55 protein-coding genes, 3 tRNA genes, 1 pseudogene and 1 riboswitch (2 of these 60 cut by a window edge) are annotated in these 56,915 nt (G+C 54.8%); of the genes and pseudogenes, 34 read left to right on the top strand and 25 right to left on the bottom strand.

Annotated features, from left to right (window positions below):
* The 3 genes in view from purQ to purC are tightly spaced (at most 37 nt apart) and all read right to left on the bottom strand, a layout consistent with a single transcriptional unit that may run on beyond the window.
* Positions 1-508: the 5' portion of a phosphoribosylformylglycinamidine synthase subunit PurQ gene (purQ, locus tag ABJL60_RS06795; protein WP_108828234.1), read on the bottom strand. The gene continues 161 nt to the left of window position 1, outside the view; 508 of the gene's 669 nt are visible here — the first part of the coding sequence; the start codon lies at positions 506-508; the stop codon falls past the left edge of the window.
* Positions 508-738 (bottom strand): phosphoribosylformylglycinamidine synthase subunit PurS, encoded by a 231-nt coding sequence (gene purS, locus ABJL60_RS06800; RefSeq protein WP_348285426.1) that lies wholly within the window; start codon positions 736-738, stop codon positions 508-510. Before purS ends, purQ begins: the two co-directional genes overlap by 1 nt.
* Positions 739-775: 37 nt before the next feature.
* Entirely contained in the window at positions 776-1,537 is a 762-nt protein-coding gene (gene purC, locus ABJL60_RS06805) for a phosphoribosylaminoimidazolesuccinocarboxamide synthase (RefSeq protein ID WP_348373637.1), read from the bottom strand.
* A gap of 141 nt (positions 1,538-1,678) precedes the next feature.
* On the opposite strand from purC, the gene ABJL60_RS06810 reads away from it, so the two are divergent.
* From ABJL60_RS06810 to bmt, 3 genes are all read left to right on the top strand, one after another.
* The gene (locus ABJL60_RS06810) at positions 1,679-1,984 is read left to right on the top strand and encodes a DUF1476 domain-containing protein (RefSeq protein WP_348373638.1); all 306 of its coding nucleotides are present in this window, start codon (positions 1,679-1,681) and stop codon (positions 1,982-1,984) included.
* A 169-nt stretch (positions 1,985-2,153) separates the two neighbouring features.
* The gene (locus ABJL60_RS06815; protein WP_348373639.1) at positions 2,154-4,079 is read left to right on the top strand and encodes a phosphatidylglycerol lysyltransferase domain-containing protein; all 1,926 of its coding nucleotides are present in this window, start codon (positions 2,154-2,156) and stop codon (positions 4,077-4,079) included.
* A 36-nt stretch (positions 4,080-4,115) separates the two neighbouring features.
* Positions 4,116-5,129 carry a betaine--homocysteine S-methyltransferase gene (gene bmt, locus ABJL60_RS06820; protein WP_348285422.1) on the top strand — a complete coding sequence of 338 codons (1,014 nt, stop codon included), beginning with the start codon at positions 4,116-4,118 and terminating at the stop codon, positions 5,127-5,129.
* Positions 5,130-5,139: 10 nt separating this feature from the next.
* Here the strand turns inward: bmt and ABJL60_RS06825 are convergent, their stop codons facing one another.
* A complete protein-coding gene (locus tag ABJL60_RS06825; RefSeq protein WP_348373640.1) occupies positions 5,140-6,201 on the bottom strand; it encodes a PA0069 family radical SAM protein in 1,062 nt (353 codons plus the stop codon).
* A gap of 293 nt (positions 6,202-6,494) precedes the next feature.
* Here ABJL60_RS06825 and ABJL60_RS06830 point away from each other — a divergent pair, with 293 nt between their 5' ends.
* A complete protein-coding gene (locus tag ABJL60_RS06830; RefSeq protein ID WP_108830091.1) occupies positions 6,495-7,193 on the top strand; it encodes a B12-binding domain-containing protein in 699 nt (232 codons plus the stop codon).
* A 72-nt stretch (positions 7,194-7,265) separates the two neighbouring features.
* A complete protein-coding gene (locus ABJL60_RS06835) occupies positions 7,266-7,898 on the top strand; it encodes a DUF1638 domain-containing protein (protein WP_348285420.1) in 633 nt (210 codons plus the stop codon).
* Between the two features lie 56 nt (positions 7,899-7,954).
* Here ABJL60_RS06835 and ABJL60_RS06840 read toward each other — a convergent pair whose 3' ends face one another.
* Positions 7,955-8,362 (bottom strand): SufE family protein, encoded by a 408-nt coding sequence (locus ABJL60_RS06840; protein ID WP_348285419.1) that lies wholly within the window; start codon positions 8,360-8,362, stop codon positions 7,955-7,957.
* 134 nt (positions 8,363-8,496) lie between these two features.
* Between ABJL60_RS06840 and ABJL60_RS06845 the strand changes: the two genes are divergently transcribed.
* Positions 8,497-9,021 carry a hypothetical protein gene (locus tag ABJL60_RS06845; RefSeq protein ID WP_108828225.1) on the top strand — a complete coding sequence of 175 codons (525 nt, stop codon included), beginning with the start codon at positions 8,497-8,499 and terminating at the stop codon, positions 9,019-9,021.
* A gap of 58 nt (positions 9,022-9,079) precedes the next feature.
* Here the strand turns inward: ABJL60_RS06845 and rnd are convergent, their stop codons facing one another.
* From rnd to purM, 3 genes are all read right to left on the bottom strand, one after another.
* A complete protein-coding gene (gene rnd / locus ABJL60_RS06850; protein WP_348373641.1) occupies positions 9,080-10,240 on the bottom strand; it encodes a ribonuclease D in 1,161 nt (386 codons plus the stop codon).
* A gap of 74 nt (positions 10,241-10,314) precedes the next feature.
* Positions 10,315-10,908, bottom strand: coding sequence for a phosphoribosylglycinamide formyltransferase (purN, locus tag ABJL60_RS06855; RefSeq protein WP_348373642.1), 594 nt, complete (start codon positions 10,906-10,908; stop codon positions 10,315-10,317).
* A complete protein-coding gene (gene purM / locus ABJL60_RS06860) occupies positions 10,905-11,951 on the bottom strand; it encodes a phosphoribosylformylglycinamidine cyclo-ligase (protein WP_348373643.1) in 1,047 nt (348 codons plus the stop codon). Before purM ends, purN begins: the two co-directional genes overlap by 4 nt.
* 275 nt (positions 11,952-12,226) lie before the next feature.
* Here purM and ABJL60_RS06865 point away from each other — a divergent pair, with 275 nt between their 5' ends.
* Together ABJL60_RS06865 and ABJL60_RS06870 are read left to right on the top strand one after the other, a co-directional pair.
* Positions 12,227-13,318, top strand: a complete 1,092-nt coding sequence (locus ABJL60_RS06865; RefSeq protein WP_348285415.1) for a porin — start codon at positions 12,227-12,229, stop codon at positions 13,316-13,318.
* A 73-nt stretch (positions 13,319-13,391) separates the two neighbouring features.
* Positions 13,392-13,468 (top strand) — tRNA-Ile (locus ABJL60_RS06870).
* 679 nt (positions 13,469-14,147) lie between these two features.
* Here the strand turns inward: ABJL60_RS06870 and ABJL60_RS06875 are convergent.
* Positions 14,148-15,818 carry a choline dehydrogenase gene (locus ABJL60_RS06875; RefSeq protein WP_348373644.1) on the bottom strand — a complete coding sequence of 557 codons (1,671 nt, stop codon included), beginning with the start codon at positions 15,816-15,818 and terminating at the stop codon, positions 14,148-14,150.
* A 149-nt stretch (positions 15,819-15,967) separates the two neighbouring features.
* Here ABJL60_RS06875 and ABJL60_RS06880 point away from each other — a divergent pair, with 149 nt between their 5' ends.
* Both ABJL60_RS06880 and ABJL60_RS06885 read left to right on the top strand, forming a co-directional pair.
* Positions 15,968-17,158, top strand: a complete 1,191-nt coding sequence (locus tag ABJL60_RS06880; RefSeq protein ID WP_348373645.1) for a mandelate racemase/muconate lactonizing enzyme family protein — start codon at positions 15,968-15,970, stop codon at positions 17,156-17,158.
* The gene (locus ABJL60_RS06885; protein WP_348373646.1) at positions 17,155-18,048 is read left to right on the top strand and encodes a DMT family transporter; all 894 of its coding nucleotides are present in this window, start codon (positions 17,155-17,157) and stop codon (positions 18,046-18,048) included. Before ABJL60_RS06880 ends, ABJL60_RS06885 begins: the two co-directional genes overlap by 4 nt.
* A gap of 15 nt (positions 18,049-18,063) precedes the next feature.
* Here the strand turns inward: ABJL60_RS06885 and betI are convergent, their stop codons facing one another.
* Complete coding sequence (gene betI, locus ABJL60_RS06890; protein WP_348285411.1) at positions 18,064-18,747, bottom strand: transcriptional regulator BetI; 684 nt, start codon at positions 18,745-18,747, stop codon at positions 18,064-18,066.
* Positions 18,748-18,922: 175 nt separating this feature from the next.
* Between betI and ABJL60_RS06895 the strand changes: the two genes are divergently transcribed.
* The 5 genes from ABJL60_RS06895 (at position 18,923) to ABJL60_RS06915 (ending at position 25,768) form a co-directional block, all read left to right on the top strand.
* Positions 18,923-19,873 (top strand): ABC transporter substrate-binding protein, encoded by a 951-nt coding sequence (locus tag ABJL60_RS06895; protein WP_348373647.1) that lies wholly within the window; start codon positions 18,923-18,925, stop codon positions 19,871-19,873.
* Positions 19,874-19,994: 121 nt separating this feature from the next.
* Positions 19,995-21,083 carry a betaine/proline/choline family ABC transporter ATP-binding protein gene (locus ABJL60_RS06900; protein WP_348285409.1) on the top strand — a complete coding sequence of 363 codons (1,089 nt, stop codon included), beginning with the start codon at positions 19,995-19,997 and terminating at the stop codon, positions 21,081-21,083.
* Positions 21,083-23,158: an ABC transporter permease subunit gene (locus ABJL60_RS06905; RefSeq protein WP_348373648.1), complete on the top strand. Its 2,076-nt coding sequence runs from the start codon at positions 21,083-21,085 to the stop codon at positions 23,156-23,158. Before ABJL60_RS06900 ends, ABJL60_RS06905 begins: the two co-directional genes overlap by 1 nt.
* Positions 23,158-24,324 carry an enolase C-terminal domain-like protein gene (locus ABJL60_RS06910; protein ID WP_348373649.1) on the top strand — a complete coding sequence of 389 codons (1,167 nt, stop codon included), beginning with the start codon at positions 23,158-23,160 and terminating at the stop codon, positions 24,322-24,324. The genes ABJL60_RS06905 and ABJL60_RS06910 overlap by 1 nt, the downstream gene beginning before the upstream one ends.
* Positions 24,325-24,340: 16 nt before the next feature.
* Positions 24,341-25,768 (top strand): aldehyde dehydrogenase family protein, encoded by a 1,428-nt coding sequence (locus tag ABJL60_RS06915; protein WP_348373650.1) that lies wholly within the window; start codon positions 24,341-24,343, stop codon positions 25,766-25,768.
* Positions 25,769-26,358: 590 nt separating this feature from the next.
* On the opposite strand, the gene ABJL60_RS06920 is transcribed toward ABJL60_RS06915, so the two are convergent.
* A complete protein-coding gene (locus ABJL60_RS06920) occupies positions 26,359-27,540 on the bottom strand; it encodes a peptidase S41 (protein ID WP_348373651.1) in 1,182 nt (393 codons plus the stop codon).
* Positions 27,541-27,666: 126 nt separating this feature from the next.
* Between ABJL60_RS06920 and ABJL60_RS06925 the strand changes: the two are divergent.
* Positions 27,667-27,786 (top strand): annotated as a pseudogene (locus tag ABJL60_RS06925) (integrase); the annotation flags it as partial.
* Here ABJL60_RS06925 and ABJL60_RS06930 read toward each other — a convergent pair.
* Both ABJL60_RS06930 and ABJL60_RS06935 read right to left on the bottom strand, forming a co-directional pair.
* A complete protein-coding gene (locus tag ABJL60_RS06930; protein ID WP_348376576.1) occupies positions 27,736-28,125 on the bottom strand; it encodes a helix-turn-helix domain-containing protein in 390 nt (129 codons plus the stop codon). The pseudogene ABJL60_RS06925 and the gene ABJL60_RS06930 sit on opposite strands and share 51 nt — an antisense overlap.
* A gap of 165 nt (positions 28,126-28,290) precedes the next feature.
* Complete coding sequence (locus ABJL60_RS06935; protein ID WP_348373653.1) at positions 28,291-29,100, bottom strand: hypothetical protein; 810 nt, start codon at positions 29,098-29,100, stop codon at positions 28,291-28,293.
* 321 nt (positions 29,101-29,421) lie between these two features.
* Positions 29,422-29,525: riboswitch (TPP riboswitch) on the top strand.
* Positions 29,526-29,582: 57 nt separating this feature from the next.
* Here ABJL60_RS06935 and thiD point away from each other — a divergent pair.
* From thiD to ABJL60_RS06990, 11 genes are read left to right on the top strand one after another with little or no spacing between them, the layout of a single operon-like run.
* Positions 29,583-30,362 (top strand): bifunctional hydroxymethylpyrimidine kinase/phosphomethylpyrimidine kinase, encoded by a 780-nt coding sequence (gene thiD, locus ABJL60_RS06940; protein ID WP_348373916.1) that lies wholly within the window; start codon positions 29,583-29,585, stop codon positions 30,360-30,362.
* Positions 30,359-31,339, top strand: coding sequence for an FAD-dependent oxidoreductase (locus tag ABJL60_RS06945; protein WP_348373654.1), 981 nt, complete (start codon positions 30,359-30,361; stop codon positions 31,337-31,339). The genes thiD and ABJL60_RS06945 overlap by 4 nt, the downstream gene beginning before the upstream one ends.
* Complete coding sequence (gene thiS / locus ABJL60_RS06950; protein ID WP_348373655.1) at positions 31,317-31,514, top strand: sulfur carrier protein ThiS; 198 nt, start codon at positions 31,317-31,319, stop codon at positions 31,512-31,514. The genes ABJL60_RS06945 and thiS overlap by 23 nt, the downstream gene beginning before the upstream one ends.
* 1 nt (position 31,515) lies before the next feature.
* Positions 31,516-32,286, top strand: a complete 771-nt coding sequence (locus ABJL60_RS06955; RefSeq protein ID WP_348373656.1) for a thiazole synthase — start codon at positions 31,516-31,518, stop codon at positions 32,284-32,286.
* The gene (locus ABJL60_RS06960; protein WP_348373657.1) at positions 32,283-32,879 is read left to right on the top strand and encodes a thiamine phosphate synthase; all 597 of its coding nucleotides are present in this window, start codon (positions 32,283-32,285) and stop codon (positions 32,877-32,879) included. Before ABJL60_RS06955 ends, ABJL60_RS06960 begins: the two co-directional genes overlap by 4 nt.
* Entirely contained in the window at positions 32,876-33,832 is a 957-nt protein-coding gene (locus ABJL60_RS06965) for a HesA/MoeB/ThiF family protein (RefSeq protein ID WP_348373658.1), read from the top strand. Before ABJL60_RS06960 ends, ABJL60_RS06965 begins: the two co-directional genes overlap by 4 nt.
* Before the next feature lie 10 nt (positions 33,833-33,842).
* Positions 33,843-34,778 carry an ABC transporter substrate-binding protein gene (locus ABJL60_RS06970; protein WP_348373659.1) on the top strand — a complete coding sequence of 312 codons (936 nt, stop codon included), beginning with the start codon at positions 33,843-33,845 and terminating at the stop codon, positions 34,776-34,778.
* A complete protein-coding gene (gene tenA / locus ABJL60_RS06975) occupies positions 34,775-35,443 on the top strand; it encodes a thiaminase II (protein WP_348373660.1) in 669 nt (222 codons plus the stop codon). Before ABJL60_RS06970 ends, tenA begins: the two co-directional genes overlap by 4 nt.
* Positions 35,440-36,153 (top strand): ABC transporter ATP-binding protein, encoded by a 714-nt coding sequence (locus ABJL60_RS06980; protein ID WP_348373661.1) that lies wholly within the window; start codon positions 35,440-35,442, stop codon positions 36,151-36,153. The genes tenA and ABJL60_RS06980 overlap by 4 nt, the downstream gene beginning before the upstream one ends.
* The gene (locus tag ABJL60_RS06985) at positions 36,150-36,803 is read left to right on the top strand and encodes a TenA family protein (protein WP_348373662.1); all 654 of its coding nucleotides are present in this window, start codon (positions 36,150-36,152) and stop codon (positions 36,801-36,803) included. Before ABJL60_RS06980 ends, ABJL60_RS06985 begins: the two co-directional genes overlap by 4 nt.
* Complete coding sequence (locus ABJL60_RS06990; protein WP_348318681.1) at positions 36,800-37,537, top strand: ABC transporter permease; 738 nt, start codon at positions 36,800-36,802, stop codon at positions 37,535-37,537. The genes ABJL60_RS06985 and ABJL60_RS06990 overlap by 4 nt, the downstream gene beginning before the upstream one ends.
* A gap of 58 nt (positions 37,538-37,595) precedes the next feature.
* Here ABJL60_RS06990 and ABJL60_RS06995 read toward each other — a convergent pair whose 3' ends face one another.
* From ABJL60_RS06995 to ABJL60_RS07010, 4 genes are read right to left on the bottom strand one after another with little or no spacing between them, the layout of a single operon-like run.
* Entirely contained in the window at positions 37,596-38,375 is a 780-nt protein-coding gene (locus ABJL60_RS06995; protein WP_348373663.1) for a heme ABC transporter ATP-binding protein, read from the bottom strand.
* Between the two features lies 1 nt (position 38,376).
* Positions 38,377-39,450, bottom strand: a complete 1,074-nt coding sequence (locus ABJL60_RS07000; protein WP_348373664.1) for an iron ABC transporter permease — start codon at positions 39,448-39,450, stop codon at positions 38,377-38,379.
* Positions 39,447-40,343, bottom strand: coding sequence for an ABC transporter substrate-binding protein (locus ABJL60_RS07005; RefSeq protein WP_348373665.1), 897 nt, complete (start codon positions 40,341-40,343; stop codon positions 39,447-39,449). Before ABJL60_RS07005 ends, ABJL60_RS07000 begins: the two co-directional genes overlap by 4 nt.
* The gene (locus ABJL60_RS07010; protein WP_348373666.1) at positions 40,340-41,395 is read right to left on the bottom strand and encodes a ChuX/HutX family heme-like substrate-binding protein; all 1,056 of its coding nucleotides are present in this window, start codon (positions 41,393-41,395) and stop codon (positions 40,340-40,342) included. Before ABJL60_RS07010 ends, ABJL60_RS07005 begins: the two co-directional genes overlap by 4 nt.
* 242 nt (positions 41,396-41,637) lie before the next feature.
* Here ABJL60_RS07010 and ABJL60_RS07015 point away from each other — a divergent pair, with 242 nt between their 5' ends.
* From ABJL60_RS07015 to ABJL60_RS07040, 6 genes are read left to right on the top strand one after another with little or no spacing between them, the layout of a single operon-like run.
* A complete protein-coding gene (locus tag ABJL60_RS07015; RefSeq protein WP_348373667.1) occupies positions 41,638-43,635 on the top strand; it encodes a TonB-dependent receptor in 1,998 nt (665 codons plus the stop codon).
* 26 nt (positions 43,636-43,661) lie between these two features.
* Positions 43,662-44,090, top strand: coding sequence for a hypothetical protein (locus ABJL60_RS07020; protein WP_348373668.1), 429 nt, complete (start codon positions 43,662-43,664; stop codon positions 44,088-44,090).
* Positions 44,091-44,093: 3 nt separating this feature from the next.
* The gene (locus ABJL60_RS07025) at positions 44,094-44,729 is read left to right on the top strand and encodes a MotA/TolQ/ExbB proton channel family protein (RefSeq protein WP_348373669.1); all 636 of its coding nucleotides are present in this window, start codon (positions 44,094-44,096) and stop codon (positions 44,727-44,729) included.
* Positions 44,719-45,105 carry a biopolymer transporter ExbD gene (locus ABJL60_RS07030; protein ID WP_348373670.1) on the top strand — a complete coding sequence of 129 codons (387 nt, stop codon included), beginning with the start codon at positions 44,719-44,721 and terminating at the stop codon, positions 45,103-45,105. The genes ABJL60_RS07025 and ABJL60_RS07030 overlap by 11 nt, the downstream gene beginning before the upstream one ends.
* Positions 45,102-45,485: a biopolymer transporter ExbD gene (locus ABJL60_RS07035; protein WP_348373671.1), complete on the top strand. Its 384-nt coding sequence runs from the start codon at positions 45,102-45,104 to the stop codon at positions 45,483-45,485. Before ABJL60_RS07030 ends, ABJL60_RS07035 begins: the two co-directional genes overlap by 4 nt.
* Positions 45,482-46,480, top strand: coding sequence for a TonB family protein (locus tag ABJL60_RS07040; RefSeq protein ID WP_348373672.1), 999 nt, complete (start codon positions 45,482-45,484; stop codon positions 46,478-46,480). Before ABJL60_RS07035 ends, ABJL60_RS07040 begins: the two co-directional genes overlap by 4 nt.
* A gap of 96 nt (positions 46,481-46,576) precedes the next feature.
* Here ABJL60_RS07040 and ABJL60_RS07045 read toward each other — a convergent pair.
* From ABJL60_RS07045 to lon, 5 genes are all read right to left on the bottom strand, one after another.
* Positions 46,577-46,652 (bottom strand) — tRNA-Val (locus ABJL60_RS07045).
* A 42-nt stretch (positions 46,653-46,694) separates the two neighbouring features.
* On the bottom strand, positions 46,695-47,267 hold the full coding sequence (locus ABJL60_RS07050; protein WP_348373673.1) for a histidine phosphatase family protein: 573 nt from the start codon (positions 47,265-47,267) through the stop codon (positions 46,695-46,697).
* Positions 47,268-47,289: 22 nt separating this feature from the next.
* A tRNA-Val gene (locus ABJL60_RS07055) sits at positions 47,290-47,364 on the bottom strand.
* An 88-nt stretch (positions 47,365-47,452) separates the two neighbouring features.
* Positions 47,453-47,923 carry an HU family DNA-binding protein gene (locus tag ABJL60_RS07060; protein WP_348373674.1) on the bottom strand — a complete coding sequence of 157 codons (471 nt, stop codon included), beginning with the start codon at positions 47,921-47,923 and terminating at the stop codon, positions 47,453-47,455.
* Positions 47,924-48,204: 281 nt separating this feature from the next.
* Complete coding sequence (gene lon, locus ABJL60_RS07065) at positions 48,205-50,616, bottom strand: endopeptidase La (protein WP_348373675.1); 2,412 nt, start codon at positions 50,614-50,616, stop codon at positions 48,205-48,207.
* Between the two features lie 542 nt (positions 50,617-51,158).
* Here lon and ABJL60_RS07070 point away from each other — a divergent pair.
* Complete coding sequence (locus ABJL60_RS07070; protein WP_348373676.1) at positions 51,159-53,375, top strand: glycosyltransferase family 2 protein; 2,217 nt, start codon at positions 51,159-51,161, stop codon at positions 53,373-53,375.
* 456 nt (positions 53,376-53,831) lie between these two features.
* On the opposite strand, the gene ABJL60_RS07075 is transcribed toward ABJL60_RS07070, so the two are convergent.
* The 3 genes from ABJL60_RS07075 to tgt form a co-directional block, all read right to left on the bottom strand.
* Positions 53,832-55,565, bottom strand: a complete 1,734-nt coding sequence (locus ABJL60_RS07075) for a Hint domain-containing protein (protein ID WP_348373677.1) — start codon at positions 55,563-55,565, stop codon at positions 53,832-53,834.
* Between the two features lie 365 nt (positions 55,566-55,930).
* The gene (locus ABJL60_RS07080; RefSeq protein ID WP_348373678.1) at positions 55,931-56,089 is read right to left on the bottom strand and encodes a hypothetical protein; all 159 of its coding nucleotides are present in this window, start codon (positions 56,087-56,089) and stop codon (positions 55,931-55,933) included.
* 15 nt (positions 56,090-56,104) lie between these two features.
* A protein-coding gene (gene tgt / locus ABJL60_RS07085; protein ID WP_348373679.1) for a tRNA guanosine(34) transglycosylase Tgt crosses the window boundary here: on the bottom strand, positions 56,105-56,915 show its 3' portion. The gene runs 329 nt beyond the window's last position; only the last 811 of its 1,140 coding nucleotides appear in the window; the start codon falls outside the window, past its right edge; its stop codon occupies positions 56,105-56,107.

A 56,915-nucleotide genomic window follows, 5' to 3' on the forward strand; every position in this document is an offset into this window, starting at 1 on the left:
TGTCGGTGTAGGTGAAGGCAATCCGGTCTTCGCCTTTCAACTGGGCAATCACGTCGTCCTCAGCAAAGTAGTTGCCATCGTGGTGCGCAATTGGAATGTCGATCACATCCCCAGCGTTGTACCCTTCGGTGTAGGCGCTTTGCGAAGTTTCTACTTTTAAACCAACAGTTTTGCAGATGTACTTCAACCCGGCATTGCGCAGCAAAGCCCCTGGTAGAATACCGGTTTCGGTCAAAACCTGAAAGCCGTTGCAGATACCCACGGCATAGCCACCCTTTTCGGTATGGCTGACAATTTCACGACAGATGGGCGAGTTCGCGGCAATCGCGCCACACCGTAGATAGTCGCCAAACGAAAAACCGCCCGGAACGCCGACAATATCGACGCCGTCAGGCAGTTTCGTGTCTTTGTGCCACACCATCGACACCTTGGCGCCTGCCGCCTCGAAGGCCACCGCCAAGTCGCGGTCGCAGTTCGATCCCGGAAAAACAACAACCGCTGCGTGCATCAGCCCATCTCCACGCTGTAGGATTCGATGACTGTGTTGGCCAACAGCTTTTCACACATGTCGTTGACCTGCGCTTCGGTGGCCCCGTCGGCCAGATCCAGTTCGATCACTTTACCCTGACGCACACCTTCAACGCCGTCAAACCCCATTGCGCCAAGTGCGTGGCGCACGGCCTCGCCTTGCGGGTCCAAAACACCGTTTTTCAGCATCACATGCACACGTGCTTTCATGTCAGTCGTCTCCGAATGGTCGTTGGTTAAGAGGGGATCAGTTGATCAAAGTAGGTTTTGTAATGGGCGTCGAGTTTTTGGGCATAACCCCCAAACGCGTCGCCACTTCTGTATAGGCATCAGCAAGATTGCCCAGATCGCGGCGGAAGACGTCTTTATCAAGCTTCTGGCCTGTTTCCATGTCCCACAACCGGCAACTGTCCGGGCTGATCTCATCTGCCACAATCAAGCGCTGGTAGTCGCCGTCATAGATGCGGCCGATCTCGATTTTGAAATCGATCAGCTTGATGCCGACACCGTACATGACGCCGGACAGGAAATCATTGACCCGCAATGCCAAAGACAAAATATCGTCCATGTCTTGCTGGCTTGCCCAACCAAAGGCCGCGATATGTTCCTCGGAAACCAGCGGATCGCCAAGACTGTCGTCTTTATAGCAATATTCAACAATAGGGCGCGGCAGTTGCGTGCCTTCTTCAAGCCCCAGACGCTTTGACATTGTGCCCGCTGCATAGTTGCGCACGATCACTTCCAAAGGCACGATTTCGCAAGATTTGCAAAGCTGCTCACGCATGTTCAGCCGTTTGATGAAATGCGTCGGCACCCCGATCTGGTTCAAACCGACCATGAAGTATTCACACAGGCGGTTGTTCAACACGCCTTTGCCTTCAATGACGTCCTTTTTCTGCGCGTTAAAGGCGGTGGCGTCATCTTTGAAATATTGCACGATCGTGCCGGCCTCTGGGCCTTCATAGATGATCTTTGCTTTGCCTTCGTAGATTTTGTTGCGCCGAGCCATGGGCGTCCTTTCAAAGGTTGGGCGGTGAGTCCCGCCATTCTGGCGTTCTCATACGCCAAGGGCGGGTTTGGGGCAAGCAACCCCCTTGCCGCAGCCCCTCAGCGTTACCATATTTTTAAGAACCGACCCAAGGAGAACCACATGAGCACCTTTGATGACCGTGAAAATGCCTTTGAAAACAAATACGCCCATGACGCCGAGATGCAATTTAAGGTCGAAGCCCGACGCAACAAACTTCTGGGCTTATGGGCTGCAGCCTTGATGGGAAAAGACGGCGACGACGCAGACGCCTACGCCAAAGAGGTGGTGAAAGCCGACTTTGAAGAAGCGGGCGACGAAGACGTCTTTCGCAAAGTGGCAGGCGATCTTGGGCACCGCGCATCTGAGGAAACGATCCGCGCCCAGATGACTGCACTGATGATCGAGGCAAAAGACCAATTGCTGTGATGCAAATCTGCTGTTTGGCCTGAATATTTGATTAAGTTAAATTGTTGCGAAAAACCCGAAGGTGTTCCCGCGCAAAACGGGTTTTCCCAAGTGGTTTTTGGGCAAAATTAAGGGGTTGGTGACGGGTGCCCCCTAGCTTGGAAAAGCCAAGCGAAGGGACCAAAGCCCCATGTCCATCATCAAACAGCGCGTCCTGCCAAAGACTATGCGGGCCGCGGTACCTTTGGCAGTTCTGCTGGGCTGCGGTTATTTGTTGTCGACCAAAATCACTTTAGACACAGTCATGGCGCTGCCCGCCCAATTGGCGCATATCACTTGGCAGGCATGGGTCGCATCGGTTGCTCTGACTGTGATCAGCCTGTGGGCCGTGGGGCGCTATGACGGTGTTGCGCATGCACATTTCAAAACACGCATCCCCAATCATCAAGCCCGTTGGACCGGATCCATGGCCATTGCCTTGGCCCAAACACTGGGGTTTGGGTTGTTCACAGGTGCAGTCGCGCGGTGGCGCATTCTAACAGACTTAAGCCTGCCCAAAGCGTTCCAAATATCCGCGTTTGTGTCGCTGTCTTTCGTGATCAGCTGGGTCGTGGTCACGGCTTTGGCTTGCATCGTTCTGAAGGGTCCGAATTGGGCCTTTTGGCCGTCGGTTGGCGTACTGTTGGCAGCCCCAGTTTTCGCGTGGCTTTTGTTCCGCTTTCCAGCATTCGACTTCAAACGACTGTCCCGCAGATTTGACGGGGTTCGGCTCCAGTTTCCGACACTTCGATCAGCGGGGGCTTTGCTGTTATGGGCAAAGATGGATACATTTGCTGCCGCCGCTGCTTTTTTTGTGCTTTTGCCAACTGACATTGCACCTGAAAGCGCCATTGGCTGGGCCGGTTTCATTCCAGTGTTTTTGTTGGCGCTTGGGGCGGCGTTGATTTCAAATACACCGGGCGGCGTTGGACCCTTTGAGCTTGCGTTGTTTACGATGCTGCCGCAGATTCCAGTCGATGCGTTACTGACCAGTATTGTGGCTTTTCGACTGGTCTACTACGCAGGTCCTGCCGCATGTGTTCTGCTGGCTTTGTTCATTCCGTTTGGCGCAAAACCCCGCCAAGTCCCCTACCCTATCCCCAATCTTTCAGACGCGCCAAATTCCGAACTTGGGATTATCAAGCAGAACGGTGGCTACATTCTGGCGGCCCCAAAAAGCGCAATTGCAGTTTGGCCTACGGGGCAAACACTTACAGCACTCTGCGATCCGATTGTTGGCGATGCGCAAACCGCCATAATTGCATTGACCGCAGAAGCCCAAACAACCGGACGCATGCCATTCATCTACAAAAGCAACAGCAAAACGGCATCGATCGCACGCGCCAGGGGGTGGGTTGTTATGCATATCTCTGATGATGCTTTATTAACGCCTGTCTTGTTCAATCTCGACACACCGGCACGACGCGGGTTACGGCGCAAACTTCGGGCTGCGAAGAAATCCGGTGTCATGATCCAGTCCGCAACAAATCCACCATGGACCCAGATGGCGTATGTCGATGCTGCGTGGCAGACCGCCCACGGGTCGGCACGCGGTGGGACTATGGGGCGCTTTTGTCCGGACTACCTTTCCGACCACTTTATTGCTTTGGCATTTTGCGATGACGATTTGGTCGCCTTTGCAACGTTTCAGCGCTGCAAGCACGAATGGTGTTTGGACGTGATGCGCCACACGGACCAAATGCCAGATGGTACCATGCACGCCCTTGTAACACATGCCGTGCAGGCCGCAGCCTCCGCACAGATCGCACGGGTCAGCCTTGCTGCGACACCCGCCTGCCCTGATCCGTCTCGTGCAATGTTTCGATGGGCGGCTAAAATCGCCGTGACCCGCGCGGGGGGACCAGGATTGCGCCAGTTTAAATCTGCCTTCGCACCAAGCTGGCAGCCCCGATACGCAGCAGCCCAAAACCAGCCCAGTTTGCTGCTTGGGTTGGCCGACATCGCACGCGAAGTACACCACCCCGCACAAATCGAACCTGTTTTCCCCGGGGCCCCAATACACAACTTTCATAATGTTGATGAAAATTATGAACTGGCCTCACAACACGCATCATGACAGCAGAAGCAGAACAAACGCGAGAATGGACTGCCAATGCCAAATATTTTCAACCAAATGCTTGCTGAAAAAGGTGTTTTGCTGGCGGATGGAGCCACGGGAACAAACTTGTTTGACATGGGTTTAATGTCTGGCGATGCACCGGAGCTTTGGAATACCGATGAACCTGCCAAAATCCATGCCCTTTACAAGGGGGCAGTAGATGCGGGCAGCGATGTATTTCTTACCAATTCTTTTGGGGCCAATGCGTCGCGCCTGAAACTGCACGGCGCAGAAAAACGTGCACATGAACTGAGCCGGGTCGCGGCGGAAATCGGGCGCGAAGTGGCAGATACATCGGGGCGTAAAGTCATCGTTGCCGGATCCGTCGGGCCAACCGGGGAAATCATGGCGCCAATCGGGGAACTGACCCACGCCTTGGCTGTCGAAATGTTTCACGAAACCGCAGACGGGCTGAAAGCCGGTGGCGCAGATCTGGCTTGGGTTGAAACCATATCGGCGCCAGAAGAATACCGTGCTGCGGCCGAAGGTTTTGCGCTGGCGGGCATCGACTGGTGTGGCACCATGAGTTTCGACACGGCCGGGCGCACCATGATGGGTATGACCAGCGCCGACATGGTGTCTATGGTGAATGAACTCACAAACGCGCCTTTGGGGTTTGGGGCCAATTGTGGAACCGGCGCCTCAGATTTGTTGCGTACAGCACTTGGCTTTAAAGCCGCTGGCGCTGTGTTGCCGGTTATCGCCAAAGGCAATGCCGGCATCCCCAAATATGTTGACGGGCATATTCACTACGATGGCACGCCTGCGTTGATGGCGGATTATGCCGTAATGGCGCGTGCATGCGGCGCAAGTGTCATTGGCGGATGCTGTGGCACAAAACCAGTACACCTTGCCGCTATGCGAGAGGCCCTGGACACGCGCGACATGAAAGAAGCCCCAACGTTGGATGAAATCGTCGCAAAACTGGGCGATTTTTCTTCTGCCTCAGATGGCACCGGCGACGACACGCCTGCGCCACGCCGCACACGCCGCCGTCGTTCAGCCTAAAACACGCGGTTTACAAGAAAGACATTTGCGCACCTGGTAGAACAGGTGCGCGAAACAGATCTGTGCGCAATGCAGCCCCTTCCGTCTGCAACCCCAACCGGCGCACTGCAATCGCAAAACGCTTGGCAACCATTTCGGCATACGGCCCCTCGCCGCGCATGCGCTTGCCCCATGCCGCATCATAAAGCGCCCCTCCGTGCATTTCGCGCAACCGCGCCAGAATACGCGACGCGCGGTCAGGGTAATGCGTCCCCAACCATTCCTGAAAAAGCTCTGACACTTCACGCGGCAAACGCAACATAATCCAAGACGCATGTGCAGCACCCGCGTCACGTCCCGCTTCCAAAATGGCTTCCAGATCGTGATCCGACAACGCAGGTATCATGGGCGAAGCCATGATGCGCACCGGAATGCCTGCATTCGCCAAGCGTTCGATTATCTGCAAGCGTCGTGCGGGGGATGGTGCGCGGGGTTCCATCAACCGTGACAGTTTCGGGTCCATCGTGGTGACCGAGATACCGACACGCACCAGATTACGCGTTGCCATATCCTTTAAGATGTCGATGTCGCGTTCAATCAAAGCCCCTTTTGTCACGATGGCAACCGGATGTTGGCAGGCTTGCAAAACCTGCAAAATGCGGCGGGTTATCCCATGGGTTTTCTCAAGCGCCTGATAGGGGTCAGTGTTGGTCCCCAAAGCCAGCGTCGCCACTTTGTAGGATTTGACCGCCAGTTCCCGTTCAAGAATTTGCGGGGCTTCTGGGCGTGCAATCAAACGGCTTTCAAAATCCAAACCGGGCGACAAGCCCAGATAGGCGTGACTTGGACGCGCAAAACAATAAACGCACCCGTGTTCACAGCCACGGTATGGGTTGATGGCGCGGTCAAACGGCAAATCCGGTGAACGGTTGTAACTTATGACGCTGCGGGGGCGTTCCAGCCTGACATGTGTACGCAACACAGAGGGTGCCTCACGGCCCCAGCCATCATCGATGCTGTCACGTTGCAAAGTTTCAAAGCGCCCTGCCCGATTGCTTTGCGCTGCACGGCCTCTTGCATCAAATTCAGTCATTCTTCACTTATAGAACGAATAATGAACATGAACAATATTGGACAATGAACCCTCAAGTTTCATTTGGGTTCATGATGCGACAAGGGTATGATTTTATTGCGACAAGTCACAAAGGGGGATTAGGGGAAATAGCATCCGGTTACACACATTCCCCGCATCACGTCAGAAAAATTCAATGTGACAAGTCGCCATTGAACCGGACGATGTCGTAATTCGAAAAGTGAACATGCGACATTGTGTCAAAACGGAAAAAAACCGGTGCACTGGGTCCGGCCTATACCAAAGGAAACAACATGTCAGACGAAGACGATATCATCCTGTCAGAACTGGACGACGAAGAACTGGTTCAACAGATGTTTGACGACCTTTATGACGGCCTCAAAGAAGAGATCGAAGAAGGTGTTAACATCTTGCTGGAACGCAAATGGGAACCTTACGACATCCTGACCAAAGCCCTTGTTGGCGGCATGACCATTGTGGGCGCCGACTTCCGTGATGGCATTTTGTTTGTGCCAGAAGTGTTGCTTGCAGCCAATGCGATGAAAGGCGGCATGTTTATCCTGAAACCACTTTTGGCGGAAACGGGCGCCCCCCGTGTGGGCAAAATGGTCATCGGCACTGTCAAAGGCGACATTCACGATATCGGCAAAAACCTTGTATCGATGATGATGGAAGGGGCCGGCTTCGAAGTTGTCGATCTTGGGATCAACAACCCTGTCGAAAACTATCTGACCGCGATCGAAGAAGAAGGCCCCGACATTCTTGGCATGTCGGCCCTTTTGACAACGACGATGCCCTACATGAAAGTTGTGATCGACACGATGATCGAACAAGGCATTCGCGACGACTATGTTGTTTTGGTCGGCGGCGCTCCTCTGAACGAAGAGTTTGGCAAAGCGATCGGCGCAGACGCCTATTGTCGTGACGCGGCTGTTGCTGTTGAAACGGCAAAAGACTTTATGTCACGCAAACACAATCAAATGTCTGCCTGAACAGGTCTAAAACGCAATAGAAACGCCTGTTCCGCCACACCGGAGCAGGCGTTTTACTTTTCAGGAGAGCGCATGCATATTGACGACAGCACATTGACCGAAAATGGTCTGACGGTCACAAAAGCCGGACGCATTTTGCTGATTGCTTGCGGGGCATTGGCGCGTGAAATTCTGGATTTGAAGGCCGTTAATGGCTGGGACCATATGGATCTGACGTGTTTGCCCGCCAAGTATCACCTTTATCCTGAAAAAATCACAGAACACGTGACAAAAGCCGTGGAAAAGCACCGCGACACCTATGCCCAAATTTTTGTTGTATATGCGGATTGTGGCACCGGCGGGCTGCTGAAATCCGCCTGTGATCAACTGGGCGTGGATATGGTCGCCGGTCCACATTGCTACAGTTTTTTTGAAGGGAATGACCGGTTTGCGCAACAAAGCGAGACCGAGATCACAACCTTCTACCTCACCGATTTCCTTGTACGTCAGTTCGATGCATTTGTGATCAAACCCATGGGGCTGGATCGTCATCCCGAACTGCGCGATATGTACTTCGGCAATTATGAAAAACTTGTGTATCAGGCGCAAACGGACGACGCGGCGCTGACGGAAAAGGCGAAAGACGCGGCCACACAACTGGGGCTGGCGTTTGAACGGCGCTTCACGGGCTACGGTGATCTGGCAACAACACTTGCCAAAATTTGATGCATCTTTTCGCCTGAAATATCCCGGGGGAGTCCGATAGGACGGGGGCTGGCCCCCTACCCCGCTTGGGCCACAGAACGCACACGTTCAATCATAGCACGCAACCCGTTAGAGCGTTGTGCGGACAAATGGTCGTTCAAGCCCAACCGTCCCATTTCAACGCGTGCATCCACGGCAAGAACGTCTTCCAAGGTCAGCCCGTTGTACAACCGACGTAAAACCGCAATCAGGCCGCGGACGATCATCGCGTCACTTTCCCCGTCAAAGTACATGCGGCCGCCATCAATGGTCGGATGCAACCAAACCTGCGATGCACAGCCATCAACCTTGGTGGCAGGGACCTTCAGCGCGTCATCCAAAGGGGGCATTTCCTTGCCCTGATCGATAACGTATCGATAGCGGTCTTCCCAATCCTCAAGGAATTCGAAATCCTCAACGATCTCTTCGAAACTTTCACTTGCCATGGCAGCCTCACAAACTGTTGTCGCTCACAGGTAGGCCGCAGCGCAACAAAGGTCCACACCCATTTGTCCAAAGGCTTTTCAAGGGCCACCCGATAGGCTACCAAAAGGAAAACAAACCAACAGGCTTTTTGCGCATGCGTATTGTCACTTCTGCTCTTTTGATTTCCCTGATGTCCGTCACGGCCTGTGGCGCGATCCGGGAAAGCCGTGTGAACCCATGGAATTGGGGCAACAGCACATCGGAACCTGTTGAACAAAAAGAGGCCAAAGTCGTGAATCCCCTGATCCCGCAAAAGGCCGGTTTGTTTTCAAACCTGCGCCGCCGAGATGCGGAATATCTGGGTGAACCGATTGATCAAGTCACCGGTTTGGTCATTGAGCGGGTTTCAGGCGGCGCTTTGATCCGCGCAACGGGCATAACAGCCACACAAGGCGCGTATCAAGTTCAGCTCACACCTGAAAACGAAGAAGAGGAAGCGGTGGACGGCGTTCTGACCTATCGTTTTGAAGCCCGTAGCCCCGAAACACCCACTGCCGTCGGAACCCAGCGCACGCGAACAGTCGTTGCGGCGCGGCAATTGTCCAACAAGCAACTCAGCGAAGTCCGCACAATCCGAGTGATAGCAGCACGCAACGTGCGCACAACACGCAGACGCTAAACGGCTAAAAACACACGATAAAATTCATTTTGACTAGAGTGACTGAGACGGGTGCGCCTTAGTCCAATTCTACAATTTTGACGTCATTGCCCACGGCTGCCAAGGCAATTTTGCCCTCGCACAGACGCAACGCATCATCACCGAACACCTCTGCCCGCCATCCGGACAAGGCCTGTACATCGCGTAAACCACCGGCCAAAGCGTCCAAATCAGAAGCCGGCGCAATCAATTTTGCCGCTACTCCGGCACTTTCGGTTTTTGCTTTCAACAACACACGCAGCAAATCGGCCAATGCCGGATTAACCTGCAATTTTTCGCGTGTCCGGTCCGGTTTAGGCATCTTGTCGGGTGCGCAATTCACACCCGTTTCGACCGCTGCCAAGATACCGTTTGCGATGTCACCTTTACGGGCCTCTCGCAACAACAGACGCGAACGCCCCAGATCTTCAGAATTCTTCGGTTTGTTGCTGGCCAATTCCACAAGCGCGTCATCTTTAAAGACACGGTTGCGTGGAATGTTACGAGATTGCGCGTAGCTTTCGCGGAACGCTGCAAGTTCGCGCACAATCGACAGGAACTTGGGCGAGCTGGTGCGGGTCTTCACGCGCTTCCATGCGTTTTCAGGCGCAATAATGTAAGTGTCAGGCGAGGTCAGAATACCCAACTCTTCTTGCACCCAACGGCTGCGCCCGGTTTCTTCCAGTTTGGCAGCCAGAAATTCATAGATCTGACGCAGATGCGTCACGTCGGCCAAAGCATAGGTTTTTTGCGCATCCGTCAAAGGTCTGCGTGACCAATCCGTAAAGCGCGATGTTTTGTCGACACCTTGACGCACTATTTTGCGCACCAGTGTCTCGTATCCGACTTGTTCGCCAAAACCACACACCATGGCCGCCACTTGCGTGTCGAACAAAGGTTCTGGAAACACGCCTGCTTCAACGAAGAAAATTTCCAGATCTTGACGGGCCGCGTGAAACACTTTGACCACGGAAGTGTCGCGAAACAGCTCATAGAGCGGTTCAAGCGACAGACCCTCAGACAATGGATCCAACAAAACGGCCTTGCTGTCATCCGTTCCGGGCATCGCCAGTTGCACCAGACACAGCTTGGAATAGTAGGTGCGCTCGCGCAGGAACTCCGTATCAACCGTAACATAAGGATGGGTCTGGGCCTCTTGGCAGAAGGCCGCCAAGTCTTCGGTCGTCGTCAAAGTCCGCATTGCGTATCAGTGTTCCTTTTTGGGGGGATGAGCCCGGTCGGCAATACGTACACCATTGGCACGTCCTTGACCAGTCAGCGCAGGCGCAACATGGTTTTGTTGCCACGAATAAATTGTGTCAAAACCGCAGGGTACAACCTGTGTTCCTGAACAAGGACCCGTGCGGCCAAATCGTCTGCGGTATCGCCAGCCAGAACCGGTACTTCGGCCTGCCCCAGCATCGGCCCATCATCCAGTAATGGCGTGACTTCGTGCACAGTGCATCCATGAACCGTGTCACCTGCATCCAGTGCCCGTTGGTGGGTGTGAAGACCTTTGTACTTGGGCAACAAAGACGGATGAATGTTCAGCATGCGCCCCTGCCATCCGCCCACAAACCTTTCCGTCAGAACGCGCATGAACCCGGCCAGACAAATCAGGTCCAATGTGTAGGGCGCCAATGCGGCAGACAGCGCGTCCTCGAACGCGGCCCGATCGCCTTTGAAAGGGCGATGATCCACAACGACCGTATCGATCCCCTGCCCTTTGGCCCAAGTGATGCCGCCTGCGTCCGCATTGTTGGACACCACAGCCGCCACATGGGCGACATCGTCATTGCGCATCGCCTCTACCAAGGCCCGCATATTAGACCCGCCACCCGAGACAAAAATGCCGATCCGTTTGCTCACAAAAGCGTGCCCGTGTAGCGCATGCCCGCGCCTTGCGTGACATGGCCGATGGCGTGAACGGTTTCGCCGTGTTCTTGCAACAAAGCCGTGATCGCGTCGGCCTGATCCGCTTTGACAACAGCAATCATACCAAGTCCTGCGTTGAACGTCTTGAGCAACTCAGCTTCTGCCATGCTGCCTTGTGTCGCCAGCCAGCGAAACACTGCTGGCAATTCCCATGCGTCCAAATCCACGTCCGCGCCCAATCCTTCGGGCAACACACGCGGCAGGTTTTCTGTCAAACCACCGCCCGTGATGTGGGCCAAGCCATTTACGCCGCCCGACTTCACGGCCGCAAGCACGGATTTCACATACAAACGCGTTGGCGTGAGCAAGACCTCGCCGAGCGATCCCGCATCCCAAGGGCATGCGGCGTCCCATGTCAGTCCACTGTGTTCTACCAAACGGCGCACCAATGAATACCCGTTGGAATGCACACCGTCCGACGCCAAACCTAACAACACATCTCCCGCGGCGATGTTTGATGGCAAGTCCTCGCCACGCTCCATCGCCCCCACGCTGAAGCCCGCCAAATCAAAATCACCCGCAGGGTACATGCCCGGCATTTCCGCTGTCTCACCACCGATCAGCGCACAGCCGGACAATTCGCACCCCAGTGCAATGCCTTCAACGATGCGCGCCGCCTGATCGACTTCCAGTTTTCCGGTTGCGAAATAATCTAGAAAAAACAATGGCTCTGCACCTTGGCAGACCAGATCGTTGACACACATCGCAACCAGATCAACACCAACGTGGTCAACATTCCCCGTATCAATCGCGATACGCAGCTTGGTGCCCACACCGTCTGTGGCTGCAACCAAGATCGGATCGGTGTAGCCCGCGCCCTTAAGATCAAACAAAGCCCCAAAGCCACCCAGACCGGACATCACACCGGGGCGCGCCGTCCGTTTGGCTGCCGGTTTGATACGGTCAACAAGCGCGTTGCCTGCATCAATATCAACACCCGCATCGGCATAGGTCACTGCGTTTTTTTGCTCTGTCATGGCTGGCCCCCAAGGCATCAGATACATTTAAACGCCTGTTACAAGAGGCGCAGCTTTTGCGCAATGCTAAGAGCATCCAGAGTTCAAGACCAACTGGTTCACAACTGCATCACGATTTCCACACGGCCACATCACAGCCCCACGCAAGAAGGTGCATCGCAGTGAGCACCTTGTGACGCCACATCCCCAACAAAGGCGCATAGCTTTGTAAACACGTTCCTAAAGTTCGATCCCAGACGAACAACGGGTGCGCCACACTTACAAAGGTCTCTGCAATGAAATCAACACTTTACACAACCGCAACCGCAGCCCTGCTGCTTGGAACTGCATCCAGCGCATGGGCCGAGGTCAAACCCATCAAAGTCACCAGCGATGACAGCGCATTTCGCCTGACCTTCTCCGGACAACTGAACCGCGGCATCCTTTTGACAGACGATGGCGAAGATACAGACGCGTTTTTCGTCGACAACGACAATTCATCCACGCGATTTCGTTTGAACGGTGAAGCCGATGTCGGGTCACTGACAGCCGGTTTTGTTGTCGAAATCCAAACGGAATCGAATTCTACAGCATCCGTGAACCAGAACATACAATCCGTCAGCTTGGAATTTGATCCCCGCAAACTGGAAATCTTTTTGGCAGGCAACTTCGGGACACTGTACCTCGGCCAAGGCCAAACCGCCTCTGATGGCACGTCGGAACAAGATTTATCTGGCACCACCGTCGTCGGCTATTCCGGTGTCGCGGATTTTGCAGGCGGGCTGTTGCTGCGTCAGGCTGATGGCACATTGACCGCAATCAACGTAGGTTCCGTGTTTGCAAACTTTGACGGCCAAAGCCGCCGCGACCGCGTACGTTATGACACGAACAAATTTGGCGGCTTCAGCCTATCGGCAGGTTTCAACGACAACGAAGGCGGCGACATCGCATTGCGGTACGCAGAGACTTTAGGGTCCGTGAAACTTGCGGCGGCCTTGGCCTATTCGCGCACCGACACGTTGAGCCGGGTCAACGGGTCAATCTCGGGGTTGCACGAACCTTCGGGTCTCAGCCTTACACTTGCCGCAGGGCGCGACGATCTGGATGCAGGCGGACGCGATCCGGAGTTCGGATATCTTAAGGTCGGCTACCAAACCGACAAGATTTCGAAATGGGGCAAGACCGCGTTTTCCGTCGACTATTACGATGGCTCCGACATCGCATCCCTGAACGATTCTTCCGAAAGCTACGGCCTGCAAGTTGTGCAGAACATCGAAAAAATCAACACAGAGCTATACGCCGGCTTCCGCACATACAGCTATGAAAACGGCGGCCCTGCCCTGAACGATCTTGATGCTGTGCTGGTGGGCGCACGGTTCAAGTTTTAAATCAAAAACAAGCGGGTGGCCCATCGCTTCCCGCTTGACGATTCCCGGCCCGCGATTTACCCAAAGCCATGGCGGGCCTGTAGCTCAATTGGTTAGAGCAGAGCGCTCATAACGCTTTGGTTGCGGGTTCAAGTCCTGCCGGGCCTACCAAACATCATTTATTATCCCTTTTTTATAGGGATTTAGATGAATTCTTGACGAACCTTTCAGGGTGGTTCGTCAAATTTTGTTCCGCTTTCGTGCCCGTAAGTCGCAAAAATGCTGAATCAGCCATGTCCCGCCGCCCGAATGTCTCATAGTACTTTTGAGCCATCGACGGCGTCACGTGACCACTGACCGCCATTATTTCGTGGGGCGTTCCACCTGCTTCCGCGATCCTACGGCAAATCGCTTTGCGTACCGCCAACGACGTTTCCCGTGTCGATCCTTGTAGCAGCTAGCGCCCAGGTATGACCTTGGCAGCGATGATCGAGAAGCCGACGGAAGAAAATCTTCGCATATTAACCGTTAATGTGGGGTGCAGCGACTGGCAAAGTTCCCAGACCAGCCGTTCACGGGGGCTGCGGTTGATGTCTCGAAAGAGCCCTCTTTGACCAATTCCGCGTAACGCACGAATGTCGGCTTAGCCGTTTCGTAAGGGCGTTAAATCTCTGTACCTAGGTCTTTCTATTATTATTGCCTTCATTTTTCGAACCACGCAAATCTGCACGAGACGCGCCTCTCATTTTTGGTGGGCTTCGTGGAAAATTCTATTACGAACATAGAAGGACAGATTGGCGATGTTAAACCAATCATCTGCCCATTCCTATTTTGCCCGGGCCGTACCGACTTAGCGTTGGGTCGTCTCGTAGTCAGTACTTTGCCACGTCTTTGCATCGATACGTGCCAATGGATCCCTACCCAGAATAGTGTCGCTGAGTTTTTCGGCCATCATGATCGTTGGCGCGTTTGTGTTGCCATTGGTCACAAAGGGCATGATCGACGCATCAACCACCCGCAACCCAGACAGCCCGTGGACTTGCCCAGTCGCATCGACGACGGCATGTTTGTCGTTCTTTGCCCCCATGCGTGCCGTGCAAGACAGGTGCCATTGGCTGGTCGTGTGAGTGTTCAATTTGGCATCCAGTTCTTCATCGGAATTGGCATCAGCGCCTGGGAAAATCTCATTGCCTTTGAGGCCATCAAAGGCGGGTTGTTCGACCAGTTCACGTACAAGCCGGATACCTTTTCGCAATAAGTCGCGATCGCGTTCGTCCTGTAGATAGTTCACGAAAATACGCGGCGGATCGGCAGGGTCGCTAGAGCGAAGTTCGATTTTCCCCCTGCTGTGCGCACGCATCAATCCGACATGGATTTGAAACGCATGTTCCTGCAAAGGTGCCCATGTTTCATCGTCGACAGCAATTGGTGAAATGCAGATTTGCAGGTCTGGATATTCCACGCCGGGTCCAGATCGAATGCAGGCCACTGAATCAAAGTGATTGGATCCGCAGATACCCTCACGGGTCAACATCCACTGAACTCCGGCGGCAAGTTTGGAGATGCTTTTCGTCTTGGGCCAAAGAGATACGGGTTGCAGGCATTTGAATTTCAGAACGAAATCGGGATGGTCATGGAGGTTCTGGCCAACGCCGGGCAGGTCTGCTTTGACGTCGATGCCCATAGATTGCAAATGATCGGCGGGGCCAATGCCGGACAGCATCAAAAGATGCGGCGACCCGACCGCGCCTGCGCTAAGGATCACCTCTTTTCGCGCTGATACGTCAACCATTTGGCCCTTGCCATTTTTATAGGTGACGCCGGTGGCGCGGCGACCTTCTAGGTTCAGCCGTTGGACCAGTGCTTTGGTCACAATGGTTAAATTTGAACGGTCGCGCACTGGATCAAGATATCCACGCGCTGCGCTCCAGCGCTCACCGTTATGGACGGTGCTGTCAAAAACCCCGAAACCTTCTTGGCCAAATCCACTAATGTCATCGGTGGTTTCATATCCGGCCTCTTCACCGGCCTTGATAAAGGCCAAGGACAATGGGTCTGTGGGATTGCCACGTTTCACATGCAATGGCCCGTCGCCGCCGCGAAAGTCGTCCGCGCCTCCGCTGTAGGTTTCCAAGTGTTTGAAGTATGGCAGGACATCCGCGTAGCCCCATCCCTCACAACCGGACTGCCGCCAACCTTCGTAATCCAATGCATTGCCACGGATAAACACCATGCCATTGATGGAAGAAGAACCACCGATTGTTCGGCCGCGATCGTGCTGAATTTGACGTCCATTCAATTCGGGCTCTGGTTCACCCTGAAAGGCCCAATTGTGTTTGGTGCTTGTGAGGTTCGACAGCACTGCGGCAGGAATTTTCAACGTAAGTGCGTTGTTTTCAGGACCAGCCTCGAGCAACAGAACCTGAATTTCGGGATCACTGCTTAGGCGGTTTGCCAGCACGCAACCGGCTGAGCCAGCGCCAACGATGATGTAGTCAAATTCCATAGGCGTGTTTTTCATGTTGTGCTCCTTGGCAGGTACGAAACCGGGAAGAGGAGGCATGCTCCAAATCAATATTCATACCAATGTATAGATAAATATAACATTAGACAAGAAACTTACCATTGGTTAGTATTTTAAAAAACGAACCCTTACAACTGAGATTTGATATGCCACACACCACGTTCAACATCGACCCAGATGCTCATCCAATCCAAGTAGCGCAGGTCGAGACGTGGATCACAGCCGTACCCACTGGCGCAGATGATTGGGATACGGCCAAGCCATTCCTCTTTGTTTGCCTGACAGATCAAAATGGCCAAAGCGGCTGGGGTGAAGCCTTTGTGCTTCCTTGTCGCGAAGCGGCCGTGGCCGAGATGATCCACGCGCTTGCGAACGAAATAACGAAGCAAGGGGGCACTACCCCCTGGAGCTTTCGCGCACTCGCAGCCAAGATCGCGGATAAGCATCGAGGAATGGATTATGCGGCTGCAACGAGTGCGCTGGAAATGGCGCTGTGGGATTTAACTGGCAAGCTGGCGAATGCCCCGCTTTATGCATTGCTTGGTGGTGAGAAAAATCGCGAAATTCCGATTTACGCCAACATCTGGAGTACGACCAGTGGCGACGCATTGACGCTAGGTGCGCGCGCCGTCGCGTTGGTGGAACAGGGTTATAGAGCGGTCAAGCTTCACCCGCTCAATCCCGTTCATGGGCTTAAAGTCGAGCAAGCGGCGGATTGTGTTTTTCATGTGCGCGATTGCATTGGTCAGGATGTTGCATTGATGGTTGATCTGGATTCTCAGGATCGGCTTGATGTGGCGCTAGAGTTTTCGAATTTGATCGCCGCCGCCAACCCGTACTGGTTTGAAGAGCCCGTTGACGGACAGTATGTTTCGACATTGTCGGATATCCGGCAAGAAACGGGTCTAAGAATCGTCACCGGAGAAAAACAATGTGGTCTGCCGCATTTCCAGTGCGTTCTTGAAGCGGGTGCTGCCGACATTTTGAACCCTGATATTGCGGGTGTTGGTGGGGTGTTGGATATGTTGGATATTGCTGCCATGGCGCATGCCAAAGGCGTGACGCTGTCGCCGCATTGCTGGAACTCAATGACCGTCGCAGCGGCAGCGATGCTACATGTTTGCGCGTCTATTCCCAACGCAGAGACGGCTGAGGTCTACCCAGAGTATATTGCCTTTGGGTCGCAGTTTGCTCGGGTTGGTTTTTCGTTAGAAGGGTCGCATGCGCGCCTTACCGAAAAGCCGGGTCTTGGGGTCGATATAGACGTTAAGGCCTTGGCAAAATGTTCGGTGGCGCACAAGGTCAGTGATCTAAGCGGCAAAGGAGTGTTGGGATGAATAAGTCAATCGAGCGCAGAGCAACGCTCGCGTGTCTCTATTCTGGTGCGGTATGGGGGCTGTTCTGGATCCCATTGCGGGGACTGGAACAGGCTGGCCTTGAGGGGTTGTGGGTCACTGCTGTCTATTTCCTTGTACCCACGTTGTGCCTTTTGCCTATTCTGATCTGGCGCTGGAGGCAGGTCTTGTTCGGTGGCCTGAGCTTTCAAATCACGGCACTAACGTCTGGTGCAGCGCTGACCTTCTATGCCGCGTCTATTCTGTATACCGACGTGATCCGCGCGATGATGCTGTTCTATATGATGCCGATTTGGAGCGTCATTCTAGCGCGTGTTTTCCTAGCAGAACGGATTATTCCGGTGCGTATTGCCGCAATGGCAATGGCGGTCGTTGGTATGTTGATCTTGTTCGGATTGGGGCTCGAATTTCCGCTGCCACGCAATGTTGGTGATTGGTTGGGGATGGCTGCTGGCGGGTTTTGGGCCGTCACGATGCTAAGGCTGCGCATCTATGCAACGCATTCTGCGGTCGACTTGACTGTTGGGTTTTTCCTATGGGGTCTGATTTTATCAGGGGGTGCCGCACTGGTGCTGACGCCTGCCTCTGTTCCAACTTGGACACAAACCCTGCCCGCTGTTCCGATGTTGCTTTTGTTTGTGGTGATGTTGGTCATTCCAGGCACCATTGCATCACTTTGGGGCCCAAAGTTCCTGAACCCCGGCGTTGTCGGCCTATTGTTCATGACGGAATTGGTCGTGGGCGCGGTTTCAGCGGCGATCTGGGCCGGAGAGCCGTTCGGGCTGCGCGAATTTGTGGGTGTCGTGTTGATTTCAGGAGCGAGTCTGCTGGAGCCGATTAAACGGTTGGTCTTTGCCTCGCGAACGGCGTGAAAAGACCCTTTCGGGTTAATTCTGAATAGAGCGATCCCGAAACGCCTTTGACCCAAGAGCAATCCCCGCGATGGTTTCCATCCGGGCTCGGGCAGCTTTGTGTTTTGCGATGCTTTTGGCGTCATTAGGAAGCAGCTTCATAATAGCGTATTCAGCTTCACCGATCGCTAACTTGCTTTCCACAGGTTCCGAGAGCGAACCGCTGCGCACCCAGATACCATCAATCAGCACACCAAGAAGCCGTGCCGCAAGTTTCGCGTCTTCAGGCCCCAAAAAGTGTTTCAACTCGTTCAACAGGTTACTGCGAATGCGCGCATTATTGGCGATCTGAATGCGCTGACACTGCTTGTTGTGTGGTGTCTCAGAGATCAGCGAGACCCATGCCTGGCAAACCCTGCGGTTATAGATCGTCTCGTGAAAGTTCGAAACGATGATCGCCCATAGCCGCTCGTATGGCGATTCAGCATGGCGATATAGCTCTACAACTGATTCGCTCAGAAGCGTGTTCGAGCGGCGAAACACTGCCGCCAAAAGTGAACTCTTGTCTTTGAAATGGTGCAAGACGACCCCTTTGGATACGCCGGCGATCTCACCGACTTTTTCCAATGTGGTCCCGCGAATTCCAAAACGAACGACGGCCTCAAACGTTGCCTGTGACAGCTCAGATCGTCGGATAGATCGTATGGAGCTTGATCGCATGGGTCAGCGCCTCTTTCCTATTTGTTTGATTATTACGGTAAGGGCTCTGGGGTAAGAGTTCAATAAAGAACCATTGACACTAAAAACAAACCAATGGTAAGTTTTTAGTACAGATGGAAATATATCTACCTGCTTGAATGTGAAATTGGCAGGCAAACCATTGGGGGGAGATTACATGTTTAAAATTTCAACAAAGGCGGCATTCGTCGCGTCAACGCTCGTTGTTTCCAGCGGAGCAGGATTTGCCCAAGGCATTCCTGAATCGGCGGACACCATAAAAGTCATCCTGAACGACTGGACCGGACAGCACTTCTCGACCCGGGTTGCGGGTGAGTTGCTGGAGAAGATGGGATACAACATCGAATATGTCAGTGCGGGTGCTTTGCCGCAGCATGCTGGCCTTGCGCAGGGCAACCTGCACCTTCAGACAGAAGTCTGGAGCAATAACGTCGGTGACATTTACCCCAACGCGGTCGCTGCTGGCGATATCGTTGTTGTGGGCGATCTTGGGTTGGAGCCAAAAGAGGGATGGATTTACCCGCCCTATATGGAAGAAAAATGCCCAGGTCTTCCTAGCTACACAGCCCTTTATGATTGCGCTCAAGCATTTGCAGGAGCCGAAACATTTCCAGAGGGTCGCTTGATCACTTACCCGGCCGACTGGGGCACGCGGTCGCGTGATGTGGTCGAGGCAATCGGTATGCCGTTCACGCCGATTGCCGGTGGCAGTGAAGGCGCAATGATTGCAGAGCTAAACTCGGCCATGGCCAACAAAGATCCGATCTTGATGATGATGTACCAACCGCATTGGATTTTTAGTGCCCATGAATTCAATTGGGTTGAGTGGAATGCAGTCGAAGGCGAGTGCGAAGAAGAAACCCAAACGAAGGAAGCTGCGTGCGGATTTGCACAAGCCCAGGTCAACACCGTCGTCTGGAGTGGGTTTGAGGAAAAATGGCCGGCAGCATTTGCGATGCTCACAGAGCTTACGCTGACCAATGCTGATGAAAACGCCGCTATCCTTCAGGTGGACAGTGAAGGGCGCGACGTAAGCGATGTTGCCTCTGAGTGGATCGCCAATAACGCGGACCGTTGGCAGCCATGGATTGATGCCGCAACGCAGTAACACGCATTCAAAATTGAGCGGCGGCGGTATAAAGTCCGCCGCCGCTTGCCTTCGCCACATGCACTTGCAGCGTTGATCGACCCAAAGCGATCCGCCGCCCTTCATTCCCCAGGAGATCCAGATGAAACCAGACCATTTTGATGGCAAAGACGTTAAATTGTCCTGCAGAAACGTCTGGAAAGTCTACGGAAAGCAACCTGATCAATTCTTTGGCGACAAGAACCACGCCATGGATGACCCATCCGCACACGCCGATACCATTCGCGATGGCGGGCATATTGTAGCCAATGCAGATGTCAGTTTTGACGTCCACGTTGGCGAGATTTTTGTCATCATGGGGCTGTCTGGATCAGGAAAATCTACGATCGTCAGATGCCTGTCTCGGTTGGTCGAACCCACGGCAGGAGAGGTGTTGTTGGATGGTGAAGATCTGCTCAAGAAATCCGATGCCGAACTGATCGATGTCCGCAGGCACAAAATGGGCATGGTGTTCCAAAGCTTTGGCCTGATGCCGCATTTGAACGTCATCGACAACATTGCGTTTCCGCTAAAGCTGCAAGGTGTCTCTGAGGCTGAGCGATATGCGCAGGCGGCGCGGGTCATACAACTTGTTGGCCTTGAAGGACGCGAAAACAACTTCCCGAAAGAACTGTCCGGTGGGCAACAGCAGCGCGTTGGGATTGCACGGTCGTTGGCCGTTGAACCAGACGTTTGGTTTCTAGACGAGCCATTTTCGGCGTTGGACCCATTGATCCGCAAACAGATGCAAGATGAGTTTCTGCGCATCCAATCGGTCCTGCACAAGTCCATCGTTTTCATCACACATGACTTTCAAGAAGCACTGCGTATCGCTGATCGCATGGCGATTATGCGGGATGGAAAGATCGTGCAAATCGGACGGCCGGTGGACCTGATCTTGAATCCGGTCGATGACTATATTCGCAAATTCACCAACGATGTCCCATGGGAAAGCATCCTGCATGCTTCCGACATTGCCGAAGCCCCAAACGGGCCAATAGACCATTTGCCCAAGGTTCCCGCGTCCGCGTTGGTTGAAAGCATGCTGTTGCAATTGGCCGAAAATGAAGAGGGCTTGGCTGTGGAAGATGACGCTGGCGCCCTGCTTGGGGTGGCGACCGCACGCGGTTTGGTGGCGGCCCTCGCAACAGGTGACAACTGCAATGTCCCTGTCACACAAGGACAGAAATAATGGGGCCCAAGCTGGACCGAACGAGCCTGCAATGGCTGGCTGTGATGCTGATCACAATGATCTGCCTTGCCTTGCAGGGCACATTGGGCTGGATGGCCGAATATCCTGACGCGCTAATTGTGCCTATTTCTGACTGGCTGAATGTCATTATGACTTGGATCGTCGACAACCTTGGCTGGTTCTTTCTTGGTATCTCTTGGGTTCTGGAATGGCCGATCAAAGGTGTGCAATGGGTGCTACAGGCCCTGCCTTGGACTGTGACCGCATTTTTGTTTTGTGTTGTTGCTTACGCCGCATCGGGTTGGAAATTGGCTGCGTTCACACTCGCCTCTGTATTCTACATCCTGATTATGGGCTATTGGGTCGAGAGCATGAACACCCTTTCGCTGGTCGCAATATCGGTGCCGCTTGCGATCATGGTGGGTTTTGCGTTTGGGGTTTGGGGCTTTTATTCGGACCGCGCCGAACGTGGGATCATGCCGATGTTGGACATCTTACAAACTGTCCCAGCTTTTGCCTATTTGCTGCCCATTCTGATGCTGTTTGGCTTTGGCACTGTGGTGGGCCTGATCGCCAGCGTTTTGTATTCCTTTCCGCCAATGGTGCGAAACACGATTGTCGGTTTGCGTGGGGTATCATCCGAAGTCATTGAATCAGGCTTGATGGCGGGGGCCACGCCGCGACAACTGTTTTGGCAAGTCCGCGTTCCATCTGCACGCCGGCAAATCTTGCTAGGTGTCAATCAGGCGACAATGGCGTCGCTGAGTATGGTCATCATTGCCTCGATCATTGGGGGGACTGCTGACATCGGTTGGGAGGTGTTATCGACCATCCGCAAAGCCCAATTTGGCGAAAGCCTGTTGGCGGGATTGGTCATAGCCTTGATGGCGATGGTCATTGACCGCATTACAGCAGGTCTGGCCGCCCGTTCAGACGACTATGATCCGCAGGCTAAGACCTTTGCCCAACGCAACCGATATTGGATCGCTGCGGTTTGTGGCTCGGTCCTATGTTTTGCAATCGCGCAGGTGTTGCCAATTTTCGACGTATGGCCCCGCGCGTTTGAGTTTAGCCCAGCCTCTGTGATGAACGATGGCCTCAGCTTTTTGGTGACGAATTTCCGCGATCAGATCGAAGCGGTTAAGACCTTTGCCTTCTTCTTTGTGATGTTGCCTGCCAAGATCGGCCTTCAGGGCGCCGTTAGCCCGTTCACATGGGGCTTTGCCCTGACGACGGTGCATATTGTGGGTTACGCCATTGTTATGGTCGGCCTTGCTGCGTGGTGCACAAAACGCTGGAGCGCTCAGGCCGGGATCGTGGTGCTGCTCTTTGCGATCTTCTTTTACTTTGGTCTGACAAAGATGCCGTGGCCTGCAGTGCTGCTGATTTACGGCTTTGCGGGTTGGAAGATTGGTGGGCCATTCTTGGGCATTGGAACATTGCTTGGCCTCGGCTTTATTGTGGTTACAGGTATTTGGCCCGAGGCAATGCTGTCAATTTACCTGTGTGGCATTGCTGTCATAATTTCATTCGTGATCGGCACGGCGCTTGGCATCTGGGGTGCGCATAATGAGACTGTTTCGGCAATCTTGCGGCCCATCAACGACACCCTGCAGACGATGCCGTTGTTTGTGATCATCATCCCCTTTGTGATGATTTTTAAGATCGGTGAGTTTACGGCACTTTTGGCGATCATCGCCTATGCTATCGTGCCTGCAATGCGGTATGCCGAACACGGGTTGCGCAGCCTACCCGACCATATTATCGAAGCCGCCCAAATGATCGGAGCAACCCGCAGCCAGATGCTGTGGCAGGTCAAAATACCGCTGGCTTTGCCGGTGATGATGTTGGGGCTAAACCAGACGATCATGTACGGTATAGCGATGCTTGTGATTGCTGCGTTGGTTGGCACCAACGGCCTAGAGCAGACGGTCTATATCGGGTTGAGCGACGGCAACTTTGGGGTCGGTATCAATGCTGGTATCGCAATGGCAATCATAGCGATTATCGCCGACCGGATGACCCAAGCTTGGAGCCGTAAGCGCCAAGAAGAGTTGGGACAAAAGGTCGGGTGATGCAGGATCAGAGCGCACAAACGCATGGCGTTACTGTTGATCGGATCACTCTGTCGGCCATTGGCCCTAACACTGACAAGGTCACGTTTGGGACCCATCTGGGGCCCATGCATGAGGCAATGATCATCGCAAATCTAAGCCTGTCAAATGGGGTTGAGGCCATCGCGGGTCTGACCACCTATACAGAGCATGAATTCGATATGACGGCCTTTTCGTCGGCGGTCCTTATGGCCCCTTTTGTGTTGGGCAAAAGCGTTTTTGATATTCCGAAGATCTATCAAGACATGCGCGCACGATATGTTCCCTTGGGGCATATCGCGACGTCGTTGTTTGATATCGCTTTGCATGATGGCAAGGCGAAAACCCTAGGTGTGCCAATTTACAAAATGCTTGGTGCTGCGCGTGACAGTATCAGCGCCTATGCGTCCTGTCCGTTGCTGGCCAGTGACGCGGCGTATGTCGAATTTTGCAAAGACAGGGTGGCACAAGGATATCGCGCGATAAAGATCCACCCCTACGGTCAGATAGAAGACGACATCCGATTGGTTCAACGGTTGACCGACAGTTTTTCGGGGCAATCTGTCCGCTGGAACCTTGATGCAGAGGGTGCTTATTCATCCACGCAGGCCTTGCGCATGGGGCGTTTGTTGGACGGTCTTGATTGGGAGTTTTTCGAAGCTCCGATGCCGGACAGCAACCTGCTTGGGTACAAATCATTGGCGGATGCTGTTGATATTGACGTTCTGTCCAGCGGCAACGGGATACCGGATCTACATCTGATCCAACTGGCCCTGCAAATGGGCGCGTGGGACCGTACCCGTTTTGATGTGACTGGCATCGGCGGGTTTACCGGTGGCGTCGCAGCAATGGCAGCAACACGCGCGCACGGACTGAAGGGCGAATTGCAAAGCTGGGGCTACACTCTGACCCAAGCGGCGAATTTACATCTGTTGCTGTCCCAAACAAATTGCGACTATTTTGAGCAAGCGGCACCGTTCGAAGCATATGAGTTCGGGGCTAAACAAGTCTTTCGCCCCGATGCACATGGCCACGTAAGGGCCAATGACCTGCCGGGCCTTGGTGTTGAGATAGATTGGGACGTCCTCGCGCCATGGGTTTACGCAAACCGTGAATTCCGCAATCCTTGCATGCAACCGCATATATAACCGGAGCCTAAGATCCATGAACAACCTACAGAAATTCTACATCAACGGCTCTTGGGTCGAACCCTGCTCGGATGCTACAATGCCGGTCCTGAACCCAGCGACCGAACAAGAAATCGGGACCATCGCTATGGGCGATCAGGCGGACGTGGACAGTGCTGTTGCGGCGGCAAGTGCGGCCTTTGAGAGCTATTCACGAACCAGCAAAGCAGAGCGATTGGCGCTGCTTCACCGCCTTAAGGACGTGACCGAAAAACGTTTCGAGGATTTGGCACAAGCGATGCGCATGGAGATGGGTGCGCCGATCACCATGTCGCGCGAAGCGCAGGCTGACGCCGCTGTTGGCCACCTTCAGGGCTTTATTGACGCGCTGGAGGGGATGGAAGGCCGGACGGTGCTGGCCAATGGTGACATTCTGCTGCACGAGCCCATCGGTGTGTGCGGTCTGATCACGCCGTGGAATTGGCCGATGAACCAGATCGCGCTCAAGGTCATTCCAGCGCTGGCGACAGGGTGCACTTGTGTTCTGAAACCATCCGAGCACACACCCGTATCCGCCATGATCTACGCCGAAATTATTGATGAGGCTGGGTTCCCTGCGGGGGTCTTTAACCTTGTTCATGGGGATGGCCCGACCGTAGGGGCCGCAATGTCGCGCCACCAAGACATTCAGATGATGTCGTTTACCGGATCAACCCGCGCGGGCGTTTCCATCACCCGTGATGCGGCTGAAACAGTCAAACGTGTAACGCTGGAATTGGGCGGTAAATCCCCCAACCTTGTGTTTGCCGATTGCGATCTTGATGCACAGGTCACCGCGTCAGTTCAGGAATGCATGTATAACACCGGTCAATCATGTGATGCGCCGACGCGTCTGTTGGTGGAACGCAGCTGCTATGATGAAGCCGTGCAAATCGCCAAGCGCGCCGCAGAAGGCACCACTGTCGGGGATCCCGAGCAAGAGGGCGATCACATTGGGCCGCTGTTTGACCGCATCCAATATGACAGAGTTCAGGCGATGATCCAGCTGGGCATCGATGAAGGCGCTACGTTGCTTGCAGGTGGGCTGGGGAAACCTGATGGCTGTGACGCTGGTTGGTTTGTCAAACCAACGATCTTTTCTGATGTGCGCAACGATATGCGCATCGCACAGGAAGAAATCTTTGGTCCCGTGCTCGTTATCATTCCGTTCGATGACGAAGAGCAGGCCATTCAGATTGCAAATGACACGCCCTATGGGCTGGCGGCCTATTTGCAAACGGGCGATCCATCCCGTGCTGAACGCGTCGCCGCACGCCTGCGCGCAGGGGCAATTCACATCAACGGAGGAGGTTTCAACTATGGCTCTCCGTTTGGCGGATACAAACAATCCGGCAATGGTCGCGAAGGTGGGTTGATGGGCTTGGAAGACTATCTTGAGGCCAAAACGCTGCATGGTATAGCCTAAGGCGATTTAGCCGCTCGGGCCCCTGTTATCGCCGAAGGCAAGATCGCTATCGGCTGAACTGCAGAACGGCCCGAAAGCAGTCATTGGCGCAGCCGCAGCGAAAGAGCACTTCGATGAAGGTCTTTCGATGCGGGCCACTGCGCGAGGTTTCGGCGGGGGACTGACCTTGGCCCACGTTGACAAACCTCTCAGGGAGGAAGCCGTGGGATGCTGAGAGTGACCTATGGGGAAAGTGCGAGGCTGCTGTAGGTTGGTTTGAGCCTTGGCGTATTTGTCGAATGCAATTGAGGTGGTTCAGAGGCCATGAGTAGCATGATCTTGGCGTTGATAACGATAAACATTGGCGCGTTTCCAACATGTTAGATCGTTTGGCGCCGCAGATTACTCCACCCTGATGAGGCGCATAAGGGAGCAGGTATTTTGCATTTTGACGGACATCTCGTCATGCGGCGGCCTTTCTGGGTGGCGCTCGGGTCTGTGGCTTTTGCCCCCGCCTGAAGGTCTCGATGATGCGCATTTGCCCGCCGCAACTGCACTCACCGCAACCGTCATCCGTTGGTTATGAGGCCTGACCCTGTGTCTGCGCTTATCTAGGTTGTAAGACTTTCAAGGACATCCCTGCAAAACTGATCTTGTGAAACGATGTCGTCCGAATGAGCGACGAAGCGACGATCCAGACCCAGTTTCCCAACGGGGACGATCTCTTCCGCAATCTCGGACGGTGTCGTCAGATCGATTCGACCTCCCGCCCAATCATGAAAGGCCGTAGAGTACCGGACGCAAGCGCCGCTAGAACACAAGTCGATTATTCCTCCTTCCGCAAAGAACGTTAGCCCATCTCCCATCTCTTCTCCAATAAGGGCAAGCCGTTCTCCTATTCTGTACTTCAAGATGGCGACGAAGACGATCGCAGCGGAAAATGTGAATTTGTCGACAAGCAGACCTACTTTGCGTTCTTCTGAGCCCTCTGAAATAGCGTCGATCAAAGGCAGCGTTTGAAGAAAATTGCCGCCGGTATTCCCTCTAACGTCAATCAATAGAGGAGCGCCGGGACGCGATCTTACGAAGCCTGCCGCCTCAGAAATTTCATTCGAAAGGTCTGTATCGCTGGTGTCGAAAAAACTCGGGAGGACCATTAATAAACCAAGTTGGCCAAAGTCTTTAATGCTCACAAAAGTCTCAGGAGACCAGGATGCGTCGGCTTTCCCATGTTCGTTTCGCGGATAAAACGTCGACCCCAGAACGACATTTTCGGCGTTCAGAAGTAGTTCGCTGATCTGCCCGCTTTCATTGCTTACTCGGTATTCGATCATGCCGCTGCCCGAAGTAATACCCAGACGCTGCAACGCGCTTGGCCAAACGAAAAGGATTGGCCCAATGACACGTTTTCGTTGCTGCGTTCCTGCCAAAAAAGTCTCGGTGGCCCTTTCGATCTCTCGCAAGGGAACGCCATCAATGGATAGTAATTCGCCTCCAATCGCTTCAGAAAAATCGGATGCGGCGTCGACCAGCCGCACAGCACAGCCAATGGTTACAAACCTTAAAGGGAGAACTGAGATAGCGTCGTTCGGGATTAAGCGGGTATGTCCGTTTCCTGGAAGTGCCAGAAGGCTCATTAGAGATAGCAGGAATTCGTCACTCGAATGCGCAAGTGCTTCCTGGCGAGCTTTGTGGATGGCGTTATCCAATTCCTCTTGTCTGACTGATCGAAAGCTGGGATCGGTCGGTAGGACTTTTCTCACTATTTGCTCTAAATCTTGGATTATCAGCATTCGCCTAGACTATTAATATCTACCGCAGAGTCCAAGGTGGGTACACCGTGTACCTCAATGGCCCCGCAGCACATAGAATTTTGCATACAATCAGGTATCGATGAGGATGGCCCATAAGACACATTCAGGGTCCGTTTAGAGCATGCTGAGAACCATCGTGAGCTTACCCTCTTCAACATGGCCATTGATTGCAAGCTACGCGGTTGTGATCTCTGTCGCATGCAAGTCGTAGATGTGATGGCATCCCCCCCTCTCATTATGAGACGAAACCCCGTGAGAACAGCCGCCGCCACCCTTCGAACGGGCGCTTGGACCAAGGGTAATATCAAGGTGCAGCTCATACTGATTGGACCCGCGCCCGCCATCACCGTCCCCTCTGGCATGGCGCGTAACAAGGCCGCTTTCCTCCGAAGTCGTCATGTGCCGGAACAGCGTGGCACGGCCCATCTCGCGTTCATCCGCCAACCGCTGGGCGCTTAGGTTGCACTGGCTCGTTTCCTTGTTGTGGACGTCCACCAGTTGGATCAGCACAATTTTGGCAGCAGGTTTCAGACCTATGACATTCGCAGCCCAGATCAACGCCATGCCACTCATGGCTTTAAACCGCGAACCGTTTGCGAAACAAGGCTCGTCATGTGCCAAATTACCGCAATGAAATCAAAGGCTGCTTTTTTGCGGTTCGTCAGCCTAACTTGATGCTTTCGTGATTTTGTGCTCTGCCTGCCGGGCCTACCAAACCTCCGCCCAGCTTCAGTTCTTCGGACCAAAAATACCGCGTGCACTGTCTTCATTCGAACGCTTTAAACGCCGATCCGATGCTGTCAACCCTTCGCGTATCTGCGCGTCACTTTCGATCTCTGGCAAGTCCAACTTTTCTCGTGACAGCAAGATCGCCCGTGCACCTGTCGATCCATCAAAGCGGTAAATGTACAATTCGGGCCAATCAAAATGCCCCCCATCGCGCAGATTTTGAATGTCGGCGATAAAGTTGTGGCACTGGTAGTTTTCCATCAACAACACAAAACGGTCCGACAGGTTCACCATATTGGCCAAACCGACGAAATGGCTGACAGCGGTGTGGATATGCATCAAAACCGCCTGACTGTAGACAAAATCCGCCCGAGGCCAATGCCGCGACAACGGCATTGTAATATCTTGCAAAGCTACCGCATCTATCAGTTCTGGGTGCCGGGACATCGCCATATCAAGTTGGGTTTGCCCCCTATCTCCGCCGGTGAAGGCAATCTGGGGAAACAGTGTTTGACCGTTGGCCACGTGATCCCCGCCACCACAGCCCACCTCATGCACTGATTTGGGTTGCAACTGGCCTATGGCTTCCAAAATCAACAAGTGGTTGGGGTGCATATCAGAACCGGACACCGTGACATGGCCAGACGCCGTATCGAAACCCAATTGGTCGTTCTGCGCCACGGCCTGAAATTGAGATTCAATATCTGTCTCAATCCGACGTTTGTAGCTGTCGTCGGTGTAGCTGTTCCAGTCGAAATCATCGTCGTAGAATTTGCGTGACTTGTAAAAAAGGCGTCCCAACAATGACATATGCGCAGTCCCTGACGTTAAAGTTTCGCGCTACTTAGACCAGTTTTTTGTCTGTGTCGTGTATTTTTAGCCGCTTCATTCTTTTTTGGGCCTTCAACCAAAACACGGATGGCACTGACGCTAGGTGATTGGGCGGCTCATGCAATTGACGGTAAAAAACGGTTGGACACTTAAAGCGCGACCTCCCGATGTCTGCGGTTAGAACAGGCCTTTTGCTTCGATCCCCTCCCGCTTTCAAAGCTTAACTTCGGAAAATTCAGGTCAGCGCGTCTGCGATCATTTATCCATTTGACGCGTCTGAACGATCCCTCTAACGATAGGTCACAACTGTTGGGGTGCCCCTATCCGGGCTGAGATGCACAAGCTGCGAACCCATTGAACCTGAACTGGTTAGGACCGGCGGAGGGAACAGCTTGCGGACATCGATTCCGCATTGGCCATTCCTGTTTGCCATCCTGATCCTTGAACCAAGGAACGATGACATGGTGGCAAAAGCGTTAACAATTGCCGGGTCCGATTCCGGTGGCGGAGCTGGCATTCAAGCGGACCTCAAAGCCTTTTCGGCCATGAGTGTTTACGCGGCCTCCGTTGTGACGGCAGTGACTGCACAAAATACCAAAGCGGTTACAGCGATCCATCCAATCCCCGATGACGTCGTTGCCGCGCAGATCAAGGCCGTTTTGGACGACATCCAGATTGACGTGGTCAAGATCGGAATGCTGGGAACACCTTCGCTGATTGCAGCGGTGGCAGATGCGTTGGCGGGTTATGGCGGGCCGATTGTTCTTGATCCCGTAATGGTTGCCAAATCGGGCGACACACTGCTGGCCGACAGCGCGATACACGCGTTAAAGTCTTCGCTGTTCAAACGCGCGACCCTGCTGACCCCAAATATGCCGGAAGCAACAAAACTTGTCGGTGGCGGCAGCACACAATGGCAGGCGAATGCGCTGCTTGAGCTGGGTGTCGGTGCGGTTTTGATGAAAGGCGGGCATGCAGACGGAAAGACCTGCACGGATCATCTTGTCACGAAAGCAGCCACGAAAGAATATGCAGCCCCACGTGTGAACACCGGCAACACCCATGGCACAGGATGTTCCTATGCCTCGGCCATCGCTGCGGGCTTGGCGCAAGGTATGGTTTTGGATGATGCGGTGTCGCGTGCCCATGCGTGGCTGCACAACGCGATTTTGTGCGCGGACGCATTGCATGTCGGGCAAGGTCATGGACCTGTTCACCACTTTCACGCGTTATGGACATGAACGGCCCCTTCACCATCATCGGTGGCGGCGTTTGCGGCCTTGCCATGGCTGCAGAACTTTCGTCACGCGGCGCGACGGTCGCGGTCCTTGATCCCAAAGGGACGCCCGGGGATCATGCCTGTTCTTGGTGGGCCGGCGGCATGCTGGCGCCCGATTGCGAAGGGGTCAGCGCTGAGCCCGAGATCGTGCGCCAAGGCCGTAAAGCCGCCGCATGGTGGGAAAACCAAGGGGCAACCGTCCACAAAAAGGGCACGCTTGTTGCAGCCCTTCATCGTGATCAAAGCGATCTGACAACCTTTGCACGCCGTGCGCCGACCGCAAGATCTTTGTCCAGATCGCAGATCGCCGCGTGTGAACCACATCTGGCGGACCGCTATTCCAAGGCGCTGTTTTTGGCAAATGAGGCGCATCTTGATCCTCGCGCCACCCTAATGGCTTTGCATGCACGGCTCAAACAAAGGGGCGTGCGTTTTGACGGGTCTATTGTGGGGCAAGTGATTGACTGCCGCGGCCTTGCCGCACGGGACACCCTTGCAGATTTGCGCGGCGTGAAAGGCGAAATGCTTGTGGTGCGCTGCCCCGATGTCATACTTTCGCGCCCCGTCCGGCTGCTTCATCCGCGGTTCCCGCTATACATCGTGCCGCGCGGTGATGGGGTTTTCATGCTGGGTGCCACACAGATTGAAACGGGCGAGCGCACCCGCGCCACCCTGCGCTCTGTCATGGAATTGATGAACGCGGCTTACGCCCTGCACCCCGCGTTTGGCGAAGCGGAACTGCTGGAAATCGGCGTCGATGCGCGGCCTGCGTTTCCCGACAACCAGCCCCGCATGCGTCGGATTGGGGATGTGATTTATGTAAATGGCCTGTTTCGGCACGGATTCCTGCTTGCACCTGCATTGGCGCAGATGACGGCGGATCTGGTGATGGACGGCAAAATTCCGGAGGTTTGGTATGAAGATCATCGTGAACGGTGAAACGCAAGAAACGGGCGCATCCACGTTGGCGGCGCTGCTGGACGCCCTTGGACAGGGCGAAGCCAAAGTGGCCACATCCGTAAACGAGGCGTTCGTGCCCAAGCAACAACGCATGGATCAAAGCCTGCATGACGGGGACCGCGTCGAAATCGTTGCCCCCCGACAAGGAGGATAAAATGCCTGTATTCTACGACACCGAAGTGACGTCCCGACTGATGCTGGGCACCGCGCAATACCCCTCGCCTGCAATTCTAGCCGAGGCGTTTCGCCGCTCTGGCGCAGGGATCGCGACAGTGTCTGTGCGCCGCGAAGCAGGTGGCGATCAGGCGGGGCAGGATTTCTGGGCATTGATCCGCGATTTGGGTGTCGCAGTGCTGCCCAACACCGCAAGCTGCCATTCGGTGCGCGAAGCCGTCACCACGGCACAAATGGCGCGGGAATTGTTCGACACAAACTGGATCAAGCTTGAGGTCATTGGCCACGCTGACACCCTGCAACCTGATCCTTTTGGTCTGGTCGATGCAGCGGCACAACTGACCGAGGACGGATTCGAGGTCTTTCCCTATTGCACCGAAGATCTGGTGCTTTGCGAGCGGTTGGTTGAGGTTGGCTGCAAAGTTCTTATGCCATGGGGGGCGCCCATCGGCACAGGTCTGGGTCTCAACAACGTGTACGGGTTGCGCAGTTTGCGGGCCCATTTTCCCGACATTCCGCTGGTCGTCGATGCGGGGCTCGGCCTGCCGTCCCAAGCCGCACACGCGATGGAACTGGGCTATGACGCCGTTTTGTTAAACACCGCCGTTGCAAAAGCAGGTGACCCTGCCGCGATGGCGCAGGCCTTTGCCCTTGCGGTGCAAGCCGGTGCGCTGGCCGCCCGCGCCGATCCGATGGACGCACGCGACATGGCAGCCCCCTCAACCCCCGTCTTTGGAAAGGCCATGCTATGACGTTGCCGCGATTTTACCCGATATTTGACGATGTGGCATGGCTGCGGCGGATGCTGCCCTTGGGGGTCAAGCTGGTGCAGATGCGCCTTAAGGAAAAATCCCAAGACGCACTGCGCATGCAGTTGACCCAAGCCCGTGATCTTTGCGCGGCCCACGGGGCTGTGTTGGTGGTCAATGATCACTGGCAGCTTGCAATCGAGCTGGGTTGCGACTGGGTCCATCTGGGCCAAGAGGATCTTGATGAGGCGGATGTGGCTGCCATCCGTGCCGCCGGTCTCAGGCTTGGTGTCTCGACCCATGACACGGATGAACTGACCCGTGCGCTGGCGTTGAACCCTGACTATGTGGCCCTTGGCCCGATTTATCCGACACTCCTGAAAAAGATGAAATGGCATCAGCAGGGCATTGAGAAACTCAGCCCGTGGAAAGACCGTCTGGGGGATATCCCGCTTGTCGCCATTGGCGGGATGAACACGGCCCGCGCCGCTTTGGCGTTTGAGGCCGGGGCGGATGTGGTTTCGGCGGTGACGGATATTACGCTACATGACGATCCTGAGGGGCGCGTTCGGGCATGGCTTGAGGTCTGCGGATGAGCCGGTACGCCCGCCAAACAGCTGTCTTGGGGGATGGCGCACAAGCCTGCCTTGCCCGCGCTTCGGTGCTTGTCATCGGTGGTGGCGGTTTGGCCGCCCCGGTGATGCAGTATCTCGTGGGTGCGGGTGTGGGACATATCCGAATTGCGGATGCAGATGTCATCAGCCTGTCCAACCTGCACCGTCAGACGCTGTTTCGCACGGCGGACATCGGCCTGCCCAAAGTCGAAGCGATTGCCACCGCAATGGCCGCATTGAACCCCGACACCACCATTGAACCGGTGCCTGAACGCGTCGATCCCGCCAATGTTGCAGCGCTGTGTCAGGGCATGACATTGATCCTTGATTGTGCGGACAGCTTCGCGGTCAGCTATATCGCATCCGATCATTGCCTTGGCACAGGCCAGCCCCTGATCAGCGCCAGCGTGGTGGGGCATGACGGCTATGTTGGCGGTTTTTGCGGCGGCAAACCGGGTTTGCGTGCGGTGTTTCCGGACCTGCCGGACAAGCTTGGATCTTGCGATAGGGATGGCGTACTGGGGCCAAGTGTCGGTGTCATAGGCAGCCTTCAGGCGCAAATGGCAATGGCAATTCTGACAGGCGACATGCGCAGCTTGGGGCAGCTTGTGACCTATGATGCCAAAACGCTGCGGTTTGGCGGGTTCCGCTTTGACACAGCAACCGACCCTGCGCCGGGCCCCGCCTTCATCGCACCGCATGACATCACAGAGGCCGATTTTTTGGTCGACCTGCGCACCCCGAATGAACCGGGCCCGACATTACCGCACGCCACACGCCATGTCGTGTCCGACTTTGGGCCAAATGGCCCCACACCCCACGAAAATCAACGCGCCGTTCTGGCTTGTCGGTCCGGCCTTCGCGCTTGGCAGGCGGCGGACCGGCTTTCACAACACTGGCGGGGCAAGATCAAGCTTGTCGCGCTCGGAGGGTAAGGAGACCCACATGAAACACCTCATCACCGCAGCGGCACTATTGGTCGCGACCCCGGCCTTGGCACAAGACAAGATGACTTTGCTGTTGGACTGGTTCATCAACCCCGATCACGGCCCGATCATCGTGGCCGAGGAGCTGGGCTATTTCGCGGATCAGGGCCTTGAAGTCGAGATCATCGCACCCGCCGACCCGTCCGCCCCGCCGAAACTTGTCGCAGCGGGCAAAGGCGACATTGCCGTCAGCTATCAGCCCAGCCAGCATTTGCACGTGGCCGAAGGGGTGCCGCTGGTGCGTGTGGGCACATTGGTGGCAACACCACTGAACTGCCTTTTGGTTCTGAAAGACGGCCCCATTCAGCAGATCAGCCAATTGAAAGGCGGCACAATCGGCTTCTCTGTAGCCGGCGTCGAAGAGGCCGTTCTAAGCGCGATGTTGGGTCGCCACGGCGTGACCCTGGAGGACGTTGAGATGGTCAATGTAAACTTCTCGCTGAGCCCGTCGTTGATGTCGGGTCAGGTTGACGCGGTCATTGGGGCCTATCGCAATTTCGAGCTGAACCAGATGGAGATCGAAGGCGTCGAGGGGCGCTGTTTCTATGTCGAGGAAGAAGGCGTGCCGACCTATGACGAATTGATTTATGTGGCCAACCCCCACCGAATGGACATAGACCAAACCCGCCGTTTCCTGCGCGCCACCGAACTGGCGACCCAGTACATCGTGAACAATCCCGAAGCGTCCTGGGACCTGTTCAAAGGCTACGCACCGGAACTGGACGACGCACTAAACGCAAAGGCATGGGTTGATACGCTGCCACGTTTTGCGCTGCGCCCCGAAGCACTGGATGAAGGCCGCTACACGCGGTTCGAGGCGTTTCTTGCCGAAAGCGGCTTAATCGAAGGCACGCGCCCCGTTTCAAAAATTGCCATCGATCTGGGTGCAGAATGACCTACGGCCACACGTTTCAAGCTTGGCGGGACAACACCCCCGCTTGGGGTCTCTACACCCGCCACAGGTTTGTGCAGGGCTTGGGGGATGGAACATTGCCGCGCGCCGCATTCCTGCACTACCTCAAGCAGGATTATGTCTTTCTGATCCACTTTTCCCGCGCATGGGCTTTGGCGATCACCAAGGCCGACACGGTTGAGGAAATGCGCTTGGCCGCAGGCACCGTCCACGGGTTGATCAACGAAGAAATCGCCCTGCATATCAAAACCTGCGCAAGGGCCGGAATTGATGAGGCAACGCTTTATGCCACGCAAGAACGGCAGGAAAATCTGGCCTATACCCGCTATGTGCTGGATGCAGGCCATTCCGGTGACTTGGCTGATTTGCTGGCGACCTTGGCCCCATGTGTCATGGGCTACGGTGAAATTGGCGCACATCTGGCCACCACCAAAACCTGCGACACTTACGCCGAATGGATAGGCGCCTATGCCAGCGTAGAATACCAACAGCTTTGCCAAGATGTTGGCGTGCTGATTGACGGGGCGGTCGCGCGGCGCATTGGTGATCGTACGGATGCCAGTCCGCGTTGGGCCAGCCTTCAGGCGCGGTTTGCAATGGCCACACAGCTGGAGATCGGGTTCTGGGACATGGGGCTTGACCCGTGAACCAGCCGTTGCGTCAGTTTTCACGGATTGCGGGGTCGGCCTCCATCGACGGGGTGTCGATTTTTTCCGATCTCGACCTGACCCTGAAACCGCACAGCTGGACCTGCCTGTTGGGGGCAAGTGGCGTTGGCAAATCCACGGTGCTACGCCTGTTTGCAGGACTGGCTGAAGGGGTCCGTTTTACCGGAGACCTGCGCGTTCCCGACCGCGTCGCTATGATGGCGCAGCAGGATTTACTGATGCCTTGGCTGAGTGTTTTGGACAATGTCCTGCTTGGTGCGCGGCTAAGGGGTGTGCGCCCCGACACTGATCTTGCACACGATAGGCTGGCCCAGGTCGGATTGGCAGATCATGCAGACAAAGGGCCATCCGCCCTGTCGGGTGGTCAACGCCAACGCGTGGCCTTGGCGCGCACATTGATGGAAGACCGCGCGGTTGTGTTGCTGGATGAACCGTTCTCGGCGCTCGACGCGATGACCCGCGCCCAGATGCAAGACCTCACCGCGAAACTGTTGTGTGACCGCACGGTGCTGTTGGTCACCCATGATCCCAATGAAGCTGCCCGTTTGGGCGAGACCATCGCGATTATGACGCCAACCGGGCTTGTCGACATCATCGCCCCGACCACCCCCATTCCACGCGATCTGCATGCGGCGGAAGTGCTGCGCACGCAGGCCAACCTTTTTGACCATCTTCGGAGACCGGCATGAGCGCCACACATCACTTGCAATCGCTTGTCGCCAAGGATTGGCACGCGGCCACCCATCACGCCTTTACCAATGCCTTGGCCGACGGGACCCTAAGCCGCGCCAGGATGGCGGGTTATCTGCAACAGGATTACCAATTCATCGAAAGCTTTGTGCGTCTGATGGCATCTGCCTTAGCCCATGCGCCCAGTTTGGCAGATGCTGTGCCAGGCGCACGGTTTCTGGGGCAGATCTGCGGCGCAGAAAACACCTATTTCCTAAGGTCGTTTCAAGCTCTTGATGTGTCACAAACCGCGCCGCCGGCACCCGAGACGACCGCGTTTCAGCAGCTTATGGATCAGGCGCGCCACTCGGGGCGCTATGAGATCATGCTGTCGGTGCTGGTGGTGGCGGAATGGATTTACCTTGATTGGGCCACTCCGTTCGAAGGCCGTGCAGATGACTTGCCGTTTTGGCTGGGGGAATGGATTTCGCTGCATTCTGGCAAAGATTTTTCACAGGTTGTGGCCTATCTGCGTGATCAACTGGATCTTGTTTGGGAAACCTTGGACAACGACGCCCGCGCACAGGTCACCGCAACTTTTACACAAGCGGTGCGGTTGGAGCGCGCGTTCTTTGATGCCTCTTGGGCTGGCTTTGCGGTCGCAAAGTGACCGGCTGGCGGGCCGGGATAGCGGCGACATGTTTAATGGTGGCGCTTTGGCAAACAGTGATCTGGACCACGGGTGTCGCCCGTTTCATTTTGCCGCCGCCTGCCCTAGTGGCGCAAACCATCTGGAGCAGCCGTGCGCTTTTGGCGGAACATGCTGTCATCACCATGGCCGAAGTCCTTTTGGGCCTTGTCTTGGGGGCCGCACTTGGGTTCGTATCAGCCATCGGGCTGGTCGCATCACCAACGGCACGCGCACTGGTGCGGCCCATCTTGGTATTTAGCCAAGCCGTCCCGGTTTTTGCTTTGGCACCGATTTTGACCCTTTGGCTGGGTTTTGGCCTGTGGTCCAAAGTCACAATGGCCCTGATCATCATCTATTTTCCGGTGACGTCATCCTTCTTTGACGCCCTCATGCGGACAAACCGCGACTGGATCGGTCTGGCGAAAGTCATGGGCGCAAATTCCATGCGCATCATGTGGCATATCCGGGTTCCTGCGGCCCTGCCCGGCTTTGCATCGGGTCTGCGGCTGGCGGCGGTTTACGCCCCCATCGGCGCGATCATTGGCGAATGGGTCGGGGCCTCAAAGGGTTTGGGTTATCTGATGCTTTTGGCCAATGGCCGCGCCAAGACGGACCTGATGTTTGCCGCCTTGATCGTACTTGCCATTCTGACAATCCTGCTGCACGCGGCGGTGAACATTCTGTGTGAAAAGACCCTAGACCGGCCCGAATAGTTTTGGTTGGCGCAGGTTGAAAACCGATCTCGGCCTGACACGCTTAAGCCCATAAAAACTACTTATGTTCAACAGCTTGCGGCAAGACATACCAACCATCCTGTTTGGGGGGCAAGCACGTCCGGATTTCGCTTTGGTAAGAGGTGGACAAAAGACGATCCGTCAGGATGTCAGCGGGCGCACCTTGGCCCGTTATCCGGCCATCATTCATCAGCACAACGGTTTGCGCGAACATCGCGCTGAGGTTTAAGTCATGCATAACCGCAATGACGCCGCCGCCCGCCTTGGCAAAGTCCTGTGCGATTTGCATCACCATCAATTGATGCCCGATATCAAGGCTTGAAACAGGTTCATCCAGGAACAACCATCGGGGCGTTCCGTTCTCGACAGGGTGCCAGACTTGACACAACACACGGGCAAGCTGGACACGCTGTTGTTCACCACCCGAAAGTTCCTGATAGTAACGCGTTTCAAAGCCAGCCAGCCCCACACAGTGCAGAGCTGTGACAGCCAATTGCTTGTGTGTCGCGGACCGTGTTTGCAACCCCATGCGCACCACTTCGATGGCCTGAAAGGGGAAAGACAAAGTCGTGGCTTGGGATAGAACGGCGCGGTGACTTGCAAGCTGCCACGCAGGTGTTTTTGAAATGTCATGCGTGTTCAATTCAATTGAACCGTTGTAGGGTACTTCTGCTGTTAATGCGCGCAACAAGGTTGTCTTGCCTGAACCGTTGGGGCCTACAATTGCTGTAATTTCAGCGGGTTGCGCTGTGAAATTCAAGTTCTGTATGATCGTTTTCGCGCCATATTGCACACAAAGATTTTTGGCTGTCAGCATGTCAAATATCCACCAAGCCGCGTTTGCGCAGCAGTATCCAAAGAAATACAGGCGCGCCCATCACAGCTGTTATGATGCCAATTGGCAATTCTGCCGGGGCCACAATGACACGGGCCACCATATCAGCCCCAAGCAACAAGGAAGCGCCCAAAAGACCGGAGTTTATCAAGAGGCTGCGGTGATCGGGACCTATCGCCAGCCGCAACACATGCGGCACAACGATGCCGATAAATCCAATACCACCCGAGATCGCCACTGCAGCGCCGGTCGCTGCGGAGACCGAAAAGATTGCGGTATTTTTGACCCGCTCGACAGGCAGCCCCATGTGGTGCGCCGTGGCTTCGCCCATTGCCAGCCCGTTCAGGCCCCGCCCCAATGTGCAGGCGATTACGATCGAAACCACGATGATGGGGCCAGCCACGCTGACCTTGATCCAAGAAGCACCGGACAGCGACCCAAGGGACCAAAAGGTCAGCTCGCGCAGCTGCAAATCGTCAGCGAGATAAACCAAAACCCCGCTCAGTGCACCAAACAATGCGCTTAGGGCGATCCCCGCAAGCAGCATTGTGGCAACCGACGTGCGCCCAGAGCGTGTAGACACCTTATACAGCACCATCATAGACACCCAGGCACCAACGAAAGCCGCGATGGGCAGTAAACCGTTGCCTGCTATCCCAAGGATGCCTGCAGGCAGGCTTGCCCCGAGAACAATGACACCGATGGCACCCAACGATGCCCCCGTGCTGACGCCCAACAATCCCGGATCCGCCAGTGGATTACGAAACAGCCCTTGCATGACCGCACCGGACACAGCAAGGGACGCGCCGACGCACACCCCCATGACCATCCGCGGTGCACGGATGTCACGTAATACGACCTGTTCGGTCAAGGTAAGCGTTTCACCTTTAACGAGCTTCAACAATGCCCCCCACAAGGATGTGCCAGATGCCCCGACAGCCAGACTTGCGATGCAGGTCAGCACCAAAAGAAGACCCAACCAAAGATGTGCCCGTTGTGCGGTGGCGTGCCTGTCTGCAATAGGCATTGCCTGCGATGACGCGTCGGTGATGGTCATAAGCTTGATGATCTCAACGCAGAGTTCAGCATTTTAACCGCCTCAGGCGTGCGCGGGCCAAACCCCAGCAAAAGCAACCCGTTCATCCGCACCAACGCCCCGTTTTGCGCGGCAGGCGTCGCGATCAAAGAGGGCATCGCAAACAAGTCGTCCAATGTGCTGGAATGATCACCGTCGCGGTCCATCATCAAGATCACATCGGGCGCTGCTGCGGAAATAGCTTCGGCTGTGACTTGCTTGTATCCTTCAAAACTGCTGATCGCGTTTTGACCGCCAGCCATTTGGATGATGCTGTGCGCCGCTGTGCCGCTGCCGGATGCGGTGATGCGGCCACCTTGTGTGCTCAGGACAAACAAAACCGTTTTGGGCGCTTCGAATTGGGACGCCACCGTCGCTTCGACGGCCTCGATGTCTGCTTTGGTCTGTTTGGCCAAAACTGCGGCTTTTTCCGGCACATGCAGGGCGTTGCCCACTGCCAGAATTTTCGCCACCACCCCGTCTTTGGAATAGGCATCGGGAATGGTGATCATGGGAATTGCAGCCTCTGACAGCACCTCTATCGTTTCGGGGGGGCCTGCACCGTCTTCGGTAATGATCAATGTGGGTTGCACGCTCAGCACACCCTCGGAGGCAAGCGCACGAATATAGCCAACATCAGGCAATTGTGTTGCGGCCTCAGGGTAAAGGGATGTGGTGTCGCGGGCGACCAGTCGGTCCTCTTCACCAAGCGCATAGACGATCTCGGTCACGGATCCGCCGATCGACAAAATTCGGTCGGCGGGTTCTGCGTTCAAAAAGCGGGGCGCGATTACAAGGATCACGGCCATCCCGACAAGCCATAGGGGCGCGGACCAATGTGATCCACGCGCATTGGAAATCTGGGGCAACATCATTGCGCGGCCTCCAAGACCAACCCGTCAAGGTTTTCCACGATACCGCGCCATTCAGGGCGGCTGTCGCGCCATTCTTTTGACAGGCCAAATATTTGAAAAATAAGCATCCCGTCGGCATCGAACGCTTCGACCGACACAGCCGGGCCGCGTTGGGTCGGTTTTTCGACGGCCCAGACCTCGGTGGCATGATCCAGACGCAGATGCAGATTGAACCGTTGATCAAGCACGTTTTGCCAAGGCCCCATCGGTTTGAGAGTTTCAAGCGGACCCGTGTGGATTTGAATGCAACCGCGATTGCCAACAAACAGCATGATTTCGATGCCACTTGATTGGACGGCACGCAGCATTTGATCGACGGCGCTTGGCGCCAAAGCCCGCACAAAAGGTGCGCCCGCGATGCGGTAGGCCCCAAGGCGGTTCATCTTCAATTTCGATGTCAGGCGCATGAATTGGTGCGTGTCAGTCATCGCGGACCATTCCTTGCGCAAGATATCAAGCTTGGCGTCATTCGCTTTGGCAGGTTCGGTGGGTGTGCGGGGGCTGACGTCAATTGTTTGGGTCTGGTCAGGCAGCGCGATCTGGCGTTTGGCTTCGTTCCATTGATCCAGGTTTGCGTCGTCACGCATAAAGATTTTATGGACCGCGTCCCCTGCCCCGTCAAAGACCTGTAAAGACCGACGCACACCGTCGTCTGTTTCTTTTTCAACCATGAAAGCGTGCCGCCAATGGCTTGGGAAAATGCGCAAGTCGATGTCTTCGGTCAGCACCATCGCGGCATGCTGGCCTGTGTGGTAGTTTTCGTAAATACCAACTTTTTCATGCACACAGGACGCATTTCGGGTCAAAGCCATGACCTCGCCCAGTGTCGTGGCGGCATGCATCACCTGATCGGGGTGCGATATGATCTGGGTGGCGGTGATGCCAACATAGGCCGCGATCAGCTGTGCTTCGGAAATGCCAAGTTTGGTGGCAACGTCGCGTTCGCGCATCTTTGTATTGTCGGCGTGGAATGTACGGATTTCTTGAGGTGTTGGGACAGTGTGCATGACCATGTCATCCCTTGTGTTGAAGTGGCTACCTAAGAAGTGGCTGCATCCAAACAAGGCGGACGTGGCTGTTGCGCAGGTTCAATTTCGGTATTGCGAACCCGCGCAAAACTATTGTTGACAATTTTAGTATACTTTTTTAGATGGACGCAAGAGGCAAGCGTTGAACTTGCCCAAAAAAGATCAGACCAACCACGCCAGCACCCTGCAAGCACCGGTTTTAGCCAATGTTTTGCAAGGGGACTGCAATGTTCAACCTATCCAAGCGCGCCCAATTGTGCGCAACCACCGCACTGGTCGCTTTTGTCAACATGACGCACAGCGCTTATGCGCAACAAACCGAAGACGAAGATATTCTAGGAACCATCGTTCTTGGCGAAAGCAAGCGCGAGGTCCAAACCGACACAGCGGTCCCATCGACTGTTGTGGATCAAGAGGAAATTGAAGATCGCCAAGCGGGAACAGTTGCCGAACTGATTGATACGGTTCCCGGTGTCACCCTTGTGAACGGGTCCACAGCGGCCGGGTCAGGCATTAATATTCGCGGCTACGGCGCAAACAGCACCTTTGGCACTGACCAAAAGGTCTTGATCCAAATCGACGGCGCCACAAAGGGCAGCGAAGAACTGTACCGGATTGGTACTCAACTTTACACAGATCCCTACCTTTACAAACAAGTCGAGGTTTTGCGTGGTACCATCGGATCGTTTGAATACGGGTCCGGCGTGTTTGGCGGGGTCGTTCTGCTTGAAACCATCGATGCATCCGATTTGACGGGCGGTGAGATTGGATTTACGGGCCGTCAAACGCTGGAATTCACATCCAACGGCAACGGGTTGTCCAGTTCAACGACCTTGGCATGGCAGCCAAGCACCGACCTTGAATTCCTGTTCAACTACACCCGCCGCATGCTGGACACGCGCGAAGACGGGAACGGTGTAGACATCAATCCATTGGCGGGTGACATCAACGATCCATCCTACCTGCTGAAAGCCAAATACACATTCGGCGCCAATCGCGACCAGTCCGTGACGTTCAGCTACGCGAAAACCCAACAAGAACAGTTCGATGTGCCCTACGACACATTCGGGACAACGGCCTTTGGCAACGTGGATCGTCTGATCGAAAACGAAGTCGCAACCCTGCGCTACAACTTTGATCCGGCGGACCGTGACTGGCTGAACCTGACCGCCGAACTGACCTACTCAGACGAGCTGGTTCTCAGCGAAGCTATTGCAGGCCCGAACCCCTTGCTGGATGCGGACAACCGCTATCAGACAACCTCGTTCCGTATCAAAAATACGGCACTTTTCGGCACCGGTGCGATTGATCATGAGTTGCGCGCCGGTGTTGAATTTATTCACCGCAAGCGACAAGACGAAACTGCGGGCTCTGCGCCGGGCGGTACAAAAGAAACTGTTGCTTTGTTTGTCGTCGACGAAATGCAAATTGGCGAACGCTGGACCATCACGCCAGCGCTGCGCTATGAAAACCAAACGATCACCGAGGACCCCGCCAATGGCACGGCACGGTTTGACAAAGACGGGCTGATGGGCGGAGTTTCCGCGCGGTATGCTTTCGCGGATGGATGGGCCGTGTTTGGGTCAGCCGCTTACACAGAAAACCTGCCCATTGTTGATGACATCAACAACGCAACGCTGATCAACCAGTCGGAACGTGGAAGCACCTATGAAATTGGCGTTTCCTTTGATCGCGCAGACGTATTTGCGGGCGGCGACCAGCTGGCGTTCAAGCTGAACTACTACAGCACCCGCCTTTGGGATTTGACGACCTACCGCAGCTTTGCCCCCGGTGGTTCGACCGTTTCAATTGAACGCGACGGGATCGAACTGGAAGCGGCCTACGCCATGGCGAACGGGTTTTACATGGATGCCAACGCCCATATCTCAAATGGCCAAGCCACCATCGAAACAGGTGCGGTCAGCGATTGGGCACAAAACCCGCAAGACACGCTGCGACTGACCGTTGGCAAAAAATTTGGCGAAGAACTGGACGTCAGCTGGGAAATAGAAGCCGCCAAGCGATACGACGAAGGCGGCACAGTTTCCCCGGGATATGGCGTGCACAACTTGCGAGCCACCTACGCGCCGCAACAGGGTGTCTTGCGTGGAACCGAAATTCGGATCGGCATCGAGAACGTGATGGACAAAGCCTATCAGCCGCGGCTGTCGACCCGCAATGCAACGGGCCGCAACTTCAAAGTCAGCTTGTCCAAAACCTTCTGATCACGCTTCTTTTGAAAGGAAACATCATGCAGCCAATGCGCCACATTTTTTGTGTCTTAACAGGTCTCGCAGTCCTTTGGGGGGCGGCGGGATCTGCGGGTACCACCAAAGGCATTTCTATGGAATTGAACGCCGCTGATCTCGTGGGCGAAGCCTGCCGCGTCACTTTTGTCGTCACAAATCAGACAGACACGCCTGTCGACAAAGCGATCTACGAGACCGTTTTGTTTTCCAAAGAAAGAGGCGTGCTGATGTTGACCCTGTTCGATTTCGGCGCGTTGCCCACCGGCGTCCCGCGTGTGCGGCAGTTTCAGGTCAAGGATACATCGTGCAGCCGCATCGGCATGGTTTTGATCAATGGCGCCAATACCTGCACCGTGGCTGGTGATCCGAACGACATTTGTGGATCGGGTTTGGGCACATCAAGCCGTATCGATATCGAGCTTAAAGGATAAGACATGTTTGACCTTGATCGCATCATTGGCATCTACGAATTGGGCGGGCCGGTGGTCGCCGTCCTTGTTGGTGTTTCGGTGCTGACCTTTGCGGTCGTGCTGTACAAGCTGTGGCAGTTTCGAATGGCCCGCGTGGGGCAGCACAACGCCATTCGTACAGCCCTTGAACATTGGGACGCAGGCAAGAACCAAGATGCGGCCACCGCGTTGCACGTCTCAAAAAGCTATCTGGCGCCCATCGTCGCACAAGCCATGAACGCGCCCGACACCCAAGACGTCTCGTCACGGATGGAGGCAGAAGCCGAAGCGCGTTTTTTGAAGCTGGAACGAGGGTTTCGTTTTCTGGATACGGTTGCCCAGCTGGCCCCATTGCTGGGTTTGTTTGGCACCGTGCTTGGCATGATCGAAGCTTTCCAAGCCCTTCAGGATGCAGGGTCGTCGGTTGATCCATCGCTGCTGGCGGGGGGGATCTGGGTGGCTTTGCTAACAACAGCCGTGGGGCTGGCCGTTGCCATGCCCACCTCAGTCGTTTTGTCGTGGTTCGAGGCGCGAATGACCGCAGAACGTGTTTTCGCTGATCAGGCGCTAAATACCATCCACACACCAAACACCTACAGGCCACTGACCCATGCCGCTTAAAGCCGAAAGACGGCGACGCAAGCTGTCGATGACGTCGCTGATCGACGTGATCTTTTTGCTGTTGCTGTTCTTTATGCTGTCCTCGACATTTTCACGTTTCTCAGAGGTCGAATTGCAAGCGGCCAGTGGCAGTGCAAACCGGAACGCAGACACCAACCTCGCCTTTCTGCGGGTCAACGCAAACACACTGTCTTTGAACGGGCGCACCATTATGCCGTCGGATTTGAATACGGCCGTCAAAACACTGCATCTGGTCGACCCGATCGTGTTGCTGGTGAATGTCGATGACAGCGTGTCTGCGCAACAATTGGCCGATGTCTTGGTGTCGGTGCGCGGTATTCCGAACCTTCCGGTCAGTGTCATGGGGGCGTCATGATACACCGTCCAAGCATCCGAAAAGAACGCGAACCCACAATCGCCTTGATCAACATCGTCTTTTTGATGCTGATTTTCTTCATGGTCGCGGGCACGCTTTCAGCCCCGAAAAATTCGAACGTAACGTTGGTGAAAACGCAAGATCTTGAAGGGGCCGAACCTAGCCACGCGCTTGTCATCATGGAAGATGGGCGCTTGATGCATCTTGGAAAGCCAACTGATGTCAGTGGTTTTCTTGCAGCCACGCAAAGCCCGATGGGAACGGCACGGATCATGCCGGATCAAAACACACCTGCGTTACGTATGATCACGATCGCACGCCAGTTGCGCGCGGCAGGCGCACAACGCGTCGTGATCCTGTCAGAGAAAGCACGACAATGATCCGTCGTTCCGAAATCCGTCGTTCCAAAATTCGTCGTTCCAAATTCGTCGCAGCGGCTTTGCTATTTGCGTCCGCAGTCGCCCACGCATCGGTTCTAAGCATAAATTCATCTGCAACGCAGCCCGCGCTTGCAGGCGGTGCTGCGACCAGCGTCACGCAACTTGGCAACAGTTTTCAAGACATGTCCGTTGGGACTATGACCGCGCAAGCGCCCCAAATCCACACCCAAGACATTTCCCGCACGGTTCAATCAAGAGACACACCAGCCACGTCGACCGATGCACTGGAAACAACCCAAACGACGGCCACAGAAAGCGTTCAGTTGTCGGTTGCAGCCATGGTTTCACCAAAAGCAAGCGTTCTGAAACCGGTCCAGCAGGTCGAAACAATTGCTGTGAGCCCTCAAGCCGTTTCAGTGCCAGTTACGGTACCAGTAATCGTGACAGCGCAAACCCCGCCTGCCCTTGAAAAACCGATCCAAAAAGCTTTGCCACAGATCACAGAGACAACTCCACGAGTGTCACGCCGACCAGCGGTGCGGCCAAAGTCTTTGGACGTTGCAAAGGCCCACGCACCTCAAAAGAAACCAACACAATCAGTTCAAGACACACCGAAGCCTCAACGCGGCAACGCAGATAGAAATGCCCGTGCCGGCGTCACGCAAGGTCAGGCCAAAGCGAAGGCCGCCGTTGCTGCACCCCGTCAGGCAACAGCAAATACCAAAGCCGCAAATGCAGCTGTTTCAAATTATCCCGGTCTTGTGATGCGACGGCTCGCACGACAAAAGCGCCCGCGTGCCGCAACAAAGGGGACTGCGATTGTTTCATTTTCAATTGTCGATTCTGGCGCGGTAAACCGCGCAACGATTGCACAAAGCTCGGGATCACCGCAGCTAGACAGAGACGCAGTTGCACTTGTTCGCCGCGCGGCACCTTTCCCGGCACCGCCAAAAGGCGCAAAACGTGCATTTAAGGTCCGCATCAAAGGACGTTAGCGGATGAATTCAGCAGCCTAATTGCGCGGTTCTACGAACTACGAGACCGAAATCGCCCACAATAGGCGCGTGAAGGTATATTTTCATGTGGGTAAATGGTGGGTCGTGAGAGGCTCGAACTCCCGACATCTTCGGTGTAAACGAAGCGCTCTACCAACTGAGCTAACGACCCGGTAAGGCGGTGTTTAGCCAAAGATTTTGGCAGACGCAAGCCTCAAGATAAACGTTTTTGCACACCATCTTTCAAATGATAGACAACGCCTTGTCCGCCAGGCATTTGCGCCATGCCAGCAAGGCCCAATCCCAATACTGTCGCCCGCAAAACACGCGATGTTATACCATGTGTGACCATCACAGTCGGCCCCGACAGGTCCGACAGCAAGGCCTTGCAACGCTGTTCCAATGCTGCGAATCCCTCACCGCCTGGCGCAAGTTCGTAAAGCTCCAGTGCGCCATCGGGCGTGTCTTCAAATTGATCAGGCGGCGCCAGTTCCGACCGGATGCGTCCAGCCCATTCCCCGACACCGATTTCCATAAGCCGCTTGTCAGTATGAATATGATCGACCCGTCCAGCCAAGGCCAAAGCCGCAGTTTGAAACGCACGGCCTTGTGGACTACTTAAGATCGAAAAACCTTTCAGATCAATGCCTTGAAATATCTGTCCCTGTCGGCGTGCTTGTTCAACACCCAAATCGGTCAAAGGAGAATTCAGCGTTCCCTGCATCCGGTTTTGCGCATTCCATTCGGTTTCACCGTGGCGCAGGACATATAGTTCAGGGAAGTTCATGGCAGAATCCAAAATGGAAAAATGGTGGGTGATAAGAGATTTGAACTCCTGACATCTTCGATGTGAACGAAGCGCTCTACCACTGAGCTAATCACCCGACCGTTCCGGTCGGTTCGCGTTTAGTCAAAAGAATACACACGTGCAAGAGTGTGCGCGGCGCAAAAAATCGCGCCTAAACCAGTTTGCTATTCTGCAGCTTCTGGCACTGTGTTGATGGATTGACGAATTTTGGTCACCATCACGCGCGCGTTGGGCATTTCCTTGGCGCGACGCACTTTCACTTTGCCAAAGGGCTCCAAATTCAGTTCGCGGCCATCACTGACAGCCTCGCCCAATACGGCCAACATCGCTTCGACAACGGGTTTGGCGTCTTTCTTTTTAATTCCGGATTTTTCGACCACCAGATCAATCAGTTCACGTTTGCGCATAACCGGGCCACTCACAACGGTTTGTAAGGATTCGACGACAACAGGTGCAGCCGTTGGTCCAGAAGCCGTAACCACCGCAGTCTTGTCAACGGAGGTCTTCGCAGGCGTCGCGGACTTGGTCTTTGCAGACGCAGATGCGGTTTTGCTGGAAGCCGCTTTTGTCGGTTTTTTGGCCGCTGGTTTTGCGGAGGTTGTTTTTTTAACAGACGCTTTTGCTGTGCTCGTCATTTGGGCCTTTCTTGTGCGGATCGTCAATCAACACGCTTTTGTTTTTGTTGCCAATTCGGAGACAGTCTATGCAATTGGGGCGTGAATATCTAGCGTTTGAAGTCAATTTATCATATTTCGGGCTATTTTCACCACAGCGACAGTTGTCAGAGCTTTGTTACTCTATGGCTTAAGTGCATAAACTAAGTTCCATATGGCAGGGTTAGTGCTGCCCGTTCTTATAAAAAAACGGGCGGCCCAGAAAACTGGACCGCCCGAAAAATGTTAACGAACGTTTGTGATCAATGCGCGGTCGCGCCAGCGGTTCCGCTTGACGTCGTCGCAGCGGCTGCTGCAGCTGCCGCATCTTCCGCTTCCTGATCCCACTCGATCTCCTCCGGCGTCGCCACCAACGCATGTTTCAAAACTTCGGAAACATGGGACACAGGAATGATCTTAAGACCCTCTTTTACGTTATCAGGAATATCGGCCATATCCTTTTCGTTTTCTTCCGGAATGAGAACGGTTTTGATCCCGCCACGCAAAGCCGCCAGCAGTTTTTCCTTCAAACCACCAATTGGCATCGCGTTTCCGCGAAGGGACACTTCACCTGTCATCGCAATGTCTTTGCGCACCGGGATTCCCGTAAGAACCGAAACGATCGACGTCACCATAGCCAAACCAGCCGATGGCCCGTCTTTTGGGGTCGCCCCATCGGGTACGTGAACGTGAATATCGATCTTGTCAAACACGGTGGGCTTCACACCGATACGAGGGCTGATGGACCGCACGTAAGACGATGCCGCGTCGATGGATTCCTTCATCACATCACCCAGCTTGCCCGTCGTTTTCATGCGCCCCTTGCCAGGAAGCTTCAGCGCCTCGATGTGCAGCAAATCGCCGCCCACAGACGTCCAAGCCAGTCCCGTTACAACACCAACTTGATCATCTTTTTCCGCCAGACCAAAGCGGTGTTTACGCACACCAAGAAAGTCTTCAAGGTTCTCGTCTGTTACAGACACAGACTCCGCTTCCTTTTTGACAATCTTTGTCAATGACTTACGCGCAGTTTTGCCAATTTCACGTTCAAGGTTCCGAACACCCGCTTCACGCGTGTAGTAGCGGATAATCGAATTCAGGCCACCGTCCGTCAGCTCGAATTCGCCTTTTTTCAGGCCGTGATTTTTGACCTGTTTTGCGATCAAATGCTGTTTTGCGATCTCACGTTTTTCGTCTTCGGTGTAACCTGCCAACGGAATGATTTCCATACGGTCCAACAATGGTCCGGGCATGTTATAGCTGTTGGAGGTGGTCAGAAACATGACGTTGGACAGATCGTATTCGACTTCCAGATAATGGTCGACAAAAGTCGAGTTTTGTTCCGGATCAAGAACTTCAAGCATTGCAGACGCCGGATCACCACGGAAATCCTGCCCCATCTTGTCGATTTCATCCAACAAAATCAGCGGGTTGGTGGTTTTGGCCTTTTTCAGTGCCTGAATAATCTTGCCTGGCATGGACCCGATGTAAGTCCGACGGTGACCGCGAATTTCACTTTCGTCGCGCACGCCACCCAAAGAGATGCGAATAAATTCACGCCCCGTCGCTTTGGCCACAGACTTACCAAGCGATGTCTTACCAACACCAGGGGGGCCCACCAGACATAGGATCGGGCCACGCAATTTGGAGGACCGTTGCTGTACAGCAAGGTATTCGACAATACGTTCTTTGACTTTCTCAAGACCGTAGTGATCATCATCCAGAATTTTCTGTGCGCGGTTCAGGTCTTTTTTGACCCGCGATTTCACGCCCCATGGCACGCCCAGAATCCAGTCCATGTAATTGCGCACAACTGTCGCTTCCGCGCTCATGGGGGACATGTTTTTGAGCTTTTTCAGCTCCGCATCCACCTTTTCGCGGGCTTCCTTGCTCAGCTTTGTAGCTTCAATTTTTTCTTCAAGCTCGACAATTTCGTTTTTGCCTTCTTCGCCATCGCCAAGCTCTGTCTGGATGGCTTTCATTTGCTCATTCAGATAATATTCGCGTTGCGTCTTTTCCATCTGGGTTTTGACGCGTGTTTTGATCTTCTTTTCGACCTGAAGCACGGACATCTCGCCCTGCATTAAACCGTACACCTTCTCAAGGCGCTCGGACACGCTGAGCGTTTCAAGCAGGTCTTGCTTTTGTTCGACTTCAATGCCGAGGTGGCCCGCAACAAGATCCGCCAGTTTGGCAGGCTCTTGCGTTTCACCCACGGCGGTCAACGCTTCTTCGGGGATGTTCTTTTTGACTTTGGCGTAGCGTTCGAATTCATCGCCAACTGTGCGCAAAAGCGCCTCTGTTGTTGCGACATCCCCGGGCATTTCGGTCAAATACTCTGCCCGCGCTTCGAAAAAACTGTCGTTTTCGAGATACTCTGTGATGCGCACACGCGCTTGGCCTTCGACCAACACCTTCACGGTGCCATCGGGCAATTTCAACAGCTGCAAGACGTTCGCCAGCACACCGGCTTTGTAGATGCCGCCGGCTTCGGGATCGTCTTCGGACGGGTCGATCTGGCTGGACAGCAAAATCTGTTTGTCGTCAGACATGACTTCTTCCAATGCGCGCACAGATTTGTCGCGCCCGACAAACAGCGGCACGATCATATGTGGAAACACAACAATATCGCGCAACGGAAGCACGGGGTAGGAAGCGTTAAGGGGCTCTTGCATGCTCTTTCCTTTATTTGGCAACGCGGCTCACGTCCCTCTTGGAGGCAACGAATTGGCAACGTCCATCTTAGACATGTGTATGTGTTGCACAGGCCTGCCTATTTCAAGGGTAAGAATGACCTGAGTAGCCTGCAGGTGCAATGGCATGTAGAAAAATGTCAGTAGAATTATGCCCCGTCCAAAACATCCGGTGCGTCCTGTGCAAGGACAAACCCATGCGGCAATAAAAAGACGCATTTTGCCCTGCCCCGTGGTGTTTCCAAGCCTATCCAGCAAATGATTAACGTCAATTCGTGAAACAATCGGAAGCCTGAAAAGGAATTGGTTAGAACACCTCAACATTTGCGCCTTATTTTAAACAAATTTGCAGAATCGGTTTCAGTGCCCGTTCACCTGAGGTAAACTGATTGTGACTTACCTGGGGAGGTGTCGAAATGCCTACTGCTGCCATCTTGGCTGCCTTAATTGCTGCACTCTTTGCCGTTACTTTAGACGGCGACGATGACAACGACCAATCCAGCCTCTGACGGGGGGCGTTGTCGATGCTTTCTGGTGCGCCGACGTCAGGCCTTTTGTCCATTGTTGTCACTTTTTTCGATGAAACCCCATTTTTGCGCACTGCATTGCGGTCCATACGCAACCAAGGCATCGCACAGCTTGAGTTGATCGTCGTTAACGATAACCCCGAAAATTTCACCCCCGAAGACCTGTCCGATTTAACTGACGGGTTTGATGCACGGGTCATCCACCATATCGAAAACAAAGGCCTGTCTGCGGCACGCAACACCGGAATAGACGCCGCCAATGGCGACTTGATCGGATTTTTGGACGCCGATGACTATTACACGGTGGGTGGCCTGAACCGACACGCAACCTACGCACGCGAAACAGAAGCCGACATCACGCACGCAGGATGCTATATGGGGCGCACGGGATCGGCCCACGGCGTGCCGTTGATGCGTGATGAAAAGCTGCATATGCGCCAGCGTGTGGTGTCAGGCCGCATGGCTGCGGATGAAGCCCAATTTATCGTTTCCAGCTGGTCCAGCCTGTACCGTGCGGATTTCCTTGCCAGAAACGACCTGTGGTTCGATGTGGCCCAGCGCAAGTTCGAAGACCGCCTGTTCGTTCTGAACACCATTACCCAAGCACAAAAGGTTGCGTTTTTGGGCGCTCCGGTCCGGGTGTGGCGCCAGCGGGCCAATTCCATTTCCAGCACGGTCACGACCCCCGACACCCACCTGTTGCAAGTGCAATTGCTGGAAAAGTGCCTAAGTCACATAAAGGCCGAGACCAAAGCGCACGCCCTGCCCCAGCGCTACGAAAAACGCGAGCTGTTCAATTGTGTGTCACGGCTGATCTGGGACATGGATATTCTGCCCCGCCTTGCCGCCAAAGACCCCGCATATGATGATATGGGGCAACGCATCCAGACACTTTTGGGGGACGCAAGTTTCGGGCATCAAATCTTTTCCGACCCTATGGTGGCGGCCACGTCGCGTGTCGGGATGCGCACCAAGAAGGGCAAAATCACACGCGCGGACTTTTTTGAACTGCACAAGCTGTGGCGCGAAGGCCAGTTTACGCAGGCCCATGACATCATGCAGGCCCGTGCCCCCATTGCGCAGGTTCCCAAGGCCGTATCCCACAAAGCCAAACGACTTGTGCTACACATCGGGCTTCACAAAACCGGCACCACCTTTGTGCAACACCACCTGTACCACCACCGCACCGCATTGCTGCGCAAAGGTGTTTTGGTGCCGCAGACCGGGTTTGATGGTGACAAGGGCATCGACGGGCGCCCAGGCGCCATGTCCGGCCATCAAGGTCTGCTGCGGGCCTTGCGCAGCGATGACGACGCGGTGTGGACTGCGCTGCATCAAGAAATCGCGCTGTCACCCGCCCGTACGGTTTTAATATCGGCCGAGAACATGGGGTTTCCTACACAAGCCAACCGCGAAGAGATGATTGCCGCATTGATGGCGCGTCTTGGCGGTTACGCATCTGTGGATGTGATCGCCTTTGTGCGCCGCCCTGATACATATGTCGAAGCATTCTACCGCGAATGGGTCACATCTGCGCATCCATCGGGTGCGCGGTCCATCGACGAGGTGCTTGTAGACCACACCGGCCACCTGACGGATCTGGACGCAATGTTCCGCCCCTTTGAAAACATCACCGGACAGCCCGTGCTGTTGGCAGACTTCGACGCGTTGCGCGCCGAGGACGCATTGTGGTCAGGGTTTTGCGCATTGGGCGGCCTGCCCACCGATCTGGGGCGCGTAGCGGCCCCCCGTTATGCCTCTGCGCACCGCGAGGACGTGGCTTTGATGCAAATGATCAACATGGTGCAGCCCAGCGCCAAAAAGCGTGCCCGTTTGATGGGGGCGTTCTTTGCAACCCCCAATGACAGCAGCACGCGCGACCAAAGCCTGCTGCCCCCTGCCCGGCGCCAAGCGCTGTTGGCACGCTACGCCGAAAGCTCTGCGGAGTTTGCAACCGCGCGAGGCTACAACCCTGATCTGGACGCCGCCCATGCAGCGCTAAAGGCCGAGGACTGGACCGCGCTGGACCATATCCCGCTGTCCCGCCTTCAGGCTACTTTAGACGTGGGCGCGCAAGTGATGGGCGAGACAGACACCCCCCAAGCCCACGCCATCGCCCGCCCCAAGCCCCCGACCGCCACAGGCCGTTACGAGGTGAAGATCAAACTGCGCCCTTGGGCCGTGAAGCTGATAGAGCGAGTGCGCAGGCGGTAACCCCTATTTGATGCGAAAGCGGTTGCGCAGGGCAAAGCCGACTAAGAACAGCAATATCACTCCGAAGATGGATTGCATGCCGGACAGCGTGTCGAGCCATGCGGGGGTGCATTTAAAGAAATGCGGATGCATCTTGCGGGTAAAGCCAAGGAGTGGAAAGCTAACGTTCGTGCACATTGAAGCACTTGCTGCTGTCTGGATGACAGCTATGCGGACAAAGCTGACTTTCGAGAGTCTTCGTTCAATGACCGCTTACGACACAAGCATAACTTAGATGGGCAATTGGGTTCCCAGATTTCGGCCTCTTGAGAAACCTGTCGCTACGTTCATGTCGGACGTCGGCTTAGGCGTTATCCTGACAGACGAAGCGATAGAAATTTTAGCTCGACGATTTCAAAAGGCCGACTGTTGAGTTCAGCCACGTATCAAGACATCGCTACAACCGCTCTGCCATAGTCAAGCCGCCCTGAAATTGGCTGAATATTTCGCCAATTTTCTACTGGCTGCCCTCGTGCGCACCTCCTTGCGGGTCAGGATCAGCGCGGCGCGCGGACCGTATGCCTCCTTGACGGGCTTGCGAGTCAAGTCGGGTACCAACGAATAAAGCTTCGCGCGTTTCAGTATTGATAACATTTTTATTGCCATTGGACCTGGGTAAAAGCTCTCACTTGGGATATCGTTTGAAAACAGTGTTGCGTGCTGACCCAACAGAACATGAACATATGTCACACGCTTCAGACCCCGTGCAAAAGAGGCCATACATGTTTCTTCGGCTAGGTGTTTTGCCTTGACATAGATATTCTCACCCGTTTGAGCGTCTGTCATTAAGATGCAGTGCTGTGGCGACACAACCAAAGGTCGCGAGTTGCCCATGGTGCCCGGTTTGATCCGTACCGGCATGACATTATCTGACAGTGGCCCTGACGGATCACCCAGATCTGAATTTGTGATCCAGCGCACGGGCCTCGGACCGTATTCGACAGTCGCGACCAAATCACCCACACTCAGGTCTTCAACCGCAATATCACCCATCGGCGTCGCAATTTGCGTGCCCGCTGTGAAACAGGGAATACCCATCGCGTTCAGCTCAGGTGCGCTATCAACCTGAGAGGCCAAAACCCCTTGCAGGGTGATGCTTTCCCCGTTGGGGAATGTCAGGATCGCATCACCTGTGCCATCGCCGTTGGTGTCGGTCACCACGACATCCCACGCATTGACTGGATCGCCGGCGCCGTCAATCAGGCCCGAGACGTCGAGCTGGTCAATCGTGGTGCCATCGCCGCTATCGGTTAGGTCGAAGTTGTAGATTACATCTGATCCAGAAAAATTGGTCGTGACAACAGTATCGCGATCACTGTCGCCGCCCAAATTAATGCTATCCGAACCCGCCCCGCCTTCAATCGTGTCTTCGCCACTGCCCCCGGAAAGTACATCGTCACCTGCCCCACCGACAATAAGGTTATCGCCAGTGCTTGTCGTCACAGACAGATCGGATGTCGCCGCCGTTCCATCAAAGGTGTCATCACCGGAATGCAGATAGAACCGCTCGAACTCCGAAAAATTTGCGGTTTCGCCACCGAAAGTAACCGTGCCGTCGCCATCCCCGGTGAGGGTTATCGATGCGTCGACACCGGCGAAATCACCATAAACCTCAAGCAGGTCGCCGAAAGTCTCATCGGTTTCACCACCGAAAAGCGTTTCGCCATCCATGTTGTAGTAAACAGCGACCCAATCGTCGCCACCTTCACCGTAAAACGTATCGTCGCCGGTATCGGTGTCGTAGTTGTCATTGCCCTCGCCGCCAAAAATCAAATCGTCGCCGGCACGGCCGGTCAAATAGTCGTTGCCATCACCGCCATAAATGACCTCATCGCCTGACGTGCCGGTGATGGTATCATCACCCGAAGTGCCTGAGGTTATATTGCTAGGAGTGGCGGCCGCGCTGGCTGTGCCACTAGCTGTATACCAGTTGTCGGGAACAAAATAGACATTGCCATCTGTGGCGTATTGATAAGTGCCTGAATCGGTAACGTTGTTATAGTTTTGACCGTCGCCGTCCCAGATGCCGCTCCAAGTCCAGCTGCCGGTGCCGATTGTGTCGCTTGTAGTGAAAGTCGACTGGCTGCCTGAAATCGCATCACCTGCATCCAGGATACTGTTGCCCAGAGAAACCAAATACCCAATAGCCATAAAACGAACTCCGACGAAAAACCACCCGATACGTCGAGCACCACGCTCGTCCCTAAGGTTCCAAGCATGCGACACCTTACGGTGAAATCGGTTTCGAATTTACTAACCGACTGAATTGAAGAAATTGCAGGCAAATTTGGAATGATTGCGGCCCGGCCAGAACTCGTACGACAGCACCGGATTCTCAACGATTTCTCGATAGCAGCCGTTCGTGCAAGATGCAGCATTCTACACTCTGGGCTCAAACCGGACCTTCTCCGCCTCGCAGCATCATGTTGGATTTAACGCATATCTTGTCGCCGCTCATGGCCCTGACAAGCCCAGCCATTCCAAATGCGCCGGTTTTTTGCCACGAGATTCGCATCCTACAGATCATCGTATTCCACATACACCGTCGCCAGCACATACCACGGGTTCTGCGCCGCTGGCGTCAACTCCCCCCCGTCATTGCGCAGCGCCGATCCATCCTCGCGCACCTTGATCAAATGCCCCGCAGGCTTACTCGCATCATGTAACTCAGCCATACCAACGGCCCCCTTTTACAACGGTTCGATATCCCCTTGCGCACGGCCCTCGTGGAAGTCTTTCTGCCACGCCTCAAACGTGCCAGCCGCAATCGCGCCGCGCATACCGTCCATAATGTCCTGAAAATAGCGCAGGTTGTGCCATGTCAGCAACATCCCCGAAATCATCTCGTGGCTGCGGAACACATGATGCAGATAGGCGCGGGAATAGTTGGAACAGGCAGGACAGGCGCAGCCCTCATCAAGCGGGCGCGGATCGTCGGCGTGGCGCGCGTTCTTGATGTTCACCACGCCCTTGCGCGTAAACGCCTGCCCCGTGCGCCCCGAGCGCGACGGCAGCACGCAATCCATCATGTCGATGCCCCGCGCCACGGCCCCCACGATGTCATCAGGTTTGCCCACGCCCATCAGGTAACGCGGCTTGTCCACGGGCAGCTGATCCGGCGCATAGTCCAGACAATCAAACATCGCCGCCTGCCCCTCGCCCACAGCCAGACCGCCCACGGCATACCCATCAAAGCCGATCTCGCGCAGGGCTTCGGCGCTTTGCCCGCGCAAATCCTGTTCCAAACCGCCTTGCTGAATGCCAAACAGCGCATGCCCCGGGCGGTCGCCAAAGGCTGCCTTGGACCGTGCCGCCCAGCGCATCGACAATTCCATACTCTTACCAATGCGTGTGCGATCCGCTGGCAGTGCGGGACATTCGTCGAAACACATCACAATATCAGAGCCGAGCAGTTCCTGGATCTCCATCGAGCGCTCTGGCGTGATTTCGTGTTTCGACCCATCGATGTGGGATTTGAACGTGACGCCTTTTTCGGTCAGC

Origin of the sequence: Ascidiaceihabitans sp., from assembly GCF_039986515.1 — a bacterium.
Classification (GTDB): domain Bacteria; phylum Pseudomonadota; class Alphaproteobacteria; order Rhodobacterales; family Rhodobacteraceae; genus Ascidiaceihabitans.

Coding starts and splice junctions, on each gene's coding strand:
- ABJL60_RS06905 (WP_348373648.1), top strand. CDS start 21,083: ATGGGGCCCAAGCTGGACCGAACGAGCCTGCAATGGCTGGCTGTGATG.
- rnd (WP_348373641.1), bottom strand. CDS start 10,240: ATGCGGACTTTGACGACGACCGAAGACTTGGCGGCCTTCTGCCAAGAG.
- ABJL60_RS06920 (WP_348373651.1), bottom strand. CDS start 27,540: ATGCTGATAATCCAAGATTTAGAGCAAATAGTGAGAAAAGTCCTACCG.
- thiD (WP_348373916.1), top strand. CDS start 29,583: ATGGTGGCAAAAGCGTTAACAATTGCCGGGTCCGATTCCGGTGGCGGA.
- ABJL60_RS07050 (WP_348373673.1), bottom strand. CDS start 47,267: ATGAACTTCCCTGAACTATATGTCCTGCGCCACGGTGAAACCGAATGG.
- ABJL60_RS06810 (WP_348373638.1), top strand. CDS start 1,679: ATGAGCACCTTTGATGACCGTGAAAATGCCTTTGAAAACAAATACGCC.
- ABJL60_RS06960 (WP_348373657.1), top strand. CDS start 32,283: ATGACGTTGCCGCGATTTTACCCGATATTTGACGATGTGGCATGGCTG.
- ABJL60_RS06985 (WP_348373662.1), top strand. CDS start 36,150: ATGAGCGCCACACATCACTTGCAATCGCTTGTCGCCAAGGATTGGCAC.
- ABJL60_RS07040 (WP_348373672.1), top strand. CDS start 45,482: ATGATCCGTCGTTCCGAAATCCGTCGTTCCAAAATTCGTCGTTCCAAA.
- ABJL60_RS06885 (WP_348373646.1), top strand. CDS start 17,155: ATGAATAAGTCAATCGAGCGCAGAGCAACGCTCGCGTGTCTCTATTCT.
- ABJL60_RS06875 (WP_348373644.1), bottom strand. CDS start 15,818: ATGAAAAACACGCCTATGGAATTTGACTACATCATCGTTGGCGCTGGC.
- lon (WP_348373675.1), bottom strand. CDS start 50,616: ATGCAAGAGCCCCTTAACGCTTCCTACCCCGTGCTTCCGTTGCGCGAT.
- ABJL60_RS07000 (WP_348373664.1), bottom strand. CDS start 39,450: ATGACCATCACCGACGCGTCATCGCAGGCAATGCCTATTGCAGACAGG.
- ABJL60_RS06815 (WP_348373639.1), top strand. CDS start 2,154: ATGTCCATCATCAAACAGCGCGTCCTGCCAAAGACTATGCGGGCCGCG.
- ABJL60_RS06835 (WP_348285420.1), top strand. CDS start 7,266: ATGCATATTGACGACAGCACATTGACCGAAAATGGTCTGACGGTCACA.
- purC (WP_348373637.1), bottom strand. CDS start 1,537: ATGGCTCGGCGCAACAAAATCTACGAAGGCAAAGCAAAGATCATCTAT.
- ABJL60_RS06840 (WP_348285419.1), bottom strand. CDS start 8,362: ATGGCAAGTGAAAGTTTCGAAGAGATCGTTGAGGATTTCGAATTCCTT.
- ABJL60_RS06955 (WP_348373656.1), top strand. CDS start 31,516: ATGCCTGTATTCTACGACACCGAAGTGACGTCCCGACTGATGCTGGGC.
- purS (WP_348285426.1), bottom strand. CDS start 738: ATGAAAGCACGTGTGCATGTGATGCTGAAAAACGGTGTTTTGGACCCG.
- ABJL60_RS06830 (WP_108830091.1), top strand. CDS start 6,495: ATGTCAGACGAAGACGATATCATCCTGTCAGAACTGGACGACGAAGAA.
- ABJL60_RS07020 (WP_348373668.1), top strand. CDS start 43,662: ATGCAGCCAATGCGCCACATTTTTTGTGTCTTAACAGGTCTCGCAGTC.
- ABJL60_RS06895 (WP_348373647.1), top strand. CDS start 18,923: ATGTTTAAAATTTCAACAAAGGCGGCATTCGTCGCGTCAACGCTCGTT.
- ABJL60_RS07030 (WP_348373670.1), top strand. CDS start 44,719: ATGCCGCTTAAAGCCGAAAGACGGCGACGCAAGCTGTCGATGACGTCG.
- ABJL60_RS07010 (WP_348373666.1), bottom strand. CDS start 41,395: ATGGTCATGCACACTGTCCCAACACCTCAAGAAATCCGTACATTCCAC.
- betI (WP_348285411.1), bottom strand. CDS start 18,747: ATGCGATCAAGCTCCATACGATCTATCCGACGATCTGAGCTGTCACAG.
- ABJL60_RS06900 (WP_348285409.1), top strand. CDS start 19,995: ATGAAACCAGACCATTTTGATGGCAAAGACGTTAAATTGTCCTGCAGA.
- ABJL60_RS07015 (WP_348373667.1), top strand. CDS start 41,638: ATGTTCAACCTATCCAAGCGCGCCCAATTGTGCGCAACCACCGCACTG.
- purM (WP_348373643.1), bottom strand. CDS start 11,951: ATGACAGAGCAAAAAAACGCAGTGACCTATGCCGATGCGGGTGTTGAT.
- ABJL60_RS07025 (WP_348373669.1), top strand. CDS start 44,094: ATGTTTGACCTTGATCGCATCATTGGCATCTACGAATTGGGCGGGCCG.
- ABJL60_RS06995 (WP_348373663.1), bottom strand. CDS start 38,375: ATGCTGACAGCCAAAAATCTTTGTGTGCAATATGGCGCGAAAACGATC.
- ABJL60_RS06965 (WP_348373658.1), top strand. CDS start 32,876: ATGAGCCGGTACGCCCGCCAAACAGCTGTCTTGGGGGATGGCGCACAA.
- ABJL60_RS07060 (WP_348373674.1), bottom strand. CDS start 47,923: ATGACGAGCACAGCAAAAGCGTCTGTTAAAAAAACAACCTCCGCAAAA.
- ABJL60_RS06915 (WP_348373650.1), top strand. CDS start 24,341: ATGAACAACCTACAGAAATTCTACATCAACGGCTCTTGGGTCGAACCC.
- ABJL60_RS07005 (WP_348373665.1), bottom strand. CDS start 40,343: ATGATGTTGCCCCAGATTTCCAATGCGCGTGGATCACATTGGTCCGCG.
- ABJL60_RS07075 (WP_348373677.1), bottom strand. CDS start 55,565: ATGGCTATTGGGTATTTGGTTTCTCTGGGCAACAGTATCCTGGATGCA.
- ABJL60_RS06930 (WP_348376576.1), bottom strand. CDS start 28,125: ATGGCGTTGATCTGGGCTGCGAATGTCATAGGTCTGAAACCTGCTGCC.
- ABJL60_RS07080 (WP_348373678.1), bottom strand. CDS start 56,089: ATGGCTGAGTTACATGATGCGAGTAAGCCTGCGGGGCATTTGATCAAG.
- ABJL60_RS07070 (WP_348373676.1), top strand. CDS start 51,159: ATGCTTTCTGGTGCGCCGACGTCAGGCCTTTTGTCCATTGTTGTCACT.
- bmt (WP_348285422.1), top strand. CDS start 4,116: ATGCCAAATATTTTCAACCAAATGCTTGCTGAAAAAGGTGTTTTGCTG.
- ABJL60_RS06970 (WP_348373659.1), top strand. CDS start 33,843: ATGAAACACCTCATCACCGCAGCGGCACTATTGGTCGCGACCCCGGCC.
- ABJL60_RS06910 (WP_348373649.1), top strand. CDS start 23,158: ATGCAGGATCAGAGCGCACAAACGCATGGCGTTACTGTTGATCGGATC.
- thiS (WP_348373655.1), top strand. CDS start 31,317: ATGAAGATCATCGTGAACGGTGAAACGCAAGAAACGGGCGCATCCACG.
- ABJL60_RS06935 (WP_348373653.1), bottom strand. CDS start 29,100: ATGTCATTGTTGGGACGCCTTTTTTACAAGTCACGCAAATTCTACGAC.
- ABJL60_RS06880 (WP_348373645.1), top strand. CDS start 15,968: ATGCCACACACCACGTTCAACATCGACCCAGATGCTCATCCAATCCAA.
- ABJL60_RS07035 (WP_348373671.1), top strand. CDS start 45,102: ATGATACACCGTCCAAGCATCCGAAAAGAACGCGAACCCACAATCGCC.
- tenA (WP_348373660.1), top strand. CDS start 34,775: ATGACCTACGGCCACACGTTTCAAGCTTGGCGGGACAACACCCCCGCT.
- ABJL60_RS06845 (WP_108828225.1), top strand. CDS start 8,497: ATGCGTATTGTCACTTCTGCTCTTTTGATTTCCCTGATGTCCGTCACG.
- ABJL60_RS06945 (WP_348373654.1), top strand. CDS start 30,359: ATGAACGGCCCCTTCACCATCATCGGTGGCGGCGTTTGCGGCCTTGCC.
- ABJL60_RS06825 (WP_348373640.1), bottom strand. CDS start 6,201: ATGACTGAATTTGATGCAAGAGGCCGTGCAGCGCAAAGCAATCGGGCA.
- ABJL60_RS06865 (WP_348285415.1), top strand. CDS start 12,227: ATGAAATCAACACTTTACACAACCGCAACCGCAGCCCTGCTGCTTGGA.